Genomic DNA, 56,570 nt, shown 5'->3' on the forward strand with positions numbered 1-56,570 from the left:
CTTGCTGTCAAGTGATTATTTTCAGAAGTTTTCGAAGATTTCTTCAACAACTTCAACCACTTGCGCTTCCGATCTCTCGTTAGCGGGAGGCGAATTCTACAGCGTTATACGCTGCTGTCAACACCTCTTTTTCTCCGCTTTCGACCGAGAGGATCGAAACGTTAATAGAGCCGAACAACGCTGCTCTACCAACTCCTTCTGGGCTTCGATGAACTGAAGCAAGTCGCTGTCGAATCCTGCGTAACTACTTGTTTACCAAGGAGTTTTCCGTTTCGACTGCGCCGGAAGTGGGGCGAATTATAGACTTCCAGAATCTGCCGTCAACCCTTAATTTTGCTTTTCTATCAATTAGTTAGGATTGATTAAAAAACCATCAATCAAGGCGCGCAAATCCTTCTATATAGAAGACCAGGTTCAGATAACCCCCGCCTTCTTTAAAGCAACCACATTCGCCACACCGAGCCCCAACACCTTCTGGAGCACTTCAGCGGTGTGCTCTCCCAACAGAGGGGGCGCATTCCGATATTCCACAGGTGTCTTGGACAACCGCATCGGACTGGCAACCTGAGGCACCATCCCCGCTAACGCGTGAGGCAACGCCATTGCCAACCCGCGCGCCTTGACCTGGGGATCGGCAAACACTTGCGCAAGATCATTGATCGGCCCACAGGGCACACCAACCCGCTCCAGCTGGGACACCCATTCAGCCGTCGTCTTGAACACCGTAGCCTGACGAATCAACGGAATCAGCTCCGCCCGATTGGCTACCCGCACCTTATTAGTGGAGAAGCGCGGATCATCCGCCCACTGCGGCTGCCCAGCCACCTCGGCAAACTTGCGAAACTGCCCGTCATTACCCACAGTCAGGATGAAGTCACCGTCGGCCGTAGGAAAGTCCTGATAAGGCACGATGTTCGGGTGAGCATTACCCAGGCGCTTTGGCGGCACTCCTGTCGTCAGGTAATTCATTGCCTGGTTGGCCAGGCATGCGACCTGCACATCCAGTAACGCCATATCGATGTGCTGCCCGCCACCGTCGTGAACCCGATGAGCCAGTGCCGCCAGTATCGCCACGGTCGAGTAGAGCCCCGTAAGGATGTCAGTCAGCGCCACGCCCACCTTCACCGGCCCAGCGCCATCATCACCCTCAGGTCGACCAGTCAGACTCATAAGCCCGCCCAACCCCTGAATCATGAAGTCATAACCCGCACGCATCGCATAAGGCCCGGTCTGGCCGAACCCCGTGATCGAGCAATAGATCAGCTCCGGATTGATTTCCTTGAGCGACTCATAATCCAACCCATACGCCGCAAGGCCGCCTACCTTGAAGTTCTCGATCAGAATGTCCGACTTGGCCGCCAGGTCACGCACCAGCGCCTGCCCCTCAGGCCGGGTGAAATCGATAGCGACCGACTGCTTATTGCGATTGGCAGACAGGTAATACGCCGCTTCACTGGTGTTCTCGCCATAGGCATCCTTGAGGAAGGGCGGCCCCCAGGCGCGCGTGTCGTCGCCGCTGCCCGGCCGCTCGACCTTGATCACCTCAGCCCCAAGGTCTGCGAGGATCTGCCCGGACCAGGGGCCCGCCAGTACTCGCGATAAATCCAGTACCCGAAGATGCGAAAGCGCGCCCATGCCGTTCTCCTATTAATAGAAGGCCTGAAGACCGGTTTGCGCACGCCCCAGAATCAGCGCATGCACGTCATGAGTCCCCTCATAGGTGTTCACCACCTCCAGGTTGACCAGGTGACGCGCCACCCCGAACTCGTCGGAAATACCATTACCACCCAGCATGTCCCGCGCCATGCGCGCGATATCCAGAGACTTGCCACACGAGTTGCGCTTCATGATCGAAGTAATCTCAACCGCCGCCGTACCTTCGTCCTTCATACGCCCCAGACGCAGGCACCCTTGCAGGGCCAGAGTGATCTCGGTCTGCATATCGGCCAGCTTCTTCTGGATCAACTGGGTCGCCGCCAAGGGACGCCCGAACTGATGGCGATCTAGCGTGTACTGACGAGCGGTATGCCAGCAGAACTCAGCAGCGCCCAACGCCCCCCAGGAGATGCCATAGCGTGCAGAGTTAAGGCAGGTGAACGGCCCCTTCAAACCGCGCACATCCGGAAAAATGTTCTCTTCCGGGACAAACACGTTATCCATGACGATTTCACCGGTGATGGAAGCGCGCAGCCCGACCTTGCCGTGAATCGCCGGAGCGCTAAGACCCTTCCAGCCCTTCTCCAGGACAAACCCCCGGATATCGCCAGCATCGTCCTTGCCCCAAACCACAAACACATCCGCGATCGGGCTATTGGTGATCCACATCTTTGCGCCCGTCAGGCTATAACCGCCCTCCACCTTGCGCGCACGGGTAATCATCGCGCCCGGGTCGGAACCATGGTTGGGTTCGGTCAGGCCGAAACAACCGATCCATTCGCCAGAAGCCAACTTTGGCAGGTACTTCTGTTTCTGCGCCTCGGTGCCAAACTCGTTGATCGGCACCATGACCAGTGACGACTGCACACTCATCATCGAGCGATAGCCTGAGTCGACACGCTCCACCTCACGCGCAATCAACCCATAACTGACATAGTTCAAGCCGCTGCCACCGTACTGCTCGGGGATCATCGCACCGAGCAGACCGGTCTCGCCCATCTCACGGAAAATGGCAGGGTCAGTCTTTTCATGGCGAAAGGCTTCGAGCACACGCGGCGCCAGCTTGTCCTGGGCAAATTGCTCAGCACTGTCGCGCACCATGCGCTCTTCTTCGGTGAGCTGTTGATCCAGCAGCAGTGGATCGATCCAGTTGAAGCTTGCCTTGCCAGCCATGAATAAGTCCTCGCGGAAAAAATCGGAAGTCGTGGAAGCAGCCTAGGCCCGACAAGCGCAGAGGGCAAACGAGGTTTCCGCATAGGGTTGTGCTAATTTCTCACTTCGAAAGAGCCAAGAATGGCGCGTATGCGCCTTAGTGAGTGAGGGCACGGTATATGCGCAGAAAAATTCCCAGTACCACCGCCCTTGTCAGTTTTGAGGCGGCAGCCCGCCACGAGAGCTTTACCAAGGCGGCGCAAGAGCTTTCGATCACTCAAGGTGCCATCTGTCGACAGATCGCCAGCCTTGAGGAGTTTTTAAGTGTCGAGCTGTTTCGTCGTTCACGGCGCGGAGTAAAACTGACAGAGGCGGGGCTGTCTTATAGCCGTCGCGTCGCCACGCAATTGGATGCGGTAGAACGCGATACGCTTTCCGTCATGGGTCAGCAGGGCGCTAACACCATCGAACTGGCCGTGGTCCCGACGTTCGGCACTCAATGGCTGATACCTCGCCTCAAGGACTTCCAACGCCAACACCCCGAAGTCACGGTCAACCTGACGAACCGAACACGACCCTTCCTGTTTGCCGACACCGAATTCGACGCCGCGATCTACTTCGGCGATGCCGACTGGTCCGGCACCGAATCCCATCGGCTGATGGGGGAAAACCCCGTACCCGTGTGCAGCCCTCGGTTGCTGGGTAACCGCACACAGTTCAGCCCCCAGGAGATCGCCGAACTGCCGCTGCTGCAGCAGACCACGCGACCCTACGCGTGGCGCCAGTGGTTCAACGCACAACAACTGAACATCCCTCGCGACATGACAGGTCCCCGTTACGAGCTATTCTCGATGTTGTCCCAGGCCGCCATGCACGACATGGGGATCGCGCTGATTCCACCCTTCCTCATCCAACGTGAGCTGGGGGAGGGTCACCTGGTAATCGCAAACCCCGAGGCACTGAGCAGTTCGAAGGCTTATTACTTGATGATTCCTGACAGAAAGGTCGAATCTGCGTCATTGCATGCATTCCGGGACTGGCTGGTCGACCAGTCAAAGCGCTACAGCCCTAGTATTTAAAGGATAAACGCAACTTGCTGACTTTGTAGTCAGTAATTTTTAAAGCCTACAGATATACATATATGTCGCATTTAAACAGACTGTATCTGTCGGTCGAAAATAAGGCTCAAGGCCATGATCTACTTGGCTTGTAGCGACTATTACAGGCCAATGGCCGACTATTCACACCAACGATGACAAAAGATTGCAAAAGCGCCTGCAGCCCTTTAAGCCCATGTATTTGAAGAGGTTATTTCAGGGTATTGCGACAATCAGTCACAGGGTGACTTGTAGTTAATTTTTCGTCACCCGTCATAATCCCTTGAAGGCCGTAAAGTTCGCCTGCAAAATGCCGCGCCCCGCTGTCATTTCAGCGGGATCGTGCTGATCGGCCGCCCCAGTTGCGCCACTCGCGGTGCACTGGCCTTTTTACAAAAAGATCAAAAGCAAAAAGATCATGCAGGAGATTTGACGTGCACATTGGTGTTCCTCTCGAAACCCAGACCGGTGAAACGCGGGTGGCTGCCACCCCGGAAACCATCAAGAAGCTGATCGGCCAGGGCCATAAGGTCACTGTACAAAGCGGAGCCGGCATCAAGGCCAGCGTCGTCGACAGTGCCTATGAAGCGGCAGGCGCAACCATTGGCAGTGCCAACGATGCGTTTGGCGCCGAGCTGATTCTCAAGGTGGTTGCCCCCAGCGACAGCGAACTGGCGCTGATCAAAAGCGGCACCGTATTGGTGGGCATGCTCAACCCGTTCAGTAACGAAACCATTGCCAAGCTCGCCGAACGCGGCATCACCGCCTTCGCCCTCGAAGCCGCGCCACGCACCTCGCGGGCCCAGAGCCTCGATGTGCTGTCGTCCCAGGCCAACATCGCCGGCTATAAAGCTGTGTTGCTCGCCGCCCATCATTACCCGCGCTTCATGCCGATGCTGATGACCGCCGCAGGCACCGTGAAAGCGGCACGCGTGCTGATTCTGGGTGCCGGCGTTGCAGGCTTGCAGGCGATTGCCACGGCGAAACGCCTGGGTGCGGTGATCGAAGCGTCAGACGTACGCCCAGCTGTGAAAGAGCAGATCGAATCCCTCGGCGCCAAGTTCGTTGATGTGCCTTACGAAACCGACGAAGAGCGCGAATGCGCCGTCGGCGTCGGTGGCTACGCCCGTCCAATGCCGACCAGTTGGATGCAGCGCCAGGCACTGGCCGTGCACGAGCGCGCCAAGCAAGCCGACATCGTCATCACCACTGCCTTGATCCCCGGCCGTAAGGCGCCAACCTTGCTCAGCGCCGAAACCGTCGCACAGATGAAGCCCGGCTCGGTGGTCATCGACCTTGCCGCCGCGCAAGGCGGCAACTGCCCGCTGACCGTCGCCGACCAGGTGGTGGTGGAAAATGGCGTGATCATTTGTGGCCCGACCAACCTGGCCGGTGCTGTCGCCGCCGATGCCTCGGCCCTGTATGCGCGCAACCTGCTGGACTTCCTGAAGCTGGTCTTCACCAAGGAAGGGCAGTTTGAAATCAACCTCGAAGACGACATCGTCGCCGCGTGCCTGATGTGCCGCGACGGCCAAGTCATCCGCAAAAACGCCTAAGCAGGGATTCAGACGATGGAAGAGCTTATCTCCCCCGGTATCTACAACCTGATCATCTTTGTGCTGGCAATCTATGTCGGTTACCACGTGGTCTGGAACGTAACGCCCGCGCTGCACACGCCACTGATGGCGGTGACCAACGCGATTTCGGCCATTGTAATCGTCGGCGCCATGCTCGCTGCGGCACTCACCGTCACCCCGCTGGGCAAGACCATGGGCACCCTGGCCGTGGCACTCGCCGCCGTTAACGTGTTCGGTGGCTTCCTGGTCACTCGCAGGATGTTGGAAATGTTCAAGAAGAAAGCGCCCAAGGTTAAAGAAGAGGTGCAGAAGTAATGAGTATGAATCTGGTAACGACGCTCTACCTGATCGCGTCGATCTGCTTCATCCAGGCGCTCAAGGGCCTGTCACACCCAACCACCTCGCGGCGCGGCAACCTGTTCGGCATGCTCGGCATGGCGCTGGCGGTACTCACCACCGTCGGCCTCATCTACAAACTGGGGGCTGAGCTGGCAACTGCCGGCATCGGCTATGTGATCGTTGGACTGCTGATCGGCGGCACCGCCGGTTCGATCATGGCCAAGCGCGTAGAAATGACCAAGATGCCGGAGCTGGTAGCGTTCATGCACAGCATGATCGGCCTGGCCGCAGTGTTCATCGCGATTGCCGCGGTGGTCGAGCCGCAATCCCTGGGCATCGTCAAACACCTGGGTGACTCGATCCCGGCCGGCAACCGCCTGGAGCTGTTCCTTGGCGCAGCGATCGGCGCCATCACTTTCTCCGGTTCGGTGATCGCGTTCGGTAAGCTGTCGGGCAAGTACAAGTTCCGCCTGTTCCAGGGCGCACCGGTACAGTTCGGCGGCCAGCACAAGCTGAACCTCGTGCTGGGCCTGCTGACCCTGGGCCTCGGCCTGACCTTTATGTTCACCGGTAACCTCACCGCTTTCGCATTGATGCTGGCCCTGGCCTTCGTGCTCGGCGTGCTGATCATCATCCCGATTGGCGGCGCCGACATGCCGGTAGTGGTATCGATGCTCAACAGCTATTCCGGCTGGGCGGCGGCGGGCATCGGTTTCTCGCTGAACAACTCGATGCTGATCATTGCCGGCTCCCTGGTGGGCTCCAGCGGCGCGATCCTCTCGTACATCATGTGCAAGGCGATGAACCGTTCCTTCTTTAATGTGCTGCTCGGCGGTTTCGGCAATGCGCCGGATGCGGGTGCAGCGTCGGGTTCTAAAGAAGCACGCCCGGTCAAATCCGGCTCGGCCGACGACGCCACCTTCCTGCTGACCAACGCCGACACCGTGATCATCGTCCCGGGCTACGGCCTGGCGGTGGCACGGGCGCAACACGCGCTCAAGGAACTGACCGAGAAGCTCACTCACCACGGCGTCACGGTGAAATACGCGATCCACCCGGTGGCGGGCCGTATGCCTGGGCACATGAACGTACTGCTCGCCGAGGCCGAAGTGCCTTACGACCAGGTGTTCGAGATGGAAGACATCAACTCCGAATTCGGTCAGGCCGACGTGGTGCTGGTGCTGGGCGCCAACGACGTGGTCAACCCGGCCGCGAAGAACGATCCGAACTCGCCGATTGCCGGCATGCCGATTCTCGAAGCGTTCAAAGCCAAGACCATCATCGTCAACAAGCGCTCAATGGCCAGCGGCTATGCCGGCTTGGATAACGAGCTGTTCTACCTGGACAAGACCATGATGGTCTTCGGTGATGCCAAGAAGGTCATCGAGGACATGGTCAAAGCCGTCGAGTAACCCTGCTTCAGCGCAATACTCCAAACCCCGGCCTCTTGTAGGCTGGGGTTTTTTATTACTGCATGAAACCCGACCAAAGGCTCTAAATCGCCGCCCGGCATTCGACCATGGTAGCGGGCCGAAATTTTTTGAAATCACTAAACTGCGCACCTTGCTTCCGTAGCCTGAGATAAGAATCCATGTACCGTGATCGCATCCGCTTGCCTTCGTTGTTGAACAAGGTCATGAGCGCGGCAGACGCCGCCGCACTGATCGAAGACGGCATGACCGTTGGCATGAGCGGCTTTACCCGTGCCGGTGAAGCCAAGGCCGTCCCCCACGCCCTGGCCGAACGCGCCAAGACTTCCCCGCTGAAAATCACCCTGATGACCGGCGCGAGCCTGGGCAATGACCTGGACAAGCAACTGACCGAAGCCGGCGTACTGTCGCGACGCATGCCGTTTCAGGTCGACAGCACCCTGCGCAAGGCGATCAACGCTGGCGAAGTGATGTTCATCGATCAACACCTGTCGGAAACCGTCGAGCAACTGCGCAACAACCAGCTCAAGCTGCCGGACATCGCGGTGATTGAAGCGGTCGCGATCACCGAACAAGGCCACATCGTGCCCACCACCTCCGTGGGCAACTCGGCCAGCTTCGCAATTTTCGCCAAACAGGTGATCGTCGAGATCAACCTGGCGCACAACCCGAACCTGGAAGGGCTGCACGACATCTATATTCCGACCTACCGGCCGACGCGCACGCCCATACCGCTGGTAAAAGTCGACGACCGTATCGGCAGCACCGCCATTCCGATCCCGCCGGAAAAGATCGTCGCCATCGTCATCACCAACCAAGCCGACTCCGCCTCCACCGTGACGCCGCCCGACAGCGACACACAAGGCATCGCCAACCACCTGATCAACTTCCTCAAGCAGGAAGTCGACGCTGGCCGCATGACCAACAAGCTCGGCCCGCTGCAGGCCGGGATCGGCAATATCGCCAACGCTGTGATGTGTGGGTTGATCGAGTCGCCGTTCGAAGACCTGACCATGTATTCGGAAGTGTTGCAGGATTCAACCTTCGACCTGATCGACGCGGGCAAGCTGAGCTTCGCTTCGGGCAGTTCGATCACCTTGTCGGAACGGCGCAACGCCGACGTATTCGGCAACCTGGAACACTATAAGGACAAGCTGGTGCTGCGCCCGCAAGAGATCTCCAACCACCCTGAAGTGGTGCGTCGCCTGGGCATCATCGGCATCAACACCGCGCTGGAGTTCGATATCTACGGCAACGTCAACTCCACACACGTCTGCGGCACACGGATGATGAACGGTATTGGCGGCTCCGGGGATTTCGCGCGCAACGCGCACCTGGCGATCTTCGTCACCAAGTCGATTGCCAAGGGCGGGGCAATTTCCAGCGTAGTGCCCATGGTCAGCCATGTGGACCACACCGAGCATGACGTCGACATCCTGGTCACCGAGGTCGGGCTGGCCGATCTGCGTGGCCTGGCGCCACGGGAGCGGGCCCGTGTGATCATCGACAACTGTGTGCATCCCGCCTACCGCGATGCACTGAACAGTTACTTCGACGCCGCTTGCGCCCTCGGCGGACATACTCCGCACATCCTGCGCGAAGCACTGAGCTGGCACATTAACCTGGAAGAAACCGGGCATATGCTCAAGGCGTGATTGATACAGATCCGAGCTGATGCAAATACAGTTTCATCGGCTCGGGTTTCTCGCGGCTACTTCTTGAAAAAACTGTACTGCTGTACCGGTCATTTCCCACCGAAATATCCTACACACCTTACCGAAAACACCTATTTCGCACTGTTTCAGTGCAGACAGGTACAGTTGCCCCATTTCTGTACAGTACAGCGCCTATAAACAGTTAACTGGCCCCTCACAATACAGGTGAACTGTATCTAGAGAGTCTTGCGCTGGAAGAGGATCATTGGCACCAGTTAAACCACTACCTAATCCCGCCACAAGCGGAAGGATGTCATCATGGAACGTACACTCAGTTCCGATCTGTTCTTCGAAGAAAAAGCTGTAAATACCCAGGCCTCCCTGCCTCTGCGCGTTATCGCCAACCTGATGTTGTGGCAGCGCCGCATCTCCAGCCGCCACCAACTGGCTCGCCTGGATTCGCGTCTGCTGGCTGACGCAGGCATCAGCGAAGCTCAACGCTACGAAGAGCTGAGCAAGCCGTTCTGGCGCTGATTCAGCGCTCGCTGGCCCTGACCTGACGGGTCCACCGCCAGCAACCTGATTTGTCAACACAAAGCCCGCCCCGGGAAACCGGAGGCGGGCTTTGTCGTTTCCGGGATTAAGGTTTTCGCCGGAAAACAGAAACCTACCTCAAGGACAAGTACAGTTAAAAAAATACAACAGTTAAGCAGTACAATTTAATGCTGGTGTATCTGTATCGGTCCCACGGCTTCACCCACCATGGTGTTCCAAGACCTCATGAAAGGTGCTCGCCATGGATATGCCTTCCCTTCTTTATAAGCGGATGTTACGCCGCACGGTCGCCACTCTGGCCAAATGGATCCGTAACGCCTATGAACGACGTCAACTGTCGACGCTTGATACGCGGGAACTGTCCGACCTGGGCATCAGCAATGGCGACCGACTGGCAGAGATGTCCAAACCGTTCTGGCGTGACTAGGCAGTCAAGGCGCTTCCCGAACGGATAAACGGCAGCTTAATATCCAGTCACCACGTGGCGAACCGCGTCGTACAGGCGTCTGATCCCAAATGGCTGCCCTGCGCCACCTTATCCGTTCATATACAGGAGTTATCCCATGTCCCGTCTTCGCCTGCTGAGTGCTGCCGCCCTGCTGGCCCTGGCCGCCAATGCCAACGCGACCAGCTTCATCGTGACCACCGACTCCATCGTCGGCGCGCTGAAAGCCACTTCCGACGCCAGCTCGGATGCCACTTCGTCCCTGCGCGACAACAAGGTCGTACGTGCTGCACGTGATGACGCCGCCAGTTTTGTCGCCAGTGAAGGCGCCATTCGTGGCGTAAAACTGGAAAGTGCCCTGGCACAGATCCGCCAACAAGCGCCGCAACTGAACACCGCAACCGACGCGCAGTTGGCCCAGGCGATCCTGGCTATCTGACGCGGGACACAAAGGGAGCGCCTGCCGCTCCCGGATACCGACACGCTGGCTCTCGCCCGGGCATTGCGCTAGCCTTGGCGCTCGCTTTCAGTTGTCGAGTCCCATGGCTTTTTCATACCGCCTTTTAATCGCCCCTGTATTGTTTTCCTGCGGCTGGTCGCCATTGGCTTCGGCCTTTGACCTCAGCACCCAGAGCACCGTCGCGAGCGCGTACGCCACCAGCAAAGTGACCTCCGCGCCCTTCGACAGAAAAGTGATAATGGCCGCTCAGGATGATGCTGCCGCATTTATCGCCACTGACGGCCAATGGCGGGGCGCACGGCTGGAGTCGGCGCTGGATTATCTGCGCCGCAGCCAACCAAAACTTAACGCCAGCGACCTTGAACTGGCGCAAGCAATTCTCGTCCAATAATCATCTTTGTATTCAATCTTTGTATCTGGAGTTATTCCATGCGTAGCCCGCTGATCGCCGCCACCCTTGGCCTGCTGTTGTTGGCCGACGTTGCCCAGGCGCATACCCTGGTGGCCACCAGTAACATCATTGTTCGCGCCTCTGGCCGCACCATTGATTTCACTTCGGACACCACCACCTCCATCCGCGACTCGAAAGTGGTGCGCGAAGCCCACGACGACGCCGCCAGCTTCGTTGCGAGCAACGGCGAAATCCGTGGCGCGCACTTGGAAGCGGCCTTCGACACCCTGCGCACACGTCTGCCGGAAGCCCGCGACGCCAGTGACCAGACCCTCGCCGAAGCTATCCTCGCACTGTGAGGCGAATTGCCGCCTGGCTCCTGGCCGGGACTGTGCTGCTGTGTGCCAGCGCAGCCCAGGCCAGCCTGCAACTGCGGCTCAAGACCGAAGGTCTGAGCCCGGCTGAACAGCAGGCCAGCCAGGCGCTGCTCGACGAAGCGATGCGCTCTTTACCGCCGCGCTTCGTCGAGCAGTTGGACCGGCGCATCGATGTCGGCTGGACCGACAAGATGCCCGAGAATGCCTACGGGCAAGCCTCCCTGGTGTCCGAGCTGGACCTGAACCGCAACCTGCTCGCCAGCCTGACCGACGGCAGCGCCGCCACCCAGAAAACCAATCGCCCCCACGGCACTGTGCGCCGCGAAATGCTCGCCACGGTGCTGCATGAACTGACCCACATTTATGACCGTGCACGCCTGTGGTCCAAAGACGACCGCGCGCTGATCAATCGTTGCAGCCGCCAGAACAACCTTACCGGCCTGATCGGCCTGCCTGATCTATGCCGCGGCCAGAATGGCCGACGCTTTACCCTCAGTGACGATCCACGCCTGCTGGACCTTGCCGGCTGGCCGCAATACGTCGGTCGTCGCGGCGAGCGTGAACAGCACAACCATCAGGTCGCGCGCAGCCCGGATATCTATGAGACCACCAGCCCGCTGGAGTTCGTGGCGGTCAATATGGAATACTTCCTGCTTGACCCGAGCTACGCCTGCCGTCGCCCGGCATTGTTCCGCTATTACCAAGAGCACTTTGGCTGGGCCCCGCCAGCGCAAGACACCTGCGCCAGCACCTACGCATTCCTGAACGCCGGTAACGATTTCGCCAAGACGCCGTTGGGTCATGTGGACCCGGAGCGCGTCTACGAAATCGACTACCTGTTGGCCGAAGCCAACCAGAACCTGGTCAGCCGCTGGGGCCACAGCATGTTGCGCCTGGTGATCTGTGCGCCGGGCCGTCCGCGTGGGCCGGATTGTCGGCTGGATCTGGACCAGCATCTGGTTTTGTCCTACCGCGCGTTCGTCGGTGACGTACAGCTGTCGAGCTGGGATGGCCTGGTGGGCAAATACCCGTCTCGGTTGTTTGTACTGCCGCTGGCGCAAGTGATCGACGAATACACCAAGACCGAGTTGCGTGGCCTGGCCTCTGTACCGCTGAAGCTGACCCGCCAGGAAATCAACGACACCGTCGAGCATGCCGCCGAAATGCATTGGAGCTACGACGGCAACTACTTCTTCATCTCCAACAATTGCGCGGTGGAGAGCCTGAAACTGTTACGCAGCGGCAGCGCCAACCCGCAACTGACCGGCCTGGACAACATCACCCCCAACGGTTTGCTCGAGGTCCTGAGCGCCCGCGGCCTGGCCGACACCAGCGTGCTGGATGACAAACGCAGGGCACTACGCCTGGGTTATCACTTCGACTCCTTCCGCGAACGCTACCAGGCGATGTTCGATGTGCTGCGCAAACACCTGCCGATCAAACAGACCCAGGTCGAAGACTGGCTATCCCTCAGCGCCGAGGAGCGCCGCCAGTGGTTCGGCCAGGCCGACCTGCGCACCAGCGCTGCGTTGTTGCTGCTGGAGCAGGCGAGCTTTCGCAAGCAGTTGATGCTTGCCCAGGACGAAGTCAAACAGCGCTACCTCGGCGCCCGCGAGCTGAAAAACGGCGGCATGGAAAAAGCCAACGCCACGCTGCAGCAGATCCTCGCCAACAGCGGCTTCCTCAGCCGCCCGGCGGAACTGCTGGGCAGTGGCGGCTATGGCCTGCCGCAACCGTCGGAGGCCACACGCCTGGAATCGGAAAGCGCCGAGCGCCAGAAGCAACTGCAATCCCTTACCGGCGAATTGGATAAAGAGGTGAGGGCGCTGCTGGAGCCTTCCCGTTCCGCCGAAATTGCCGCCTGCGAAGCCAACCTGAAGCTGGTGGGCGAGCATTTGCGGGCCTTGCACAAGGCGGCAGGCGGCCTGGAACTACCCTGAAACCCCGCCGCAGAATCTGTAGGAGCCGGCTTGCCGGCGATGCAGACACCTCCGTCGTTCAGTTGAACCGAGGTGATGCTATCGCAGGCAAGCCAGCTCCCACATTTGGTCTGTGCAAACCTGAAGACCGTATGCCTGCCCGCCATCAGCTGTTTGCGCAGCGAAAGCTGGCTGAAAGCTTACCCGTCTAGGATCGCCCCCACTGCCGGCAACAGACCGGCTGTTAACAACAACAATGGTGATTCCCGATGTCCGCTCGTACCCGCCTGTTCGCCCCAACTCCACCCGTACGCCTCGTGCCTTTCGCTCTGCGCTGACCCCAACCCGGTTCGCCATTCCCTAGCCGCGCTACGCCTGGAGTATTCCTATGCTGACTTTCCTTGGCTTTGCCATGGTCATCACGTTCATGTTCCTGATCATGACCAAGCGCCTGTCCGCGCTGATCGCTCTGATCATCGTGCCGATCCTGTTCGCGCTGTTCGGCGGTTTCGCACCGAAGATCGGCCCGATGATGCTCGAAGGCATCACCAAGCTCGCGCCGACCGGCGTGATGCTGATGTTCGCCATTCTCTACTTTGCCCTGATGATCGACTCCGGCCTGTTCGACCCGGCCGTGCGCAAGATCCTCAAAATGGTCAAGGGCGACCCGCTGAAGGTCTCCGTCGGTACCGCCGTGCTGGCCCTGGTCGTGTCCCTCGACGGTGACGGCGCCACCACCTACATGATCTGCGTGGCCGCCATGCTGCCGCTGTACCAGCGCATCGGCATGAGCCCGCGCATCATGGCCGGCCTGATCATCCTCGCCGGCGGCGTGATGAACATGACCCCCTGGGGCGGTCCGACCGCCCGTGCCGCCAGTGCGCTGCATGTGGACCCCTCGGATATTTTCGTACCGATGATCCCGGCCATGGCTGCTGGCGTGGTGGCGATCCTGGTGATTGCCTATATGTACGGCAAACGCGAGCGTGCGCGCCTGGGCGAACTGCACCTGCAAGGTGATGAGATCGACCACAGCGAAATCAGCGTGTCGCAATACCCTGACGCGCGTCGTCCGAAGCTGATCTGGTTCAACGGCGCGCTGACCCTGGCCCTGATGTGCACCCTGATCGCCGGTCTGTTGCCGCTGCCGGTGCTGTTCATGGTGGCGTTCAGTATCGCGATGATCGTCAACTATCCGTGCCTGCAACAGCAGAAGGACCGCGTCGCCGCCCACGCCGGCAGCGTATTGGCGGTGGTGGGGCTGATCTTCGCCGCGGGTATCTTCACCGGCATCCTGTCCGGTACCGGCATGGTCGACGCCATGTCCAAGAGCCTGCTGGCGGTCATCCCCGAAGCCATGGGCCCGTACCTGGCCGTGATCACCGCGCTGGTGAGCATGCCGTTCACCTTCTTCATGTCCAACGACGCGTTCTACTACGGCGTACTGCCAGTACTCGCCGAAGCCGCCAGCCACTACGGCATCACCGCTGTGGAAATGGCCCGCGCGTCCATCGTTGGCCAGCCTGTGCACTTGCTCAGCCCGCTGGTACCGTCGACCTACCTGTTGGTGGCGCTGGCCGGTATCGAATTTGGCGATCACCAGCGCTTCACCCTGAAGTGGGCAGTGCTGGTGTGCCTGTGCATAATGTTCGCCGCATTGCTGATGGGGATTTTTCCGCTGTTCAGCACTCTATAATCGTACCGACTCACTCACCGCGCGGCGCTGCAGCTTGCGCGGTTTAACACTTGCTCAAAGGAATACACATGGAATGGCTGACCAATCCGGAAATCTGGATTGCCTTCTTCACCCTGACGGCCCTCGAGATCGTCCTGGGCATCGATAACATCATCATGATTTCGATCCTGGTCAGCCGCATGCCCAAGCATATGCAGGCGCGCACCCGGATCTTCGGCCTGGCCCTGGCCATGGTCACACGCATCCTGTTGCTGCTGTCGATCACCTGGGTGATGCAACTGACCGCCGACCTGTTCGTAGTCTTCGGCCAGGGTATTTCCGGTCGCGACTTGATCCTGTTCTTCGGTGGCCTGTTCCTGCTGTGGAAAAGCTCCCAGGAGATGTACCACGCGCTGGAAGGTGACGACGAAACCCACGAAGAGCCGAAGGGCGCCGGTGGCAAGTTCATCTACACCATCATCCAGATCGCGATCATCGACATCGTGTTCTCCCTGGACTCAGTGATCACCGCAGTCGGCATGGTGTCGCACGTGCCGGTCATGGTCGCCGCGATCATCGTGGCGGTACTGGTGATGATGCTCGCCGCCGGCACCATCAGCGAGTTCATCGACAAGCACCCGTCGCTGAAGATGCTGGCACTGTCATTCCTGCTGGTAGTGGGTACCGTGCTGATCGCCGAATCCTTCGATGTGCACGTGCCAAAAGGCTACGTCTACTTCGCCATGGCGTTCTCGCTGGCGGTGGAAGCGGTGAACATCAAGATGCGCACCGCCATCGCGAAAAAGAAAAAACAGCAAGACCCCGTGAAACTGCGCAAAGACATTCCAGGTCAATAAACCTGTAGGCGCGAGCTTGCTCGCGAAGAACTCAAGGAAACCGCGTTTATCAGATGGCACGCGTTATCGTTGACGTTTTTCGCGAGCTTGCTCGCGCCTGAAGATGACAGTTTTGTTTCAATCCCCACTTCAGCTATGCGATGCTGGCGCAGAGCCCATTCGCCAACTACAGCTTAACTACAAGACGTAGAGCGGCACGCGGTAACTTTCCTTCGCTCCAGCTGGAGCGCACCCACACGGGGGGCCGAGCATGCTGACCTTGCTCAATCTGCTTTCCGCCGTGACCCTGCTTATCTGGGGCACGCACATCGTCCGTACCGGCATCCTGCGGGTCTACGGTTCCAACCTGCGCCAAGTCATCGGGCAGAACATGTCCAAGCGCTGGCTGGCGTTTATCGCCGGTATCCTGGTGACCGCCATGGTGCAGAGCAGCAATGCCACGGCAATGCTGGTGACGTCCTTTGTCGGCCAGGGCCTGATGGGGCTGATGCCCGCCCTGGCGACCATGCTCGGCGCTGACGTCGGGACTGCGCTGATGGCGCGGGTGCTGACCTTTGACTTGTCGTGGCTGTCGCCGCTGCTGATCTTTCTCGGAGTGATTTTCTTCCTGTCGCGCAAACAGACGCGGGCAGGGCAGTTGGGCCGGGTCGGGATCGGCCTCGGGCTGATCATCCTCGCACTGCAACTGATCGTCGAAGCCGCCGGGCCCATCACCCACGCCCAAGGCGTAAAAGTGCTGTTCGCTTCATTGACGGGCGACATCCTGCTCGACGCTCTGGTCGGCGCGTTGTTCGCGATGATTTCCTACTCCAGCCTGGCCGCCGTCCTACTGACTGCCACCCTGGCCGGCGCCGGTGTGATCGGCTTGCACGTGGCCATCGGCCTGGTGATCGGCGCCAACATCGGCAGCGGCGTGCTGGCCTTCCTCAGCACCAGCATGCAGAACGCCGCGGGTCGCCAGGTCGCACTGGGCAGCCTGCTGTACAAGTTGATCGGCCTGCTGCTGATTATCCCGGTACTCGACCCTCTCGTGCGCTGGATGGACGGCCTGGACTACAGCGCCCAAGGCATGGTCATCACCTTCCACCTGCTCTACAACGTCACCCGTTGTCTGATTCTGCTGCCGACCATCGGCCCGATGGCACGGTTGTGCGCCTGGCTGCTGCCCGAGCGCGAAGAAACCAATGGCAAGGCCAAACCCCGCCACCTCGACCTGGCCGCGCTCACCACGCCGAGCCTGGCGCTGGCCAACGCCGCGCGGGAAACCCTGCGCCTCGGCGACCTGATCGACAACATGCTCACCGCGATGCAGGAAGTACTGCGTGGCAAACAGACGGCCATCACCCAGGAAATGCGCAGCCTCAGCGACGACGTCGAGTCGCTCTACAGCGCGATCAAACTCTACCTGGCGCAAATGCCCCGCGAAGACCTCAGTGAGCAGGACAGCCGGCGCTGGGCCGAAATCATCGAGCTGTCGATCAACCTGAAGCTGGCCGGCGACCTGATCGAACGCATGCTGCGCAAGGTCCAGCAGCAGAAAACCTCCCAGCGCCGCCAGTTCTCGGAAGTGGGCCTGGAAGAACTCACGGGCCTGCACAGCCAACTGATCGCCAACCTGCGCCTCGGGTTGTCGGTGTTCCTTAGCGCCGACCCGGAAAGCGCTCGCCAATTGCTGCGCGAGAAGCGCCGCTTCCGCGCCCAGGAACGCCGTCTGGCCCACGCTCACGTCAGCCGGTTGCAGCGCAAGATCGTACAGAGCCTGGAGACCAGTTCCCTGCATCTGGAGCTGATTGCCGACATGAAACGCTTGAACTCGTTGTTTTGCAGCAGTGCTTATGTAGTGTTGGAAACGTCCGACACCGGCGCGCTCTCCGCCGAAGATATTGCCGACATCACACATTCGCCCTGAACGTACGATGGCCCGTGAAGTCAGTTAAAACTGACCTCACTCGCCAGGAAGCTTGTTATGCGTCGCCTGTTGTTCGCTTGCCTGCTCATGGGTTCGGCCCACGTCTTTGCCTTTGACCGCCTGCAAGTCGAGGGTTACACCCTGCCCAATGGCCTGCAATTGCTGCTCAAACCGGGCACCGAGCGCGGGCATGTGGCGATCCGCCTGGTGGTGGGCGTGGGCCTGGATGACTTCGGCTGCGAAGACAAGGAATTGCCACACCTGCTGGAACACTTGCTGTTCAGCGGCATCGACGGTGGCGGCGAAGGCGAGCTGGAAGACCGCATGCAAGCCCTGGGCGGCGAGTGGAACGCCTACACCAGCAACGCCGACACCACTTTCGTGATCGAGGCGCCCGCGCAGAACCAGCGCAAGGTGCTCGACCTGCTGCTGGCGATCATCACCCGCACCGAACTGACCGACGCCAATATCAATGCCGCCAAGCGCGTGGTCGAACGCGAAGACGGCGGCCACTACTCACACCTGCAACGCCTGCTGGACCGTCAGGACCTGGGCCACACGGCCAGCAACCAATTAGCCGTTGAACTGGGGCTCAAATGCGCCGAACGCGCCGAGGTCGACCCGCTGACCCGCGACCAGTTGGAGAACCTGCGCAAACACTGGTACGCGCCCAACAACATGACCCTGATCATCGTCGGCGACCTCGACAAGCTGCTGCCCGCCTATCTGGAACGCACCTACGGCCAACTCGAACCGGTCGAGCCCAGCGAACATCTGCCGCTGTCGGAGATCCAGCACGCCGCCGCCAGCCATCGTGAACTCATCCACGGCTGGGTCGGCGACAGCGCCAAGTTGCACTGGCTGTTCCCCGAGCCGGTGCTGGAGGACGGGCATGACGAAACCTACGACCTGCTCAAGGACTATCTGGACTGGGCGCTGTATCGCCAACTGCGCCTCAAGCACGGTTTGTCCTACGGCCCCTGGAGCGAGCGCGAAGTACTCGGCGGCGTCGGCTTCCTCAGCCTGAATGCCGACCTTGAGCGCGAAAGCCTCCCCGAAGCGGAACAAGTCCTTCAGGACCTCAAGGCACAACTGCTCAAGGACGGCCTCGACCCGGCGGTGTTCACCCGCCTGCAGCAGGCCGCCATCGCCCGTCAGGCGTGGGCCGTGCAGGGCAACAGCGCGTTGGCCGACTACTACTGGAGCGCTTCCGGTGACTACAACAACGGCCACTTCAGCGACCCGGTCAAACGCATCAAGGCCGTGAGCCTGGACCAGACCAACCAGGCCATGCGCCAAGTGTTCCAGCAGCCAGGCTACTGGCGCATCGAGAAACCGTTGCTGAGCTACGACGCTCTGAGTTGGATAGGCGCCGGCCTGCTCGGATTGATCGCCATTGTGTTGATCGGCGTGCGGGTTTATCGCAAACGGATCGCGTAATGAGGCACCGGACCACGGGCTAAGACGTTATTCTGTCTGGGATTTTCTCCTACAAAGACTGCGAACCGCCGAATGCAAAACCTGACCCGCTTGATCACCCGCGTCCTCGAACTGATGAAGCGCTACCCAGGGGTGATTGCACTCGGTGGCTTCATCTCGGGTGTGTGCAGCTTCATCCTGGTGGATCGCCAGCAGGGCATGGCCAGCTGGATCGCGGTAATCATGCTGGTGAGTTGGCTGTGGCTGATGCTGGAGAACAGTTTCACCCAGTTGTTCACCAAGGTTTTCAAGCGCGAAATCCCCGAACCACTGCTGCGCTACGCAACCCAGATGATCCACCAGGAAAGTCTGTTCTTTGTGCTGCCGTTCTTCTTTGTCACCACGGCGTGGAACAGCGGACAATCGGTGTTCACCGGCCTGCTTGGTGCGGCAGCGCTGGTGTCGATCACCGACCCGCTGTACTACAAGTGGCTGGCGCCCAAACGCTCACTGTTCCTGGCGCTGCACACGCTGACCCTGTTCGCCGCACTGCTCACCGCACTGCCGATCATCCTGCACCTGACCACCGCCGAGAGTTACAAACTGGCTCTCGGCGTGGCCATGGCATTGTCGATCCCAAGCCTGGCGGTGAGCCTGCCGCTGCGCAGCGTCAAGGGCTGGGCGATGCTGCTCGGGGTCACGGCCGCAATTGGCTGTGCCGGTTGGTTCCTGCGCAGTTGGGTGCCGCCCGCCACCCTGTGGATGACCGAAGTGGCGATCAGCACCCAGCTGCAAGATCGCACGCCGGGTGACGACCTCAAGGAAGTCAGCGCCGCTCAACTGCGCAGCGGCGGGCTGTACGCCTACACCGCGATCAACGCCCCGCGCGGGCTGGATGAGCGGATTTACCACGTGTGGAAATTCAACGGCAAAGAGGTCGACCGCATCGCCCTGGATATTCACGGCGGGCGTAAAGAGGGTTATCGCGCCTGGACCCACAAGCAAAACTTCCCCGCCGACGCCGTGGGCCGCTGGCAGGTCCGGGTGTTGACCGAGGACGGGCAGGTGATCGGCGTGCTGCGCTTCAAAGTGACGGACTCAGCACAAACGGACAACCCAAAGTAGCCAGGATCGTGCTATTACGTAGGAATTGCGGATAGCCAAACAAGCTCGGAGCTTATGACCACCAGTACGACGGCCGGCGCAGCCCACCTCGATACATCTACCACCCCGCCACAGCTGCGGATTACGGGGGACTGGACGCTTGCCCACTATGCCAGCCTGAAGAAGCTGTCGGACAATCTCAACGGCCAATATGACGCTGGCACGCGTATCGACCTCAACGGCCTCGGCGCCCTGGATACTGCCGGCGCCTCGCTGCTGGTGGAGTTGCTGGGCCCCACGCGCATCGAGCAGTCCGCCGAGCAGACCGATTGCAGCTTGTCTGCCGCCGACCGCGCACTGCTCAAGACCGTCTACCGCTCCCTGAATGATTTTTGCGTGCCGGACAAGGCACCGGAAGAAGCCGCCGGCATTCAGGTGCTGGCGCGTATCGGCCGTGCCGTGGACACCGTCTGGCAGGACAGCAAGAAACTGTTGGGTTTTATCGGCCTGATCCTCGAAACCTTCGCCCGCGGCATTTTCCGTCCCAAGCGCTGGCGCATCACGCCGATGGTCGCGCATATCGAACAGACCGGCCTCGACGCTGCGCCTATCGTGGCCTTGCTGACCTTCCTGGTCGGCGCGGTGGTGGCATTCCTCGGCGCCACGGTGCTGGAAAGCTTTGGCGCCACGATCTTTACCGTGGACCTGGTGGCCTTCTCGTTCCTGCGCGAATTCGGCGTGCTGCTCACCGCCATCCTGATGGCCGGCCGTACCGCCAGTGCGTTCACCGCGCAAATCGGTTCGATGAAGGCCAACGAAGAAATCGACGCCATCCGCACTCTCGGCCTGGACCCGATGGAACTGCTGGTATTACCCCGAGTGCTGGCGTTGCTGGTAGCGCTGCCGATGCTGACGTTCCTGGCGATGCTCTCGGGGATCGTCGGCGGTGGCGTGGTCTGCGCTGTGGCCCTGGATATTTCACCGGCGATGTTTCTGTCGCTGCTGCACTCGGACATTGGCGTGCAGCACTTCGTGGTGGGCATGATCAAGGCGCCGGTCTTCGCCTTCCTGATCGCGGCCATTGGCTGCCTGGAGGGCTTCAAGGTCAGCGGCAGCGCCGAGTCGGTCGGCGCCCACACCACCTCCAGCGTGGTGCAATCGATCTTTGTGGTGATCGTGCTGGATGCGGTGGCCGCGCTGTTCTTCATGGAGATGGGCTGGTGAGCCGCGTGCATCGAGCGCCCACCGAGGCGGTGATTGAAGTGCGCGGCCTGTGCAATCGCTTTGGCAGCCAGAGCGTGCACGAGAACCTCGACCTGGATCTGTACAAGGGCGAGATCCTCGCCGTGGTCGGCGGCTCCGGCAGCGGCAAGTCGGTGCTCCTGCGCAGCATTGTCGGCCTGCGCCGGCCCAGTGCAGGCCAAGTGCGGGTGTTCGGCAAGAACCTGCCGAACTTGTCGGAGCACGAACGCTCATTGGTGGAACGACGGTTTGGCGTGCTGTTCCAGAAGGGCGCACTATTTTCCTCGTTGACCGTGACCGAAAACGTTGCGCTGCCGTTGATCGAGCACGCCGGCCTCAGCCGTCGCGACGCCGAGCACCTGGCCGCGGTCAAGCTGGCCCTGGCCGGGTTGCCATTGTCGGCGGCCGATAAGTACCCGGCCTCACTGTCCGGCGGCATGATCAAACGCGCCGCCCTGGCCCGAGCCCTGGCCCTGGACCCGGACATCCTGTTCCTCGACGAACCCACCGCCGGCCTCGACCCGATTGGCGCGGCGCAGTTCGACCAACTGATCCTGACCCTGCGCGATGCGCTGGGCCTGAGTGTGTTCCTGGTCACCCACGACCTGGACACGCTGTACACCATCACCGACCGCGTGGCGGTGCTGGCGCAGAAGAAAGTGCTGGTGGCCGATGCCATCGATGTCGTCTCGGAAACCGACGACGCGTGGATTCACGAATATTTCCACGGCCCCCGTGGCCGCGCGGCATTGGATGCCGCTCAATCGCTAGACGAGGTATGACATGGAAACCCGAGCCCATCATGTGATGATCGGTCTGTTCAGCGTGATCGTGGTGGTCGGCGCCATGCTGTTCGGCCTGTGGCTGGCCAAGTCCAGCGTCGACAGCGCCTTCCAGGACTACGAAGTGATCTTCAACGAGGCCGTCAGCGGCCTGTCCCAGGGCAGCGCGGTGCAATACAGCGGGATCAAGGTGGGCGACGTCACCAGCCTGCGCCTGGACCCCAAGGACCCACGCCGCGTATTGGCGCGCATCCGCCTGGCCGGGCAGACGCCGATCAAGGAAGACACCCAGGCCAAGCTGGCGCTGACCGGCATCACCGGCACCTCGATCATCCAGCTCAGCGGCGGCACGCCCCAGAGCGCCGAACTCAAGGGCAAGGACGGCGAACTGCCGCAGATCATCGCCTCGCCATCGCCCATCGCACGCCTGCTGAACAACAGCAACGACCTGATGACCAGCATCAACCTGCTGCTGCACAACGCCAATCACATGTTCTCCCGCGAGAACGTCGAACGCCTGAGCAACACTCTGGATAACCTGCAACAAACCACCGGTGCCATTGCCGACCAACGTGGCGATATCAAGGTAGTGATGCAGCAACTGATGCAGGTGAGCAAACAGGCGAGCGCCGCGCTGGAGCAGACCACCGTGCTGATGCGCAACGCCAACGGTTTACTCAACGAACAAGGCAAGCAGGCGTTCGGCAGCGCCGAGCAGGCGATGAAATCCCTTGAACAAAGCACCGCGACCATCAACACCTTGCTGACTAACAACAAGGACTCGGTGAACAGCGGCATGCAAGGCCTCAACGAACTGGCGCCGGCCGTGCGCGAGCTGCGCGAAACCCTGGGTTCGCTGCGTGCCATCTCCCGCCGCCTGGAAGCCAACCCCAGCGGTTACCTGCTGGGCAGCGACAAGAACAAGGAGTTCACGCCATGAAGCGTGCTTACCAATTGATTGCCCCTCTGGCATTGGCGCTGGTGAGCGCGTGCTCGATCCTGCCCAAGGCCGACCCTTCGGACGTGTATCGCCTGGCCTCGGCCCAGGCCACCAACCAGGCAGCGCCGGTGAGTTGGTCACTGCGTGTGAACAAGCCGCAGACCAGCGAGTTTCTCGACAGCCCGCGTATTGCCGTGGTGCCCAATGGCGACCTGATCAGCAGCTATGCCAACTCGCGCTGGAGCGACCCGTCGCCCGTGCTGCTGCGCAACCGCTTCATGGATGGCTTCCAGCGCGATGGCCGGGTGACGCTGCTGAGCACCGACGACACCAACTTGCAGTCCGACTTTGAATTGGGCGGGCAATTGCAGGCGTTCCAGAGTGAATACCATGGCAGCGCGGTGGAAGTGGTGATTCGCCTGGACGCGCGCCTGGTGCGCGGCAGTGATCAGCGGATTGTTGCCAGCCGGCGGTTTGAGGTCAGGCAACCGGTGAGCGACACCAAGGTGCCAGCGGTGGTTGCCGGGTTTGGGCAGGCGGGGGATCAGTTGAATAAGCAGGTGGTGGATTGGGTGGTGGCGCAGGGCACTGCCACTGCGAAACGCTGAGGGCGCTATCGCCGGCAAGCCGGCTCCTACAGAGACCGTATCAACCTGTAGGAGCCGGCTTGCCGGCGATAGCGATTCAAGCCTTACCCAAAGAACCAGTAGCACACCGCAATAGCCGCCACGACTCCGGCCAACTCCGCCAGCAACGCACACCCCACGGCATGCCTGGCCCGCTGGATCCCCACCGACCCAAAGTACACCGCCAACACATAGAAGGTGGTCTCGGTACTGCCCTGGATCGTCGCCGCGACCAGTGCCGGGAAGCTGTCCACGCCCTGGGTCTGCATGGTCTCGATCAACATCGCCCGCGCGGCACTGCCGGAGAACGGCTTGACCATCGCGGTCGGCAAGGCATCGACAAAGCGCGTGTCCATGCCCGTCCAGGCGACCACATGGCGAATGCCTTCGAGGCCAAAGTCCAACGCACCCGAGGCGCGCAATACACCCACGGCACACAGCATCGCCACCAGATACGGCAGCAGGTTCTTGGCCACGTCGAAGCCTTCCTTGGCCCCTTCGACAAACGCTTCGTACACCTTGACCTTGCGCAGCGCGCCGATCACCAGAAACAGCATGATCAAGCCGAACAACGTCAGGTTGCCGAGGATCGACGACAGCCCGGCCAGCGCCGTGGCAGAAAGGGTCGCCAGCAGCGCCATGAAGCCGCCCAGCACCAGTGCGCCTGGAATCAGGTACGCCAGCACTACCGGGTCCCACAGCCGCAGACGCTGCATGATTGCCACCGAGAGCAGGCCGACCAGGGTCGAGGCGCTGGTCGCCAGCAGGATCGGCAGGAACACCAGCGTCGGGTCCGCGGCGCCCTGCTGGGCGCGGTACATGAAGATGGTCACTGGCAACAACGTCAGCGAAGACGCGTTGAGCACCAGGAACAGAATCTGCGCGTTACTCGCCGTGTTGGGGATAGGGTTGAGTTCTTGCAGCGCCTTCATCGCTTTCAAGCCGATGGGCGTGGCCGCGTTATCCAGGCCCAGGCCGTTGGCCGCGAAGTTGAGGGTGATCAAGCCGATGGCCGGGTGGCCGGCGGGCACCTCTGGCATCAGGCGACGGAACAGCGGGCCGAGGGCCTTGGCCAGCCAATCGACGATCCCGGCTTTTTCGGCAATGCGCAAAAAACCCAGCCATAACGTCAGGGTGCCGAACAGCAGCACCATCACTTCCACCGACAGTTTGGCCATGGCGAAAATGCTTTCTACCATCGCCGCGAAAATCCCGGCGTTACCGCCGACCAGCCATTGCGCCAGTGCCGACACCATTGCCACGACAAAGAAGCCAAGCCACAGGCCATTGAGCATCAGTTAAACCCCTCGAAGAATGCAGCGAATGATAGCGGGGCTGGCAGAAACGACAAACCCCGGAGTTTTCCGGGGTTTGTGTTTGAACAGTCGGCTTATCAGTTACGAGTGGCTTGGGCGACCGGGGAGGCTTCCTTGCTGCGCCAGTGCGGCAGCGAGTTCCAGTAGCGCTCGCCCTTGGCGTCGTCGTACATGCCTTCCCAACGGGAGATCACCAGCACGGCCAGGGCGTTGCCGATAACGTTCAGGGCAGTACGCGCCATGTCCATGATACGGTCGACACCGGCGATGAATGCCAGGCCTTCCAGCGGAATGCCCACGCTGCCCAGGGTGGCCAGCAGTACCACGAAGGATACACCCGGTACGCCGGCGATGCCTTTGGAGGTGACCATCAGGGTCAGCACCAACATCAGTTGCTGGCCGATCGACAGGTCGATGCCGTACAGCTGCGCGATGAAGATCGCGGCGATGCTCTGGTACAGGGTCGAACCGTCGAGGTTGAACGAGTAACCGGTTGGCACCACGAAGCTGCAGATCGCCTTCGGCGCGCCATAGGCTTCCATTTTCTCGATCACGCGCGGCAGCACGGTTTCGGAGCTGGCGGTGGAGTAGGCCAGTACCAGCTCGTCCTTGAAGATGCGCATCAGCTTGATCACCGAGAAGCCGAACAGGCGGGCGATCAGGCCGAGGATCACGAAGGCGAAGAACAGAATGGCGACGTAAACCAGGATCACCAGCTTGGCCAGCGGCAGCAAGGAAGCGAAGCCGAAGTTGGCGACGGTCACCGCGATCAATGCAAATACGCCGATCGGGGCGTACTTCATGATCATGTGGGTGACTTTGAACATGCTCTCGGACACGCCCTGGAACATGGTCACCAGCGGCTCGCGCAGTTCAGGCTTGAGGCTCGACAAGCCGAGGCCGAACAGCACCGAGAAGAAAATGATCGGCAGCATTTCGCCACGGGCCACGGCGGCGAAGATGTTCGAAGGGATCAGGTTGAGGAGGGTCTGGATGAACGCATGCTCATGCTGCACTTCGGCGGCGGTGGCGGTGTACTTGGAGATGTCGACGGTACCCAGGGTACTCATGTCGATACCCGCGCCCGGATGGAACACGTTGGCCAGCAGCAGGCCGACCACGATGGCGATGGTGGTGACGATTTCGAAGTAAAGGATGGTTTTGACGCCGATACGCCCGAGCTTCTTCGCGTCACCGACACCGGCAATGCCGACGATCAGCGAGGAGATCACAATCGGGATCACGATCATCTTGATCAGGCGGATAAAGATATCGCCCGCTGGCTGCAACACATTGCTGATCCACCAGGCCTTTTCAGCACTGAAATGGTTGAGCACTGCACCGATTGCGATCCCCAGCACCAAACCGATGAGGATCTGCCAGGCGAGGCTTAGCTTTGCCTTCTTCATGTCATTACCCTTACTTCAAGTGGACTTAAGGCAAATGCGCCCGCTGCAACGCTCGAAAGCGAAAAAGTGTGTGCATCTGCCTCCATGGAAGGTCACCGCAGCGTGGCCGAAATGGCTTACTGGCAGGCGAAAAAAGGCGCAACTATTCCCATGCAAGGGAGCGACGTCTAATGCCGTAAACGCCTACCCCATGCCGAATCGGCATGGCTTTTTTTAATAATAACTGTCCGAACGGTCAGTTCAAATGTGACATTTTGTCCGGCGAACATGCCGTGAACCTGCCAAACCCGGCTCGCTCAGAGATTCCGGACGTCTTTGGGGCATTGGCGGAAACGCCTGTGAATTCCGCTATTTAGTGTCGGAAATGTCCTATGGCCCAAGCCAAATTTTATCGATAGATGGTCGACCCGACACACTAAGTAATGGTTGGGCACGAGCAGAAAGGGAATTTTCGACTATGAGAGGAATAAGACGCGGGGATGAGCCTCACAAGCCCGCCGCAAGTTCAGCAAGCCATGGACTTGTGAACCTGCGTCGCAGCTTTTCGCCTGACCCGGCCCTTGCGCAGGCACTCCCTGTACCCGTAGGTCACGCCGATCGCAGTTGATCAGAACAACCCGGCCCCTTGGTCATGCACAGCCCTTGGCGAGCGGTGCAAATAGAAAGAAGCGAAGGGCTTCTTTCTATGTACGCCGGTCCCGCAGACGACAAACGCGTCAGACGGAACCTAGTACCAATTCGGATCTTTCTTCAGCTGCTCCATCAGCAGCTTCTGCATGCCTTCATCCGGTTTACCGATAAAACGGTAATCGGCGTGCCGCGTTGGGGATTTGTCCGCCGGCAGGCCGGCCGGGACTTCCACCAACATGGCGTAGGCATCTTCCTTGTCGAGGCTGAAGGCAACGATGAGGCGCTTGCTCAGGCAGGTATCCGCGGTTTCGCAGAGCGGCCCGACCAAGTACTTGTCGCCATCTTCTTCCACGGCATTCATTTGCTCGGCGGTGCCCGACAGGTTCATGACCCATTCCGGCAGACGCTCTTCTTTCTTCACCACGCCTTGCCAGGTCTCGCGGTATTGCGGGTCCGCGCTGAGCAATTCGTTGGCTCGGGACTGACCGTCATTGGCGGCCATCGCCAAGCCGCTGCCGCCCAGAAGCAGGGCGGCAGTAATGGCTTTGAAGGACAAAGTGGTCATTTTCAGCCTCGGCCGCGACGACCAAAGAAGAAGGAAGCGATGAACATCACCAGGAAGACCACAAACAGAATTTTTGCGATACCCGTGGCGGTGCCCGCGATACCACCGAAGCCCAGGACTGCAGCCACAATGGCGATGATCAGAAATGTGATTGCCCAACTCAACATGGTGATTCTCCTTATGCTTCTTTAAGAGGTAACAGCGGTAGTGCCGTGCGGCCACTCAACACGAGCGGCCTTTTGGTGCCTAGAACACCCAACGCTCCTGGGATGGCAGCTCACTCAGGGAAGACTCCTGGTCAACCATCCGCAATTGCGGGGCTGTCACGTCGGCAGCAACACTGCCGACGGAACGGAAATGGGTCTGGGTCATGGCCGGACGTTCGAACTGGGGAATCTGCTGCTGACTCTGCTGCCAATGTTGCAACTGCTGGCCGCCAATCAACGTGACCATGAGGGCCAGGCTGGCAAACAAACCTTGTTGCAAGCGCAGGGGCGATACACGCAGTTGGCTGAGGGTTTGGCGAGTCATGCTGCTGTTCTCCCGCATTCTGATTATTCGTCAGGAGAGGTATTGCAGAGCGCATGCCAGCTTTTTTACAAAATAAAAACCAATAAAATCAAATAGTTAAGTATTTGTAATCATATGAGTGCCCAGCATCCTGCACGATGCCTCCCTGGGAGCCGTGCGAAATGCACGATGTCCAGCGGTCGGATGAAGGGATAGAACACAGGAGCGCGTTGCCGAACTGGCAAGAAGGCATGAAAACGCCATCAGGCGGGGCTTTGTAGGACACGTTGCAGATACCTGCACGACGTTGGCTTTTATCGATCAGAATGAACCATGCAACTTGCCCGATTATTCCGGGACTAAACACCATCATTCATAGTTTAAGGAGCGCGGGACAGATGGAATCAGCCAAGGAACTTCAAGGCCGCATTCTTTTAGTGGATGACGAATCCGCGATCCTCCGCACCTTCCGTTATTGCCTGGAAGATGAAGGCTACACCGTTGCCACCGCCAACAGCGCTGCCCAGGCAGACACCTTGATGCAGCGCCAAGTGTTCGACTTGTGCTTCCTCGACCTGCGCCTTGGCGAAGACAATGGCCTGGACGTGCTGGCCCAGATGCGCATTCAGGCGCCATGGATGCGCGTGGTGATTGTCACCGCCCATTCGGCGGTCGACACCGCTGTGGATGCAATCCAGGCCGGTGCCGCTGATTACTTGGTAAAGCCCTGCAGCCCGGACCAGTTGCGCCTCGCCACTGCCAAACAGCTGGAAGTGCGCCAGCTTTCTGCGCGCCTTGAAGCCCTCGAAGGCGAAGTGCGCCAACCGAAAGATGGCCTCGACTCCCACAGCCCGTCGATGATGGTGGTGCTGGAAACGGCGCGCCAGGTCGCCGGGACAGATGCCAACATTCTGATCCTGGGCGAGTCCGGCACCGGTAAAGGCGAGCTGGCTCGCGCCATTCACGGTTGGAGCAAACGCTCGAAGAAATCCTGCGTGACCATCAACTGCCCGTCGCTGACGGCGGAACTGATGGAAAGCGAGTTATTCGGCCATAGCCGTGGTGCCTTTACCGGCGCCAGCGAAAGCACCTTGGGCCGCGTCAACCAGGCTGACGGCGGAACGCTGTTTCTTGACGAGATCGGCGATTTTCCCCTGACGTTGCAACCAAAGTTGCTGCGTTTCATCCAGGACAAGGAATACGAGCGTGTGGGTGACCCGGTCACTCGCCGCGCCGACGTACGCATCCTCGCCGCCACCAACCTGAACCTGGAAGACATGGTGCGTGACGGCCGCTTCCGCGAAGACCTGCTGTACCGCCTCAACGTGATCACCTTGCACCTGCCACCGCTGCGCGAGCGCAGTGAAGATATCCTGACCCTGGCCGACCGGTTCCTGGCGCGCTTCGTCAAGGAATACGCCCGACCGGCACGCGGTTTCAGCGATGAAGCGCGCGAAGCGCTGCTCAACTACCGTTGGCCGGGGAATATCCGCGAACTGCGTAACGTGGTGGAACGCGCCAGTATCATCTGCCCACAGGAGAAGGTCGAAATCAGCCACCTCGGGATGGCCGAGCAGCCAACCAACAACGCTCCGCGCATTGGTGCGGCACTGAGTTTGGACGAGCTGGAGAAAGCCCACATCGGCGCCGTGCTCGCCACCAGCGACACCCTGGACCAGGCGGCTCGCACCCTGGGCATCGACGCGTCGACCCTGTACCGCAAACGCAAACAGTACAACCTGTGAGCTGTACCCTATGAAGTTAGCGATGAAGCTGCGCACTCGATTGTTCCTGAGCATCTCAGCGCTGATTACCGTCGCTCTGCTGGGGTTGATCCTGGGCCTGGTGAGCGTCATGCAAATGGCCAAGACCCAGGAATCCCTGATTCGCAGCAACTTCATTACCCTGGACCTGGGACTGAAACTGCGCCAGAGCCTGGGCGATCAGTTGATCATGATGCTGGAGGATCGCCCTGACCCCGTGGCACTGCAAGCCTCCAAGCAGCGCTACTTCGACCTGCTGGACCAGGGTATTGCCCATGAACAGCATGACGGTCGTGGGACAGGCTTCAGCCAGGCCCGAGGCCAGTATCAGCAACTGCTGGAGGCCTTTGACGAATCCCAGCAACCGACTCCTGCGCCAGGCACGAAGGATAAGCTCACCGACACCTTCAATACGTTGCGCAATGGCCTGATCAACGAACACAAGCAGGCGCTGGAAAACATCAGCAACAGCGAGCACAAGTCCCGTGAGCGCGCCTTGCTGATCGCCGGGTTGCTGGGGTTGGTGGGGCTCGCGGTGTTGATCATCGGGTTCGTGACGGCGCATGGCATCGCCCGGCGTTTTGGCGGGCCGATCGAAGCATTGGCCAAGGCGGCGGACAAGATCGGGCAAGGCGATTTCGAAGTGACGCTGCCGATCTCATCGGCGGCCGAAATGAACCAGCTGACCCGCCGCTTCGGCATCATGGCCGAGGCGTTGCGCCAGCATCAGGCGACCAATGTCGATGAACTGCTGGCCGGCCAGCAGCGCCTGCAAGCGGTGCTCGACAGCATCGACGATGGCCTGCTGATGATTGACCGCCAGGGTCGCCTGGAGCACCTCAACCCCGTGGCCCAGCGCCAACTGGGCTGGGACGAGCAACGCCTCGGCCAGGGCCTGGGCGAGGCGCTGGCGCGGCCGGAACTGGATGAACAACTGCAACTGGTACTGCGCGGCGGCAACCTGGAACGAGCGCCCGACGATCTGGAAGTGGAAGTCGAAGGCGAACTTCGCCTGCTGACCTACAGCCTGACCCCCGTCAGCCATATCCAGGGGCATATCCTCGGCGCGGTGATGGTGCTGCATGACGTCACCGAACAACGCGCGTTCGAGCGGGTGCGCAGCGAGTTCGTATTGCGCGCCTCCCATGAGCTGCGGACGCCAGTGACCGGCATGCACATGGCATTCGGGCTGTTCCGCGAGCGCGCGAAGTTTCCGGCGGACTCCCGTGAAGCGGACCTGCTGGATACGGTCAATGAAGAGATGCAGCGGTTGATGCAGTTGATCAACGACCTGCTCAACTTCTCGCGCTATCAGAATGGCCTGCAGAAACTCACGCTGGGGCCGTGCGATGTCACTGATCTGCTCGAACATGCCCGTGCGCGCTTCGTCGAGCCGGCCAACGCGCAAGACATCGAACTGCTGGTAGAAGCTCAATCCGACTTGCCCCGGCTGTACGCAGACCAGGCACAGCTGGAGCGGGTGCTCGACAACCTGCTGGGCAACGCCCTGCGCCACACCGCCGCGGGCGGGCAGATTCGTCTGCAGGCCCGCCGCCATGGCGAGCGGGTCATCATCAGCGTCGAGGATAACGGCGAAGGTATCGCCTATGGGCAGCAAGGGCGGATCTTCGAGCCCTTTGTCCAGGTGGGTCGCAAGAAAGGCGGCGCCGGCCTGGGGCTGGCGCTGTGCAAGGAGATCGTGCAACTGCACGGCGGCCGCATGGGTGTGTACTCGCGGCCGGGGCAGGGCACTCAGTTCTACATGGCGTTGCCTTTGTAGGAACCCGGCTTCTGGCGATAGTGGTTTTGACGGTGCCATTGCCGACAAGCCGCGCCCCTACAGGATCACCGGCGATTCAACGCCCGCAGGATCGCAGCACTTTCCGCATCCGGCGTGCCATCAAACAGCGACGGCCGGAAATGCATCTGGAACGCCGCGATCACATGACGCGTGGCCACATCCAACTCTCCGGTCTGGGGCGTCTGGTAGCCCAGGTGCGCCAATTCTTCCTGGAACCAGGTAATGCTCGGCAGCTCAGTGGCGTATTGCACCTGGAAACGCGCAACGGCCTGGGCATCCGGCCAGACGCCCAACCCTTCATCGGCCAGGCGCTTCCAAGGGAACAGCGGGCCCGGGTCCAGTTTGCGCAGCGGCGCAATGTCACTGTGACCAATGATGTTCTTGGGGTCGATGCCATTGCGCTTGCTGATGTCCTTGAGCAACACCACCAGCGACTTCACCTGTGCTTCGGAGTACGGATACCACAGCCGGCCTGTCGGCGTGTCCTTGTAGCCAGGGTTCACTATCTCGATACCAATGGAGCTGGAGTTGAGCCAAGTGCGGCCCATCCACTCGCTTTCCCCGGCATGCCAGGCGCGCTGGCTCTCATCCACCAACTTGTAAATGGTGCCTGAGGCGTCGTCGCCGATCAGGTAATGGCTACTGACCTGGCCGTGGGTGAGCAACGCCAGGGAGCGCTCAAGGTTGGTGGAGGTGTAATGCACGACCACGAACTGCACGCGGTTGTCGTGGTTCACCGAGGGATGGCTGGTGTCCAGGCGAGGGCCGCTGGCACAGCCCGCAAGCATTAGAAACATAAAGGCGAAGCACAAGGATTTCATGGCGGAAGACGTTACGCTGAAGACGATAATGCAACAGTGTAACGTACCGATTGTGACCCAGCCGTCAAATTACAAAATGGAACATCTTTTAGGCCGCCTGGACCTGGTTGCGCCCCGCAGCCTTGGCCCGATACAGCGCCGCATCGGCACGCTTGAGCGCCAGGTCACTGCGCTCTCCCGGCAGGAACTGCGCCACGCCCATGGACACCGTGATCGTCACCGGCTCGCCCTTGAAGTGAAACGGGCATGCTTCAATCGCTGCCCGCAACACTTCGCCCACTGCCAGGGCATCCGCCAAGGCTGAGTCAGGCATCAGCAACACAAACTCTTCGCCGCCAAAGCGCGCGATAAAGTCGGTCGGGCGCAGGCGCTTGCGCAACACGTTGGCGATGATTTTCAGTACCTTGTCGCCCGCCAGGTGGCCGTAGCCATCGTTGATGCGCTTGAAGTGATCGAGGTCCAGCATCGTCAGCGAGAGGCTGTTGCCACGCTGGTGCCAGGCGTTGACCTCCTGATCGAGCCGCTCGCTCCAGGCAGCGCGGTTGGGCAGGCCCGTGAGCGGATCGATCAAGGCCTTCTGGCGCTGTACCTCCAGGTGCTCGCGGTAGCCCTGGGCTTCCTGCTCCATATTGGCAACCCGCTCGGCCAAGCCTTTCAGGCGCGCCGCCGTTTCCTGCTCGCGCTGGTCACGCTGTTGCTGGTGCACGTCCATGGTCCCGAGCAGGCCTTCGAGGTGGCTTTCCAGTACGTGCTTGAGGCTGTCCAGGTCGGCGGCCTCCTGCACGCTGCTTTGCAGGCCGTCGACCTGTTCGCGGATTTGCGTGTCCAACTCGCGCGCGGCCGAACGGCTATCGGCATGACCATCGCTGGCCACCTGCAAATGCCCCTGGAACGCTTCAAGGCGCTCGTTGAGCTGCTTGAGGTAAGCCTCGAACTCATGCTGGCCGCTGTCGGTGATCGCCAGCATCAAGACCGCCAGGTCGTCGAGGATCGGCAGCAGTTCATACCAATTCAAGCCATGGGCCAGACGCTCACGCATGGCTTCGGCCTGGGGCCGGTGGCGCTCGGGCAGCGACAGCTCTTCCAGCAGGCCAAGCAGGGTGTCTTCAATGTGTTTGGCCACGGAGCTGTAGGACGGCTCCGGCGAGTCGGGCAGGGAATACGGGCCGTCCGCTTGCAACTCGTCAGGGTCGGCCCGCTCGACCTCCAGCACGGGCGGGAGCGACAGGCTACCGATGACGGTCTCATCCAGGGCTTCGACCTGAACGTCTGGTGTTTCGATGAAGGCGGCGAGGGCGCTTTCCGGTGCAGTGTCTTCGGCCTGAGATTCGGGCGCGACACGCGCCACGGGCACTTCAACCGGAGCAGTTTGAGCGGGGGGCTCGTAGACAAACGTTTCGCTGGTAGCATCGGCAACCTTGGCGAGGGCGGCCGGCTCGATTGCGAGGGCAACCTTTTCTCGAGGCTGCGGCGCAAAGGCGCGCAAGGCTTGCGTCAGTTCTTCTGACTGCTCGGACTGAGCAGGCTCGGCGATAGGCTTGGCCGCTGCGGGTTGCGGAGCAGGGCCGGGCGCTGGCTCGCTTGCCACCGCCTCGTTCGCGACGTCCTTGGAACCAAACAAGCGCTGCAGAAGCCCAGGCCCTGGCCGCGTGGTTTCGCCGTCCGGCTCCAGGTTGTTCAGCGCCTGACCTTGCAGGCCGCTCAATTCACTGAGCAGCAGCGGAATCTCACGGGCCTGGCTGACCCGACCGTCCAACTGCTTGGCAAACGTCTTCAGCGGCCTGGCCACCTCACGAGGCAGAGGCAGCCTCTGCAGTTGTGTGACCAGGGAGGTCAGCGCGGTGCTGATCTGGTCGACCCGGGTTTCGCGGCGCTGCTCCGAATCCAGTACGGCTTTTTCCAGGCGCGGCAGCAAGGCCGCGAGGGCGGCGTCCATATCATCGGTACGGACAACATCGCGCATTTCCTTCATGCATTGGTCGACCGCGCGGTCGGTGCCCTCGGCAGCCAGCGTGCTGCGCACCAGCCCACGGCGTAGCAGGTCGAGGCGGGCGGCCCAACGGCGTTCGAGCTTTTCTTGTTGCTCGATGCTTTTGAGGTACTTCTCTTTCCAGCGCTGGGCGTCGTCGCTCATGCAAGGGGTCCGCGAGGGCCGGGGCTCAACGCGGGTAATGCATCAGCCGTGAGCGAACCCGGCAGACGAATCTCTACCGCGACCGGCAGGTGATCGGAGATGGGCTGCGCCAGCACCTGCACACTCTCGAGTGTAAGGGTAGGACTGAGCAGGATATGGTCAAGACAGCGTTGCGGGCGCCAGCTGGGAAACGTGGCTTCGGCTTGCGGTGCCAGTAGCCCGAGGTCGCGCAACGGAGAATTCTGCAACAGGTCGCTGGCGTGGGTGTTCATGTCCCCCATCAGCACCTGATGTTTGTAATTGCCAATCAGCTCTCGGATGTAGGCCAGTTGCATAGTGCGGGTGCGCGCACCCAACGCCAGGTGCATCATCACTACCACCAAGGCCTCCGGGCCTTCGCCAAAACGCACAAGGATCGCACCCCGGCCCTTGGGGCCTGGCAGCGGGTGGTCTTCGATGGCAGAGGGCTTCAAGCGGCTGAGCACGCCATTGCTGTGTTGTGCCAGGCGCCCGAGGTTGCGATTGAGTTGCTGGTACCAGTAGGGAAAGGCGCCGAGCTGGGCCAGATGCTCCACCTGGTTGATGTAACCGGAACGCATGCTGCCGCCATCGGCTTCCTGCAGGGCAACCAGGTCGAAGTCGTTCAACAGGTTGCCGATCTTTTGCAGGTTGCCGGCCCGCCCGTTGTGGGGCAGCAAGTGCTGCCAGCCACGGGTGAGGTAGTGCCGGTACTTCTCGGTGCTGATGCCCACCTGGATATTGAAGCTCAGCAGGCGCAGGCGGCTGTCCGCCGGCAGGCCCGTAGACTCCAGGTGATGTTCGTTGACCTGCGGATCATGCAAGCCAACCACACGTTCAGTACCCCAGCGGCGCATGACGGACCCCTTACTTGGCTGCGCGCTCTTTGGCGATCAGCTGGTCGGCAACATTGAGGGTCTGCTCAGGACCACCGGAGGTGCCCAGGTCGAAACGGTATTTGCCGTTGACGATCATGGTTGGAACGCCTTGCACGCCGTACTTCTGCGCCAGTTCCTTGGCCTGCTTGATCTGGCCCTGGATAGCGAAGGAGTTGAAGGTCGCCAGGAACTTGTCCTTGTCGACACCCTGGGTAGCCACGAAGTCAGCCATTTCGTCTGGCTTGGTCAGGCGCTTGCCTTGTTTCTGGATCGCGTCGAATACGGCGTTGTGGACCTTGTGCTCCACACCCATGGCTTCCAGGGTCAGGAACAACTGGCCGTGGGCATCCCATGGGCCGCCGAACATGGCGGGAATACGCTTGAAGTTCACATCAGAAGGCAGTTTCTCGACCCATGGGTTGATGGTCGGTTCAAAGGCGTAGCAATGCGGGCAGCCGTACCAGAACAGCTCCACCACTTCGATCTTGCCCGGTACCGACACCGGTACAGGATTGGCCAATTCAACGTAGGTTTTACCGGCTTCAAGCGGCACATTATCGGCAGCTTGTGCGGTCATGCCGAAGAGGCTGGCAGTGACGAGAGCGGCGCTGAGGATCAGATTACGCATGCTTTACTCCTGGACAAATAAAGTCGCCTCACGCGACCTTTGGTTGTGACAGGTCTACGCGGGCATGAGTTCGTTAGTGTAACGGCAGCGGCCACAAAAAAGGGCGGCCTGAGCCACCCTTTTTATGCTTGCATCGATGGATTAATCGAGCGTTAACGTTGCAGGCCCTTAGTGCAGGCCTTGGATGTAACTGGAGATCGCCGCAATATCTTCGTCGCTCAGCTTGCGGGCGATCGTGCGCATGGTCATGGCGTCGCCATCGTTGGCACGGCCAGCTTCTTCCTTGCGGAAATCGGTCAACTGCTTGGCGATGTAGGTAGCGTGCTGGCCACTCAGATGCGGGAAGCCTGCGGCCGCATTCCCTGCGCCATTTGGCGAGTGGCAACCGGTGCAGGCAGGCAGGCCCTTGTCCAGGTCGCCGCCGCGGAACAGTTTTTCTCCACGGGCGACCAATTTCGGATCAGCAGCTCCCACACTGCCTTTCTGGCTGGCAAAATACGCCGCGAGGTCCGCCAGGTCCTGATCGTTGAGGTTGGTCAGCAGGCCGGTCATTTCCAGCACCGTTCGCTTGCCGTCCTTGATGTCGTGCAGTTGCTTGGTCAGGTAACGTTCACCCTGGCCCGCCAGTTTGGGGAAGTTCGGCGCCGGGCTATTACCATCCGGTCCATGGCAAGCACCACACACGGCGGCTTTCGCCTGGCCCGCTGTAGCGTCGCCTGCAGCATGGGCAACACCGGTGATGCCCAAGGTCAACAGCAGACTCACGATCAGTTTGTTCATCAGCTAATCCAACTACGGCTAAGGGGTTTAAGAGTTATCTACCGGGTTTACTCACCATCAATTCAATGATGGCCTGGTAATCCTCAGTACTGCAGTCCATGCACAAACCACGCGGCGGCATTGCCTTGAAACCCTGGGTCACGTGTTGCACCAACGTGTCCATGCCCTGCGCCAGTCTTGGCGCCCAGGCTGCCTGATCCCCCCGCTTCGGGGCATTCGGCAACTGGCCGGCATGGCAAGCCACGCAAACTCGGTTGTACACCGCTTCCGGATCCTGTGTAGCCTGAGCGCCATAAAGCGGAACCAGGACACCGATAGCGAGCAACCACTTGGTCATACGTCGACCATTTCAGGGTTTGAGAGCGTTTTGCGTTCTAATGCGCAATAAAGGTCTATCGCTCCCGTGAACTTCATCCTTCGCTGGGACAAAGCACACACAAAATCTGCGGCATTATATACTGGCGCTACTGAAACGGAAACGACACCGCTTGCCGCACCCTTTCTCGGCACCGCCCACATCGGAAAACTCATGCAACTCAAGAATCCCATCCTCGGCCTGTGCCAACAGTCCACGTTCATGCTCAGCGCCGCCAAAGTTGACCAATGCCCCGATGACGAAGGCTTTGAAGTCGCCTTTGCCGGTCGTTCCAACGCCGGTAAATCCAGCGCGCTGAACACCCTGACTCACGCCAGCCTGGCGCGCACCTCGAAAACCCCGGGCCGCACGCAACTCCTCAATTTCTTCAAGCTAGACGATGATCGGCGTCTGGTCGACCTGCCGGGCTACGGTTACGCAAAAGTACCTATCCCGCTGAAGCTGCACTGGCAGCGTCACCTGGAGGCTTACCTGGGTGGCCGGGAGAGTTTGAAGGGTTTGATTCTGATGATGGACATCCGCCATCCGATGACCGATTTCGACCTGCTGATGCTCGATTGGGCCGTCGCCAGCGGCATGCCGATGCATATCCTGCTGACCAAGGCCGACAAGCTCACCTACGGCGCCGCCAAGAACACCCTGCTCAAAGTGCAGTCCGAAATTCGTAAAGGTTGGGGTGATGCGATCACCATCCAGCTGTTCTCGGCGCCGAAACGCATGGGCCTGGAAGAGGCTTACACCGTGCTGGCCGGCTGGATGGAGTTGGCGGACAAGGGCGCGGAAATCGCGGAGTAACTTTTCCGCGGGCAAAAAAAAACCCCGGACTTCGTATGGGGAGGGGAAGTTCGGGGTTCAAGTTCCGGACCGCTAGGGCGGGGTCCAGATATCTGCCAACACTTAACACAACATAGGAGCATTGAAGGGCTTCACCACCCATTCAGTAACTCTGAGTAGCAGTTCACGGGTTAAGTTCCGGCAGGCTCAAAAAACTATTGGAAATAACTGACGGCGACTTCTGGACTAAAGCACTCTGCCACCACGCAAGGTGATGGCAAAGCCCTCGGAATCAGTGCGCTTCGTCCCAGTTATCGCCCACGCCCACTTCCACCAGCAGCGGCACATCCAACTGCGCAGCAGCACTCATGTGCTCGCGAATCTTCTCGCTGACTTCGGCCACCAGGTCCTCACGCACCTCCAGGACCAATTCATCGTGCACTTGCAGGATCACCTTGGCATCCAGGCCTGAGTCGGTCAGCCAGTTGTCCACCAGCACCATGGCTTTCTTGATGATATCCGCCGCCGTGCCCTGCATCGGCGCGTTGATCGCGGTGCGCTCGGCGGCCGCGCGTTCCTGTGGCTTGTTGGAGTGGATATCCGGCAAGTAGAGGCGGCGACCGAAGAAGGTTTCGACATAGCCCTGGTCGGACGCCTGGGCACGGGTGCGCTCCATGTACTCGCGAACGCCTGGGTAACGGGCGAAATACACATCGATGTACGCCTTGGCCGTCTTGGTATCGACGCCAATGTCCTTGCCCAGCTTCTGCGCACCCATGCCATAGATCAAACCGAAGTTGATCGCCTTGGCGCTGCGGCGCTGGTCAGAGGTGACCTCGCCCAGTTCAACCTTGAATACCTCGGCCGCCGTGGCCGTGTGTACGTCGAGGTTGTGACGGAAGGCATTCATCAACCCTTCGTCCTTCGACAGGTGCGCCATGATCCGCAGCTCGATCTGCGAATAGTCCGCCGCCAGCAATTTGTAACCCTTGGGCGCAATGAACGCCTGGCGAATCCTCCGCCCTTCGGCGGTGCGCACTGGGATGTTCTGCAGGTTCGGATCACTGGAAGACAAACGCCCGGTCGCCGCCACCGCCTGGTGATAGGAGGTGTGAATACGCCCGGTACGCGGGTTGATCTGTTCCGGCAGGCGATCGGTGTACGTGCTTTTGAGCTTGCTCATGCTGCGGTACTGCATCAGCACCTTGGGCAGCGGGTAGTCGTCTTCGGCCAGCTTGGCCAGCACTTCTTCGGCGGTCGACGCCTGGCCCTTGCCGGTTTTCTTCAGCACCGGCAGGCCGAGCTTTTCATACAGGATCGCGCCGAGCTGCTTGGGCGAACCCAGGTTGAACTCTTCGCCGGCGATCTCAAAAGCCTGGCGCTCCAGTTCGACCATCTTGTTGCCCAGCTCGATACTCTGGATGCCCAACAGGTCCTTGTCGACCAGCGCGCCCTGGCGCTCGATACGCGCCAGCACCGGCACCAGCGGAATCTCGATATCCGTGAGCACACTGGCCAGGCTCGGGATGGCTGTCAGTTGCGCAAACAGCGCCTGGTGCAGTCGCAAGGTCACATCGGCATCTTCCGCCGCATAAGGGCCGGCCTGCTCCAGTGCGATCTGGTCAAAGGTCAGTTGCTTGGCACCCTTGCCGGCGATGTCCTGGAAACTGACGGTGTCGTAGTCCAGGTACTTCTTGGCCAGGCTGTCCATGTCATGCCGCGTTGCGGTGGCGTTCAGTACGTAGGATTCGAGCATGGTGTCGAAGGCAATGCCCCGCACGGTAATGCCGTGTGCCGGATCGCCGCCGATGGCGCAGTTGGCCAGGATGTTCATGTCGAACTTGGCGTGCTGGCCGACCTTGAGCTTGGTCGGGTCTTCCAGCAGCGGTTTCAGGGCCAGCAGCACGGTGTCGCGGTCCAACTGCTCCGGCGCGCCGATGTAGGAGTGGGTCAGCGGGATGTAGGCGGCTTCGTGGGGCTGGATCGAGAAGGAAACACCCACCAGCTGTGCCTGCTGGGCATCGATACCGGTGGTTTCGGTGTCGAAGGCAAACAACGTCGCGTCGTTGAGCTTCTTCAACCAGGTATCGAGCGTCGCCTGGTCGAGGATGGTGGTGTAAGTGGCCTCTGCGGGCGCCACCACTTCAACGACTTCTTCAACAACAGGAGCAGCCTTGAGCTCCACGCGCTTGGCATCGCGCTGGATCTCTTCATACCAGCTCTTGAATTCGAGCAGCGTGTACAGCTCCAGCAGTTTTTCACGGTCCGGCTCGATCAGGTGCAGATCGTCCAGGCCCACGTCCAGCGGCACATCGACCTTGATCGTCGCCAACTGATAAGACAGGAATGCCATCTCCTTGTGTTCTTCCAGCTTGGCCGGCAGCGTCTTCGCGCCCCGGATAGGCAGAGTCGGCACAATATCCAACTGCTCATACAGCTCTTTGAGGCCACCATTCACGCCTACGAGCAGCCCGGACGCGGTCTTCGGACCAATGCCGGGAACCCCCGGAATGTTGTCGGACGAATCGCCCATCAACGCCAGATAGTCGATGATCTGCTCGGGAGCGACACCGAATTTCTCCTTCACGCCCTCGATGTCCATCGAACTACCGGTCATGGTGTTGACCAAGGTAATGTGCCCGTCGACCAGTTGTGCCATGTCCTTGTCGCCGGTGGAAATCACCACCGGGCGGTCAGCGGCCGCACTGCTGCGGGCCAGGGTGCCGATCACGTCATCGGCTTCGACGCCTTCGACGCACAGCAGCGGGAAGCCCAGGGCGATCACGCTCTGGTGCAGGGGCTCGATCTGCAGGCGCATGTCATCGGGCATGCTGGGACGATTGGCCTTGTATTCGGCGTACATGTCATCGCGAAAGGTCCCACCCTTGGCGTCGAACACCACCGCGAACGGGCTGTCCGGGTACTGCTTGCGCAGGCTTTTGAGCATGTTCAACACGCCCTTGACCGCGCCGGTGGGCAGGCCTTTGGAGGTGGTCAGCGGTGGCAGCGCGTGGAAGGCGCGGTACAGATATGAAGAACCGTCCACCAGGACGAGGGGTGCTTGGCTCATGAGCAGAATCAACCTTTTCGGCGGGTCAGGCGCTAGAATAGCCGGACCAATGACGACAAAGGGACAAGGTTATCATGCGTACATTCAATCGCCTGCTGTTGACCGGCTTGATCGCACTCGCTCCGATGGCTGCCATGGCGGCAGACGATGCGCCTGGGGGCGATCCGGAAGTGACCATTCGCACGGAAGGCGACAGGACTATCCAGGAGTACCGCCAAAACGGTTTCCTGTACGCGATCAAGGTGACGGTAAAAGGCGCACCGCCTTATTTCCTGGTGCGCGCGGACGGAACCGATGCGAACTTCATCCGCTCTGACCAGCCGGATATGCTGATCCCGTCATGGAAGATCTTCGAATGGAAATGATTTCTTAACTTCAATTGGCGCCGCGCACCGCGGCGCCCGTACTGGCAGTTTTAACCATGTCTGTGTTCACCCCCCTGGCTCGGCCCGAGCTGGAAACCTTTCTCGCCCCTTACGGGCTCGGCCGCCTGATCGACTTCCAGGGGATTGCCGCCGGTAGCGAAAACACCAATTTCTTTATCAGCCTGGAACAGGGCGAATTCGTCCTGACCCTGGTCGAGCGCGGCCCGGTCGCGGAAATGCCGTTCTTCATCGAACTGCTCGACGTACTCCACGACGCCGACCTGCCCGTGCCCTATGCGCTGCGCACCACCGATGGAGTGGCATTGCGCGAATTGAAGGGTAAACCGGCGCTGCTGCAACCGCGCCTGGCCGGCAAGCACATCAAGGATGCCAACGCCCAGCACTGCGCCCAGGTGGGCGACCTGCTTGGCCACCTGCACCTGGCGACGCAAGGCGAAAAGGTCCTGGAGCGCAAGACCGATCGCGGCCTGGACTGGATGCTCAGCGAAGGCGCGCAGCTGATTTCGCACCTGAACGACGCACAGCAGCGCCTGCTGCAAGATGCACTGGCGGAGATCGGCGCGCACAAGGCGCAGATCCTCGCCCTGCCGCGCGCCAACGTGCACGCCGACCTGTTCCGCGATAACGCGATGTTCGAAGGCACGCATCTCACGGGCCTGATCGACTTCTACAACGCCTGCTCCGGCCCGATGCTGTACGACGTGGCGATCGCCCTGAATGACTGGTGCTCGGACGCCGATGGCGTGATTGATGGGCAACGCGCCCGGGCATTGCTGGGAGCCTATGCAGGTCTTCGACCGTTTACCGCGAAGGAAGCCGAGTTGTGGCCGACGATGCTGCGCGTGGCCTGTGTGCGGTTCTGGTTGTCACGGCTGATCGCGGCCGAGTCATTTGCCGGACAGGACGTACTGATCCATGACCCGGCGGAGTTCGAGCATCGCTTGGCACAACGCCAGCAGGTCACGATCCAACTGCCGTTCGCCCTCTAAAGCCCAACTCGGTCATTGTGGGAGCTGGCTTGCCTGCGATAGCGTCAGGTCAGCCAGCAATGTCGTCGCAGGCCCACCGCAATCGCAGGCAAGCCAGCTCCCACATTAGATCTGCGCCATCTGCTACAACGACTCCAGGCACCCGGCCAGGTCGTTACCAAGCTTCTCCAACACCTGCTCATAACCCTGAGCGGTAGCCGGGGTGTAACCGCCCAACGCATCCAATTCCGCCAGTTTCACCGGCAAACCGGAGACCAGCGTTTCAGCCAGACGCGGACGCAACGGCGGTTCACTGAACACGCACGTCTTGCCCACCTCCTGCAGCCGCGTGCGCATCGCCGCCACATGCTGTGCACCCGGCTGCACTTCGGCTGCCACGCTGAACACGCCGGCGTGCTTGAGGCCGTAGGCGTCTTCAAAATAATCGAAGGCTTCGTGGAAGACGAAGTAAGGCTTGCCTGCAATCGGCGCCATGCGCGCTTTCAAACGTGCGTCAAGGGCATCCAGGCGTTCATCGAAGGCCTTCACGTTACTCTGGTAACGGGCGGCATTGGCTGGATCGGCGGCGGCCAGGTCAGCCGCCATACGCGCTGCAATCACCCGAGCGTTGACGGACGATAGCCACAGGTGCGCGTCCAGGCTGCCTGGGAGGTGATCGTGGTCGTGTTCGTCAGCATCGTCGGCGTGGGAGTGGCTATCTTCGGCGAAACGACGCAGCTTCATGCCTGGCAGGTCCTGCACGGCTACAGTCGCTGCCGTACGGCCTTTCAGCACACGTGGCAGGAAACTCTCCATGTCCGGGCCGATCCAGTACAACAGGTCCACCGACTGCACGCGCCGTACGTCGGATGGGCGCAAGGCGTAGTTATGCGGCGATGCACCCGGCGGCAACAGCACTTCCGGAACGGCCACACCGTCCTGCACAGCAGCGGCAATCAACTGCAATGGCTTAATGCTGGTCAGCACCTTGACCTCGGCCTGAGCGGCGCCAGTGATGAACAAACTGGTGACAAATACGACAAAAACGGGAAAAAGTCGGGACACGATGACCACTCAATGGCGTAGGAACGGGTAACATAATAACGTCTCTATCAAATATCTGTCGCCGCTCATGCCTAAAACACCGCTTGCCAGCCGTCCCCACGACCACTCTCACTGCGTGCATACCGCGCTGTCGGAGGCCGACACCCTGTGCACTCAGAAGGGGTTGCGCCTGACCGCTTTGCGTCGCCGCGTGCTGGAACTGGTGTGGCAGAGCCACAAGCCGCTGGGCGCCTATGACATTCTCGGCGTGCTCAGCGAGCAAGATGGCCGTCGCGCGGCACCGCCGACCGTTTACCGCGCGCTGGACTTCCTGCTGGAAAACGGCCTGGTGCACCGCATCGCCTCGCTGAACGCCTTCGTCGGTTGCAGCCACCCGGAACACGCGCACCAGGGCCAGTTCCTGATCTGCCGCGAGTGCCACGCCGCCATCGAGCTTGAACAAAAAAGCATCAGCGACGCCATCATCAAAAGTTCTGCCGAGGTCGGCTTCCGGGTCGAAGGGCAAACGGTCGAAGTGGTCGGCCTGTGCTCGGGCTGCCAGGGGGCTTGATGAGCAACGCGTTAATCCGCCTGGAACAGGTCGGGGTCACGTTCGCCGGGCAAAACGTGCTGGATAACATCGCACTGAGCGTGGAGCCTGGGCAGATCGTCACCCTGATCGGCCCCAACGGCGCCGGCAAGACTACCCTGGTGCGCGCCGTACTCGGCCTGCTCAAGCCCGACACCGGCAGCGTCTGGCGCAAACCCAAGCTGCGCGTCGGCTATATGCCGCAGAAGCTGCACGTGGACCCGACACTGCCTCTCTCTGTATTGCGCTTCCTGCGCCTGGTGCCGGGCGTGGACCGCACCCGCGCCCAGGCAGCGCTCAAGGAAGTCGGCGCCGAACAGGTGATCGACAGCCCGGTGCAAAGCATCTCCGGCGGCGAAATGCAGCGCGTGCTGCTGGCCCGCGCCCTGTTGCGCGAGCCGGAACTGCTGGTGCTGGATGAGCCCGTGCAAGGCGTCGACGTCGCCGGCCAGGCCGAGCTGTACAGCCTGATCACCCGCTTGCGCGACCGCCATGGTTGCGGCGTGCTGATGGTCTCCCACGATTTGCACCTGGTGATGAGCACCACTGACCAAGTGGTGTGCCTCAACCGCCACGTGTGCTGCTCCGGCCACCCGGAGCAGGTCAGCGGCGACCCGGCGTTCGTCGAGCTGTTCGGCAAGAACGCCCAGAGCCTCGCGATCTACCACCACCATCACGATCACGCCCATGACTTGCATGGCGCCGTGGTTGATGACCCCGCCACACCCCACACCCACGTTCATGGAGATAGCTGCAAGCATGGCTGATTTTCTGCTCTACGCCCTGCTGGCAGGCTTGGCTCTGGCACTGGTGGCGGGCCCGCTGGGCTCGTTCGTGGTCTGGCGGCGCATGGCCTATTTCGGTGACACATTGTCCCACGCGGCCCTGCTGGGCGTGGCCATGGGCTTCTTGCTCGATGTGAGCCCGACCATCGCGGTGACCGTGGGCTGCCTGCTCCTGGCGGTGCTGCTGGTGACCCTGCAACAGCGCCAGCCGCTGGCCTCCGACACCTTGCTGGGTATCCTGGCGCCGAGCACCCTGTCCCTGGGCCTGGTGGTGCTGAGCTTCATGCACGAAGTGCGCATCGACCTGATGGCCTACCTGTTCGGTGATCTGCTGGCGATCAGCACCACTGATCTGGCGTGGATCCTCGGCGGCAGTGCGGCTGTGCTGGTGTTGCTGGTTGCCCTGTGGCGGCCATTGCTGGCGATCACCGTGCATGAAGAGTTGGCCACGGTCGAAGGCTTGCCCGTGCCGAGCCTGCGCATGGCCCTGATGCTGTTGATCGCCGTGGTGATTGCTGTCGCGATGAAGATAGTGGGCGTATTGTTGATCACGTCGCTGTTGATCATCCCGGCAGCGGCTGCCCAGCGCCATGCCCGTTCGCCTGAGCAAATGGCGATTGGCGCCAGCGTGTTGGGGATGTTTGCAGTGTGCGGGGGCTTGGCGTTGTCCTGGTTCAAGGACACGCCGGCCGGCCCATCGATTGTGGTCACGGCCGCCGCCCTGTTTCTGCTGAGTTTTGTCCTGCCCCGTCGAGGGGTGTAGACTTGCTCGCTTTTTGCGCAAATAGAGAGTCGCAGGAATGAAGCTGTTCACCTCCCGTTATCTGCTCCTTGCCGCATTTTCCCTGCTGCTGGGCGCCTGTCAAAGCACACCGCCCGCCGCCCCCGAGGCTCCGGACGCACGCGCTGCCGCCATCGCGCAGTTGGAGCAAAACCTGGCCAGCAGCGAGTTGGCCACGGCCGAAGACCAGCTGGCCGCGCTGCAGGCCCAATCGCCCAATGACCCGACGCTGGAAACCTATCAGCGTCAACTGGCGGAAGCCTACCTGCAGCGCAGCCAGGTCGTGCTGCAAAAGGGTGATGTAAACGCCGCCGCCACCGCCCTGAGTCGTGCCCGAGCGCTGATGCCCAAGGCCCCCGCACTGACCGGCGGCGTAAACAGCGCCATTACTCACGCCCGCAAAGCCGAGCTGGACAAAGCCGAGGCCGCCCTGAAAGCCGCCGAAGCCAAGCCTGCCGCCAAGGTCATCGACCCGGCGGCGCCCAGCACCACAGTGGCGCTGAACCTCACCAATATCGAAGAACTGCGCCACCAGCTGGATGCAATTGCCACCGACGTGGTGAACTACCAGTGCGATGTGAGCATCCAGGCGCCGCGCACGGAGGATTACCCGTGGCTGGCCACATTGCTGACCAAGCGGGTGAAGCGTATCGATTCCGGCTATGACCTGAAGATTCACCGGCAGATCCTGAAGAAGATTCCGGCGCAGGTTGTGCTGATTCCGCGCAAGGCGGAATAAAAAAGCATCGCCAGCAAGCCGGCTCCTACCCACAACCTGTAGGAGCCGGCTTGCCGGCGACAGCGGTCTTAAGCCGGAATCGCCTTGGCTTTCGGCTCACGATCCCAGACCCGATGCTGGGCAATCGCCGCAAAAAATGCCTTGAACGCCTTGGCATCCGACCCCACGATCAAGCCCGCATCCGTCTCAAGCTTCAACAGATCCAGCAATGGCTTGGCGTCACTGGCCACGGTAATCGCCTTCAGGTGCTTGTACGCCTCCAACAGGAAGTGCAACGCCACCCCGTCACCGCTCAAGGCTTTCACCGAGTCCTTCCCACCCGGGACAAACACAGCGTCAAACGCAATCGACGGCATGCCTTCCATCGACGCATCCACCTTCAGGCTCTTGCCATCGGCCGTCTTCACCGGCGCCGAGGTTGGCCCCAGCAGCTTGGCGTGCGCACCTTCTGCTTCCAGTGCCTTTTTCAATGCATCAATCGCAGCACCATCAACACCATTCGCTGCAAGAATCGCCACTTTGCGCGTCTTGATATCGCCTGAGAGCAGGTTCACCTGGCTCAGCGCCGGCGACGCCTTCAGCGAGGTCTTGCGTGGCGCTACAGTGCCTTTGGTCGGCGCCGGCAAGCCCAGGTTCTGTGCCACACGCTTGGCCAGTTCCAGATCGATATTGGCCAGGATCTCGTTGACCTGACGGGCACGGATGAACTCACGCTCGACCTTACCCAGCTCGAAGCTGTAGGCGGCGATGATGTGCTCTTTCTCGTGATGGCTCATGCTGTGGAAAAACAGCGTGGCCTGGGAGAAGTGATCGCCGAACGACTCACTGCGCTCACGCACCTTATTGGCATCGACGCGCTCGTAATAGGTTTCGAAACCGCCGTCCTGAGCCGCTGGCGGCGTCTCTTTCGGCCAACCGCCATCAATCGAATTAGGCTCGTACGCCGCACGCCCCTTGTCGATCACGGTGCGATGCTGGGCGTCGCGCTGGCCATTATGGAACGGCGCTACCGGCCGATTGATCGGCAGTTCATGAAAGTTCGGGCCTCCGAGACGGCTGATCTGGGTGTCCGTGTAGGAAAACAGGCGGCCTTGCAGCAGTGGGTCGTTGGTAAAGTCGATCCCCGGCACGATGTGGCCCGGGCAGAAGGCGACCTGCTCGACTTCGGCGAAGAAGTTGTCCGGGTTACGGTTAAGCACCATCTTGCCCAGTGGCGTAATCGGCACCAGCTCTTCAGGGATGATCTTGGTCGGGTCGAGCAGGTCGAAGTCGAATTTGTGTTCGTCTTCTTCCGCGACGATTTGCACACCCAGCTCCCACTCGGGGTAGTCGCCGCCCTCGATCGCTTCCCACAGGTCGCGACGGTGGTAGTCGGTATCCTTACCAGCAAGCTTTTGCGCCTCGTCCCACACCAGGGAGCATGTGCCCACTTTGGGATGCCAATGAAATTTCACGAAGCTCGACTTACCTTCGGTATTGATCAGGCGGAAGGTGTGAATACCGAACCCCTGCATGGCGCGCAGGCTTTTCGGAATGGCACGGTCGGACATTGCCCACAGGACCATATGCGCCGACTCTGGCTGCAGCGACACAAAATCCCAGAACGTATCGTGGGCCGAGCCGCCAGTAGGAATTTCGTTATGCGGCTCAGGTTTTACCGCGTGCACAAAGTCAGGAAACTTGATGGCGTCCTGAATGAAAAACACCGGCATGTTGTTGCCCACCAGGTCGAAGTTACCTTCGTCGGTGAAGAACTTCACGGCAAAACCACGCACGTCGCGCACCGTATCGCCTGACCCACGCGGGCCCTGTACGGTGGAGAAACGCACGAACACCGGGGTTTTGTGCTCGGGGTTGCGCAGGAACCCGGCTTTGCTCAGCGCCGAATGGTTCTCGTACGTCTGGAAATAACCATGGGCGCCAGTACCGCGGGCATGCACGATGCGCTCCGGGATGCGTTCATGGTCAAAGTGCGTGATTTTCTCACGCATGATGAAGTCTTCCAGCAGCGAGGGGCCACGGGAGCCAACTTTCAGAGTGTTCTGGTTGTCGGAAATCTTCACGCCTTGGTTGGTACGCAGGGCCTGGCCGGTCGCGTCGGAACGGAACGCCTCCAGGGCCTGCAGCTTGGCGTTGGTGTTGCCACGGTCCAGGGTATCGGTGCCCGCAAGTTCGCTCTTCGGCGGGGCGGCTGGCTTCTTGGTACTCATCAGACAAAACTCCTTATTCAAAGTGGCCAGAGCGGTCCCCGGCTCGTTTGAGCAAAACCCCAGGCACGGCACCTGGGAAATCGAGTTGCTTAAGTAGTGACTGATGGGGTTTTGGGCCGTTCCTTTTTTATGACCTTTGATCGCGTTATTGCCAAATCGCTGGTTGAATGCGAAATAAATGCTAAGAAACGCTATACGGACAGGCTAAAATGCGCGCCCGGCTAACCGCTGATCCCTTTTCCATGCGCCCCACAAGGTTCGCTACGTGATCGAGTTTCATAACGTCCATAAAACCTACCGCGTCGCCGGTAAGGATATTCCCGCGCTGCACTCCACCAGCTTGAGTGTCGAAAATGGCCAGGTGTTCGGCCTGATCGGCCACTCCGGTGCGGGTAAAAGCACCCTGCTGCGCCTGATCAACCGCCTCGAAGAACCGAGTGGCGGCCAGATCAAGGTGGATGGCGAAGAAGTCACCGCACTGGACGCCAACGGCCTGCGCCGTTTCCGCCAGCAGGTCGGGATGATCTTCCAGCACTTCAACCTGCTGGCCTCCAAGACCGTTGCCGACAACGTGGCGCTGCCGCTGACCCTGGCTGGCGAACTGTCGCGCAAGGAAATTGACCAGCGCGTTGCAGAGCTGCTCGCCCGTGTCGGCCTCTCGGACCACGCCAGGAAGTACCCGGCGCAGTTGTCCGGTGGCCAGAAGCAGCGCGTCGGCATCGCCCGCGCCCTGGCGACCAAGCCAAAGATTCTGTTGTGCGACGAAGCCACCAGCGCCCTGGACCCGCAGACCACCGCTTCGGTGCTGCAACTGCTGGCCGAGATCAACCGCGAGCTGAAGCTGACCATCGTGCTGATCACCCATGAAATGGACGTGATCCGCCGCGTGTGCGACCAGGTGGCCGTGATGGACGCCGGCGTGATCGTCGAGCAAGGCTCGGTGGCCGACGTATTCCTGCACCCCAAGCACCCGACCACCAAGCGTTTCGTGCAAGAAGCCGAGCAGGTCGACGAAGGCGAGCAGCGCGATGACTTCGCCCACGTGCCGGGCCGCATTGTGCGCCTGACGTTCCAGGGGGAAGCGACCTACGCGCCGCTGCTGGGTACTGTCGCCCGTGAAACGGGTGTGGACTACAGCATCCTCGCCGGTCGTATCGACCGCATCAAAGACATTCCCTACGGGCAACTGACCCTCGCCGTCACCGGCGGCGACATGGACGCCGCGTTTGCGCGCTTCACCGCCGCTGACGTCCACATGGAGGTCCTGCGCTAATGGAAGTCCTGTTGAGTTTCTTCGCCAATATCGACTGGTCCGAAATCTGGCTGGCCACTGGCGACACCATGACCATGCTGTTCGGTTCGCTGTTCTTCACCGTAATACTGGGCCTGCCGCTGGGTGTGCTGCTGTTCCTGACCAGTCCGCGCCAATTGTTCGAACAAAAGGGCCTGTACGCGCTGCTGTCGCTGATCGTGAATATCCTGCGTTCGCTGCCGTTCATCATCCTGCTGATCGTGATGATCCCGTTCACCGTGCTTATCACCGGCACTTCGCTGGGCGTCGCCGGTGCGATCCCACCGCTGGTAGTGGGCGCAACGCCGTTCTTTGCGCGCCTGGTGGAAACTGCCCTGCGCGAAGTGGACCGCGGCATCATCGAAGCCACGCAATCCATGGGCGCCAGCACACGCCAGATCATCACCAACGCCTTGCTGCCTGAAGCCCGTCCGGGCATTTTCGCGGCGATTACGGTGACGGCGATTACACTGGTGTCCTACACGGCAATGGCCGGCGTGGTCGGTGCCGGTGGCCTGGGCGACCTGGCGATCCGTTTCGGTTACCAGCGCTTCCAGACCGATGTCATGGTGGTCACGGTGGTGATGCTGTTGATCCTGGTGCAAATTCTGCAAACCGTCGGCGACAAGCTGGTGGTGCATTTTTCTCGAAAATAACGGCCATGGCCGGCCCCCGCCGGCCCATGCCCGAACAAGGAGCTTGTTGGATGAAAAAACTACTGGTTGCTTTCGCCGCCGTTGCCGCGTTTTCCGCCCACGCCGAGACCCTCACGGTCGCCGCTTCGCCGGTTCCCCACGCAGAAATCCTCGAATTCGTGAAACCTGCCCTCGCTAAAGAAGGCGTGGACCTGCAGGTCAAAGTCTTCACCGACTACGTGCAGCCAAACGTACAAGTCGCCGAAAAGCGCCTGGACGCCAACTTCTTCCAGCACCAGCCATACCTGGATGAGTTCAACAAAGCCAAGGGCATTCACCTGGTGAGCGTCGGCGCCGTGCACCTGGAGCCCCTGGGCGCCTACTCCAGCAAGTACAAGAAGCTGGACGAGCTGCCTAGCGGCGCCAACGTGGTGATCCCCAACGACGCTACCAACGGCGGCCGTGCATTGCTGCTGCTGGCCAAGAACGGCCTGATCACCCTGAAGGACCCGACCAACATCCTGTCGACCATCAAGGACATCACCGCCAACCCAAAAGACCTGAAATTCCGCGAACTGGAAGCCGCCACCCTGCCGCGCGTGCTGACCCAGGTCGACCTGGCGCTGATCAACACCAACTACGCGCTGGAAGCCAAGCTGGATCCGTCCAAGGATGCACTGGTCATCGAAGGCAGCGACTCGCCTTACGTGAACATCCTGGTGACCCGCGAAGACAACAAGGACTCGGACGCCGTGAAGAAGCTGGTTGCAGCCCTGCACACGCCTGAAGTGAAGCAATTCATCGAAGAGAAGTACAAAGGCGCGATCAAGCCGGCGTTCTGACCTGACTCGATCTCCCAAACACTGGAGATCAAAAAATGTGGGAGCGGGCTTGCTCGCGAATGCGGTGTATCAGTCGACGAAGATGTTGACTGGCACACCGCTATCGCAGGCAAGCCAGCTCCCACATTTGTTTTGTGGTGCTGGCTGGGTTGGCGTCCGACTTATTTACGCTGGAGCAAGCCGGGCAATTGCGCTACCAGCTTCTGATTGTTCAACGGCGCCCGGATAAACCCACGCTGTGTTCCATCCGGCCCGATCAACGCCAGGTTGCCACTGTGGTCCACGGTGTAATTAGGCTTGCTGGTGTCGGCCGGGATGAACGGAATGCTGACGGCATTCGAGACCTTCTGCACCTCCTCCACATTCGCGCCGGTCAGGCCCTGGAACTGCGGATCGAAATAGCCCAGGTACTGCTTGAGCTGGGTCGGTGTATCGCGGTTCGGGTCGACGCTGACCAGGATCACCTGCAGCTTGTCCACTGCCTCCTTGGGCAGCTCGCTCTTGATCTGGCGCAGTTGGGCGAGGGTGGTCGGGCAGATGTCAGGGCAAAAGGTGTAGCCGAAGAACAGCAGGCTCCACTTGCCTTTCAATTCGTTGACCACCACCGGCTGCCCCTCCTGGTTGGTCATTGTCACTGGCGGCAACTGACGGCTTTGCGGCAACAGGATGATGCCGGCGTCGATCAAGGCGGTGGGGTCGCCCTGGCCCTTGCCCGAGAGCACTTTGTTAACGGTCAGGCCCATGATCAATGCCACCAGGGCCACCAGGATGAAGACAGTCTTTTGAGTTCGAGTCATAGGTTCAACAGTAAGTAGTGGTCTACGAGCAGGGCGATAAACAGCAGCAGCAAGTACCAGATAGAGTACTTGAAGGTGTTGATCGCCGCGTGCGGCCGACCGCCACGGTACAACACCCAGGCCCATTGCAGAAAGCGCCCGCCCAATACCAGCGCACAGGCAAGGTACAGCATGCCGCTCATATGGATCACATAGGGCATCAGGCTCACTGCCAGCAGGGCGAAGGTGTAGAGCAGGATGTGCACCTTGGTGTAGTGCTCGCCATGGGTGACCGGCAGCATCGGAATATCGGCCTTGGCGTATTCCTCCTTGCGATGGATAGCCAGGGCCCAGAAGTGCGGCGGGGTCCAAGCGAAGATGATCAGCACCAGCAACAGGGGTTCGGCGCTGATATGTCCGGTGACAGCCACCCAGCCCAGCAGTGGCGGCGCAGCGCCGGCCAGGCCACCGATGACGATATTCTGCGGCGTCGCACGCTTGAGAAAGCCGGTGTAGATCACCGCATAACCGAGCAGCGAGGCCAGCGTCAGCCAAGCCGCCAGCGGGTTGGTGAACGCCAGCAACAGGGCCAATCCTGCAACAGCCAGAAACAATGCAAACGCCAATGCCGCCAGCGGCGATACCCGTCCCTCCGCCAGTGGCCGCTTGTGAGTGCGCGCCATCACCGCATCGATACGCCGATCCACCACATGATTGACCGCCGCCGCGCCGCCCGCGCACAGGGCAATCCCCAGGTTGCCAAACACCAGCACCGTCCACGGCACGCCGGCACGGGTCGCCAGGAACATCCCCACCAGCGAGGTGATGAGCATCAGCACCACCACCTTCGGCTTGGTCAGCTCCAGGTAATCACGCCAGATCGCCTGGCGGTGGCGCGCGCCGATCAAGGTCGCCATGGCATCTCTCCTTTAAGAGTCATGAGGCCCGATACCTGTTTGCGCGGGATAAAACGCCAGCCAAATGGCAGCTGGTTGCGCACCCGGACCAGGCTGGTGCGGGCGTGATAGTTGACCAGCACCAGCGTCAGCAGTAACGCCGCACCGCCAGCGTTATGCCCGACCGCAACCGGCAACGGCAGATGGAAATACACGTTGCTCAGGCCCAGGCAGATTTGCGCCGCCAGCGCGATCAACAGCAGCCCCGCGAGTCGGGTCATGCCCACGGCGCGCAACTGCCAGGCCAGGCCCGACAGCACCAGCGTGACCAGTACCGCGCCAATGCGGTGGGTCAGATGGATGGCCGTTCGCGCCTCGCTGTCGAGTTGACCACCGAGATAATTGGGGCCGATGTGTTGAGTCAGGTGGAAGCCGTTGGCAAAGTCCGCCGCCGGCCACCACTCGCCATGGCACGTCGGCAAGTCGATACAGGCCACCGCCGCGTAGTTGGAACTGACCCAGCCGCCCAACGCAATCTGGCCGATCACCAGCACCAGGCCGGCAGTCGCCCAATATTGCAGGCGCTTGGGCACGATCAAGGCGGGTAGCACGCCAGACAGGCGCAGGGTCAGCAGAAACAGCAGGCTCAAGGTCGCAAAGCCGCCCAATAAATGCCCCGTCACCACTTGGGGCCACAGCTTCAACGTCACCGTCCACATGCCAAACGCCGCCTGGGCGAACACCACAGCCAGTACGAACAGCGGCAACTTCACCGGCTGGCCAGGATCGCGCCGATGACTCCACGAGCGCGCGGCCAGCAGCACGATCAGCAAACCCAGGGTGCCGGCAAAGTAGCGATGCGTCATTTCGGCCCAGCCCTTGTCTGCCTCCACCGGTGTATCGGGGAAATGCAACTCGGCATGGGCCAGTTGGGCTTCGGTGTTGGGCACGCTGATAAAGCCGTAGCAACCGGGCCAGTCCGGGCAACCGAGGCCGGCGTGAGTCAGGCGCGTATAAGCGCCGAGCAGCACGACGATCAGCGCCAGCAAGGTGGCAAACAACGCGAGGCGAAATCCAGGTTTGGCCATGACGATGCCCTTATCCGATGTTGGACAGTTTCAGCAGGTGACGCAGGTCGTTGAGCAAGTCCTTGCCCTTGACCTTGGCGTCGTAGCGCAGTACCAGGTTGCCGTGGGGATCGACGATCCACAGCTGCGCATCGCTCGGTGCACCGGCGTTTTTGCTGAAGGTCGACAGGTCCAGCGAGTAGCGTTGCAGTTGCGGGTATTCGGCCTTGAGCTTGGCGTCATAGTCGCTGGCAAGCGGCTGCGCACTGGCCAAGGCATGGCTGGCGCGGGAGGCATCGCGCCCCAGGCCAATCTGCAATTGCCGCGCGAGATACACCAGTTGCTGGCAATCCGCAGCGCACGCGGCGGGCGCGGTGACCAGCAGCTGCCAACGTTGCTCATCGGCCTGCACGCCAATGTCGGCGCGGGTCTGGCCGTTGCCGATCATTTCGCCATGGTAGCTGCGACTTGCCGGCACCCAGAACTGCAGCTTGTACATGAAGGTGGCCAACGCCATCGGGCCGATCACCATCATCAGGATCAGAATCAGCTGCCAACGGCCTTTGCGCCGATCAGGCACCTCAGACATGTTGAGTGGATTCATGGCCGCTCCCATGGGGCTTCTCCTTTTTGTTGTGCCATCCGAGGTAGAGATAAAGCGCCAGCAGGGCCAGCGACATGGCGAACCACTGCACGGCATACGCCAAGTGTTTTTCCGGCCCCATGGCCACGATCGGCCAAGTGGTTTCGTAGGTGCCCGGGCCGGCTTCGGCCCGCAGCTCGTAGGCGAAACCGCTGCGCCCCAGTTCCGCCCACAACGCGACAGGGTGCAGCGCCGTGAGCAGCCGCGGCCATTGCGCACCCGCCGGGTCGGCGTGCAGTTGGAAGGTTTCGCCGGGGGCGACATACACCCAGGCATCCAGGTTCAAGGGTTGCTCAGGCGTGCTGAAGACGGGAGGCGTGCGCCGGTCCGGCCAGGGCAACCAGCCGCGATTGAGCAACAGCCACAGGCCGCTGGCCTGGTCGTGGAAAGGCTGCAGCAGCTCTACGCCGGCCTTGCCGTCGCGCATGCGGTTATCGAGGAAAATGCTGTGTTCGGCATCCAATTGCCCGCGTAGCCGCACGCGGCGAAAGGCCGGGTCAGCCATGTCGTTGAGTTGCACACTGCTGATCGGATCCGCCGCACGCCGCTCGGTGTAACTGTCGACCAGCCGTTGCTTTTCATGCCCGCGAGAGAGTTGCCAGAACCCCAGGCCTACCATCAACGGCAGCAGTACCAGCACCACTAAGGTGGGTGCGATCCCTGGACGAAAGCGTTTTGCGGCGCTGGCTATACTTGTTTTCATTGCCCGCCCATCCCATTGGAGCCCGACCATGCTCAAAGCCGCTATTGCCCTGATGCTGATCGCGACCGTCGTGAGCCTGTTCAGTGGCTTGTTCTTCCTGGTCAAGGACGAGGGCAACTCCAACCGCCTCGTCACTGCCTTGACCGTGCGTGTCGTACTGGCCGTGATCACCCTGGCGTTGATCACCTGGGGCTTTTTCAGCGGCCAGCTGGTTTCTCATGCACCGTGGTAAGTCGGCTCACAGCACATAGACGAAGAAAAACAGCCCGATCCACACCACATCCACAAAGTGCCAATACCAACTGGCCGCCTCGAAGCCGAACTGGTGCTCGGCATTGAAATGCCCCCTGAGGATGCGCATCAGCATCACGAACAGAATGATCGTGCCGATGGTGACGTGGGCGCCGTGAAAGCCGGTGAGCATGAAGAACGTCGCGCCATACACGCCCGAGCCCAGGGTCAGGCCCAGCTCTTTATAGGCGTGGATGTACTCCTCGGCCTGGAACCCCAGGAATGCCAGGCCCAGCAACACCGTGATCGCCAGCCAGAGCTTCAGCGCACCGCGATGGCCTTTGCGCAGCGCATGGTGGGCGATGGTGATGGTCACACTGGAACTGACCAGCAAAATGGTATTGACCAGCGGCAGGCCCCAAGGGCTGATGGTGCCCTCCGGCGCGGGATACATTTTGGGGTCGGGGTTGTTGAGCAACGGCCAGGCAAACTCGAAGTTCGGCCACAGCATGTGCGCAATGCCCTTGTGGCCTTCGCCGCCCAGCCACGGACCGGACATGTGCCGCACGTAAAACAGGGCACCAAAGAACGCGATGAAGAACATCACTTCAGAAAAGATGAACCAGCTCATGCCCCAGCGAAATGAACGGTCCATCTGCGCGCTGTACAACCCGGCGCGGCTTTCCTTGATCACCGCGCCGAACCAGCCGAACAGCATGTAGGCCACCAGCAGGCCACCGACGAAGAAGATCCACGGGCCGTGGGATTCGGGGCGCGCCGCCTTCAGGTCGTTGAACCACACGGCCAGGCCGTACACGGTGACCAACATGCCAATCGTGGCAATTATCGGCCATTTGCTTTGCGCCGGTACGTAGTACGTATCATGAGTCGACATGTATTCGCT

The 56,570-nt window shown here is 60.7% G+C and carries 55 protein-coding genes; 33 read left to right on the top strand and 22 right to left on the bottom strand.

Going from position 1 to position 56,570, the window contains the following annotated elements; genetic code table 11:
* Positions 1–414: 414 nt before the first annotated feature.
* Positions 415–1,635, bottom strand: a complete 1,221-nt coding sequence (locus tag BM70_RS0101110) for a CaiB/BaiF CoA-transferase family protein (RefSeq protein ID WP_025854288.1) — start codon at positions 1,633–1,635, stop codon at positions 415–417.
* A 12-nt stretch (positions 1,636–1,647) separates the two neighbouring features.
* On the bottom strand, positions 1,648–2,829 hold the full coding sequence (locus tag BM70_RS0101115; protein WP_003170842.1) for an acyl-CoA dehydrogenase: 1,182 nt from the start codon (positions 2,827–2,829) through the stop codon (positions 1,648–1,650).
* Positions 2,830–2,987: 158 nt separating this feature from the next.
* Between BM70_RS0101115 and BM70_RS0101120 the strand changes: the two genes are divergently transcribed.
* From BM70_RS0101120 to BM70_RS0101215, 20 genes are all read left to right on the top strand, one after another.
* A complete protein-coding gene (locus BM70_RS0101120; RefSeq protein ID WP_025854289.1) occupies positions 2,988–3,887 on the top strand; it encodes a LysR family transcriptional regulator in 900 nt (299 codons plus the stop codon).
* A 452-nt stretch (positions 3,888–4,339) separates the two neighbouring features.
* Complete coding sequence (locus BM70_RS0101125; protein WP_025854290.1) at positions 4,340–5,461, top strand: Re/Si-specific NAD(P)(+) transhydrogenase subunit alpha; 1,122 nt, start codon at positions 4,340–4,342, stop codon at positions 5,459–5,461.
* A 15-nt stretch (positions 5,462–5,476) separates the two neighbouring features.
* Positions 5,477–5,797, top strand: coding sequence for an NAD(P) transhydrogenase subunit alpha (locus BM70_RS0101130; RefSeq protein WP_025854291.1), 321 nt, complete (start codon positions 5,477–5,479; stop codon positions 5,795–5,797).
* A complete protein-coding gene (locus BM70_RS0101135) occupies positions 5,797–7,233 on the top strand; it encodes an NAD(P)(+) transhydrogenase (Re/Si-specific) subunit beta (protein WP_025854292.1) in 1,437 nt (478 codons plus the stop codon). Before BM70_RS0101130 ends, BM70_RS0101135 begins: the two co-directional genes overlap by 1 nt.
* A 179-nt stretch (positions 7,234–7,412) precedes the next feature.
* On the top strand, positions 7,413–8,906 hold the full coding sequence (locus BM70_RS0101140; protein WP_025854293.1) for an acetyl-CoA hydrolase/transferase family protein: 1,494 nt from the start codon (positions 7,413–7,415) through the stop codon (positions 8,904–8,906).
* Positions 8,907–9,224: 318 nt separating this feature from the next.
* Positions 9,225–9,440, top strand: a complete 216-nt coding sequence (locus BM70_RS0101145) for a DUF1127 domain-containing protein (protein WP_010168694.1) — start codon at positions 9,225–9,227, stop codon at positions 9,438–9,440.
* A gap of 262 nt (positions 9,441–9,702) precedes the next feature.
* Positions 9,703–9,888: a DUF1127 domain-containing protein gene (locus BM70_RS0101150; RefSeq protein ID WP_025854294.1), complete on the top strand. Its 186-nt coding sequence runs from the start codon at positions 9,703–9,705 to the stop codon at positions 9,886–9,888.
* A gap of 136 nt (positions 9,889–10,024) precedes the next feature.
* The gene (locus BM70_RS0101155) at positions 10,025–10,345 is read left to right on the top strand and encodes a DUF2388 domain-containing protein (RefSeq protein WP_025854295.1); all 321 of its coding nucleotides are present in this window, start codon (positions 10,025–10,027) and stop codon (positions 10,343–10,345) included.
* Positions 10,346–10,448: 103 nt separating this feature from the next.
* A complete protein-coding gene (locus BM70_RS0101160; RefSeq protein WP_025854296.1) occupies positions 10,449–10,757 on the top strand; it encodes a DUF2388 domain-containing protein in 309 nt (102 codons plus the stop codon).
* A 38-nt stretch (positions 10,758–10,795) separates the two neighbouring features.
* Positions 10,796–11,116, top strand: a complete 321-nt coding sequence (locus tag BM70_RS0101165) for a DUF2388 domain-containing protein (protein WP_025854297.1) — start codon at positions 10,796–10,798, stop codon at positions 11,114–11,116.
* Positions 11,113–13,074 (top strand): DUF4105 domain-containing protein, encoded by a 1,962-nt coding sequence (locus BM70_RS0101170; RefSeq protein WP_025854298.1) that lies wholly within the window; start codon positions 11,113–11,115, stop codon positions 13,072–13,074. Before BM70_RS0101165 ends, BM70_RS0101170 begins: the two co-directional genes overlap by 4 nt.
* Before the next feature lie 367 nt (positions 13,075–13,441).
* Positions 13,442–14,749: a CitMHS family transporter gene (locus tag BM70_RS0101175; protein ID WP_003170826.1), complete on the top strand. Its 1,308-nt coding sequence runs from the start codon at positions 13,442–13,444 to the stop codon at positions 14,747–14,749.
* Between the two features lie 68 nt (positions 14,750–14,817).
* Positions 14,818–15,585 (top strand): TerC family protein, encoded by a 768-nt coding sequence (locus tag BM70_RS0101180; RefSeq protein WP_025854299.1) that lies wholly within the window; start codon positions 14,818–14,820, stop codon positions 15,583–15,585.
* A gap of 250 nt (positions 15,586–15,835) precedes the next feature.
* Positions 15,836–17,494, top strand: coding sequence for a Na/Pi cotransporter family protein (locus BM70_RS0101185; protein WP_025854300.1), 1,659 nt, complete (start codon positions 15,836–15,838; stop codon positions 17,492–17,494).
* 57 nt (positions 17,495–17,551) lie between these two features.
* Positions 17,552–18,934 (top strand): pitrilysin family protein, encoded by a 1,383-nt coding sequence (locus BM70_RS0101190; protein WP_025854301.1) that lies wholly within the window; start codon positions 17,552–17,554, stop codon positions 18,932–18,934.
* A 72-nt stretch (positions 18,935–19,006) separates the two neighbouring features.
* The gene (locus tag BM70_RS0101195; protein WP_025854302.1) at positions 19,007–20,038 is read left to right on the top strand and encodes a DUF5924 family protein; all 1,032 of its coding nucleotides are present in this window, start codon (positions 19,007–19,009) and stop codon (positions 20,036–20,038) included.
* A gap of 54 nt (positions 20,039–20,092) precedes the next feature.
* Positions 20,093–21,241, top strand: coding sequence for an ABC transporter permease (locus tag BM70_RS0101200; RefSeq protein WP_025854303.1), 1,149 nt, complete (start codon positions 20,093–20,095; stop codon positions 21,239–21,241).
* Positions 21,238–22,041 carry an ABC transporter ATP-binding protein gene (locus BM70_RS0101205; RefSeq protein WP_025854304.1) on the top strand — a complete coding sequence of 268 codons (804 nt, stop codon included), beginning with the start codon at positions 21,238–21,240 and terminating at the stop codon, positions 22,039–22,041. The genes BM70_RS0101200 and BM70_RS0101205 overlap by 4 nt, the downstream gene beginning before the upstream one ends.
* Before the next feature lies 1 nt (position 22,042).
* Complete coding sequence (locus BM70_RS0101210; RefSeq protein WP_025854305.1) at positions 22,043–22,981, top strand: MlaD family protein; 939 nt, start codon at positions 22,043–22,045, stop codon at positions 22,979–22,981.
* Positions 22,978–23,589: an ABC-type transport auxiliary lipoprotein family protein gene (locus BM70_RS0101215; RefSeq protein WP_025854306.1), complete on the top strand. Its 612-nt coding sequence runs from the start codon at positions 22,978–22,980 to the stop codon at positions 23,587–23,589. The genes BM70_RS0101210 and BM70_RS0101215 overlap by 4 nt, the downstream gene beginning before the upstream one ends.
* Before the next feature lie 83 nt (positions 23,590–23,672).
* Here the strand turns inward: BM70_RS0101215 and BM70_RS0101220 are convergent, their stop codons facing one another.
* The 5 genes from BM70_RS0101220 to BM70_RS0101240 all read right to left on the bottom strand — a co-directional run bounded on the left by BM70_RS0101220 (position 23,673) and on the right by BM70_RS0101240 (position 28,058).
* On the bottom strand, positions 23,673–24,902 hold the full coding sequence (locus tag BM70_RS0101220) for a nucleoside recognition domain-containing protein (RefSeq protein WP_016978801.1): 1,230 nt from the start codon (positions 24,900–24,902) through the stop codon (positions 23,673–23,675).
* Between the two features lie 98 nt (positions 24,903–25,000).
* Positions 25,001–26,332, bottom strand: a complete 1,332-nt coding sequence (gltP, locus tag BM70_RS0101225; RefSeq protein WP_025854307.1) for a glutamate/aspartate:proton symporter GltP — start codon at positions 26,330–26,332, stop codon at positions 25,001–25,003.
* Positions 26,333–27,059: 727 nt separating this feature from the next.
* Positions 27,060–27,527 carry an inhibitor of vertebrate lysozyme family protein gene (locus tag BM70_RS0101230; RefSeq protein ID WP_025854308.1) on the bottom strand — a complete coding sequence of 156 codons (468 nt, stop codon included), beginning with the start codon at positions 27,525–27,527 and terminating at the stop codon, positions 27,060–27,062.
* Between the two features lie 2 nt (positions 27,528–27,529).
* A complete protein-coding gene (locus BM70_RS32055) occupies positions 27,530–27,694 on the bottom strand; it encodes a DUF1328 domain-containing protein (protein ID WP_003170804.1) in 165 nt (54 codons plus the stop codon).
* A gap of 79 nt (positions 27,695–27,773) precedes the next feature.
* The gene (locus tag BM70_RS0101240; RefSeq protein WP_025854309.1) at positions 27,774–28,058 is read right to left on the bottom strand and encodes a hypothetical protein; all 285 of its coding nucleotides are present in this window, start codon (positions 28,056–28,058) and stop codon (positions 27,774–27,776) included.
* A 377-nt stretch (positions 28,059–28,435) separates the two neighbouring features.
* Here BM70_RS0101240 and algB point away from each other — a divergent pair, with 377 nt between their 5' ends.
* Together algB and BM70_RS0101250 are read left to right on the top strand one after the other, a co-directional pair.
* Positions 28,436–29,782 (top strand): sigma-54-dependent response regulator transcription factor AlgB, encoded by a 1,347-nt coding sequence (algB, locus tag BM70_RS0101245; RefSeq protein WP_025854310.1) that lies wholly within the window; start codon positions 28,436–28,438, stop codon positions 29,780–29,782.
* A 10-nt stretch (positions 29,783–29,792) separates the two neighbouring features.
* A complete protein-coding gene (locus BM70_RS0101250; protein ID WP_025854311.1) occupies positions 29,793–31,580 on the top strand; it encodes a KinB sensor domain-containing domain in 1,788 nt (595 codons plus the stop codon).
* 65 nt (positions 31,581–31,645) lie between these two features.
* Here BM70_RS0101250 and BM70_RS0101255 read toward each other — a convergent pair whose 3' ends face one another.
* From BM70_RS0101255 to BM70_RS0101280, 6 genes are all read right to left on the bottom strand, one after another.
* On the bottom strand, positions 31,646–32,422 hold the full coding sequence (locus BM70_RS0101255; RefSeq protein WP_025854312.1) for an N-acetylmuramoyl-L-alanine amidase: 777 nt from the start codon (positions 32,420–32,422) through the stop codon (positions 31,646–31,648).
* A gap of 88 nt (positions 32,423–32,510) precedes the next feature.
* Entirely contained in the window at positions 32,511–34,556 is a 2,046-nt protein-coding gene (locus BM70_RS0101260) for a GGDEF domain-containing protein (protein WP_025854313.1), read from the bottom strand.
* The gene (locus BM70_RS0101265; RefSeq protein WP_025854314.1) at positions 34,553–35,431 is read right to left on the bottom strand and encodes an endonuclease/exonuclease/phosphatase family protein; all 879 of its coding nucleotides are present in this window, start codon (positions 35,429–35,431) and stop codon (positions 34,553–34,555) included. Before BM70_RS0101265 ends, BM70_RS0101260 begins: the two co-directional genes overlap by 4 nt.
* A gap of 10 nt (positions 35,432–35,441) precedes the next feature.
* Positions 35,442–36,080: a thiol:disulfide interchange protein DsbA gene (gene dsbA / locus BM70_RS0101270; RefSeq protein ID WP_025854315.1), complete on the bottom strand. Its 639-nt coding sequence runs from the start codon at positions 36,078–36,080 to the stop codon at positions 35,442–35,444.
* 168 nt (positions 36,081–36,248) lie between these two features.
* Positions 36,249–36,860, bottom strand: a complete 612-nt coding sequence (locus BM70_RS0101275; RefSeq protein ID WP_025854316.1) for a cytochrome c4 — start codon at positions 36,858–36,860, stop codon at positions 36,249–36,251.
* Positions 36,861–36,894: 34 nt separating this feature from the next.
* On the bottom strand, positions 36,895–37,197 hold the full coding sequence (locus tag BM70_RS0101280; protein ID WP_025854317.1) for a cytochrome c5 family protein: 303 nt from the start codon (positions 37,195–37,197) through the stop codon (positions 36,895–36,897).
* A 192-nt stretch (positions 37,198–37,389) separates the two neighbouring features.
* On the opposite strand from BM70_RS0101280, the gene yihA reads away from it, so the two are divergent.
* Positions 37,390–38,031 carry a ribosome biogenesis GTP-binding protein YihA/YsxC gene (gene yihA, locus BM70_RS0101285; protein ID WP_025854318.1) on the top strand — a complete coding sequence of 214 codons (642 nt, stop codon included), beginning with the start codon at positions 37,390–37,392 and terminating at the stop codon, positions 38,029–38,031.
* Between the two features lie 271 nt (positions 38,032–38,302).
* Here yihA and polA read toward each other — a convergent pair whose 3' ends face one another.
* Positions 38,303–41,080, bottom strand: a complete 2,778-nt coding sequence (gene polA / locus BM70_RS0101290; RefSeq protein WP_025854319.1) for a DNA polymerase I — start codon at positions 41,078–41,080, stop codon at positions 38,303–38,305.
* A 74-nt stretch (positions 41,081–41,154) separates the two neighbouring features.
* Between polA and BM70_RS0101295 the strand changes: the two genes are divergently transcribed.
* Both BM70_RS0101295 and BM70_RS0101300 read left to right on the top strand, forming a co-directional pair.
* Positions 41,155–41,445 carry a DUF2782 domain-containing protein gene (locus BM70_RS0101295; RefSeq protein WP_025854320.1) on the top strand — a complete coding sequence of 97 codons (291 nt, stop codon included), beginning with the start codon at positions 41,155–41,157 and terminating at the stop codon, positions 41,443–41,445.
* A 56-nt stretch (positions 41,446–41,501) separates the two neighbouring features.
* Complete coding sequence (locus BM70_RS0101300) at positions 41,502–42,455, top strand: homoserine kinase (RefSeq protein ID WP_025854321.1); 954 nt, start codon at positions 41,502–41,504, stop codon at positions 42,453–42,455.
* A 123-nt stretch (positions 42,456–42,578) separates the two neighbouring features.
* Here BM70_RS0101300 and BM70_RS0101305 read toward each other — a convergent pair whose 3' ends face one another.
* Positions 42,579–43,508 (bottom strand): zinc ABC transporter substrate-binding protein ZnuA, encoded by a 930-nt coding sequence (locus BM70_RS0101305; RefSeq protein WP_043274137.1) that lies wholly within the window; start codon positions 43,506–43,508, stop codon positions 42,579–42,581.
* A 58-nt stretch (positions 43,509–43,566) separates the two neighbouring features.
* On the opposite strand from BM70_RS0101305, the gene BM70_RS0101310 reads away from it, so the two are divergent.
* From BM70_RS0101310 to BM70_RS0101325, 4 genes are read left to right on the top strand one after another with little or no spacing between them, the layout of a single operon-like run.
* Positions 43,567–44,049, top strand: coding sequence for a Fur family transcriptional regulator (locus BM70_RS0101310; RefSeq protein WP_025854323.1), 483 nt, complete (start codon positions 43,567–43,569; stop codon positions 44,047–44,049).
* The gene (gene znuC, locus BM70_RS0101315; RefSeq protein ID WP_025854324.1) at positions 44,049–44,834 is read left to right on the top strand and encodes a zinc ABC transporter ATP-binding protein ZnuC; all 786 of its coding nucleotides are present in this window, start codon (positions 44,049–44,051) and stop codon (positions 44,832–44,834) included. Before BM70_RS0101310 ends, znuC begins: the two co-directional genes overlap by 1 nt.
* Positions 44,827–45,615, top strand: a complete 789-nt coding sequence (gene znuB, locus BM70_RS0101320; protein ID WP_025854325.1) for a zinc ABC transporter permease subunit ZnuB — start codon at positions 44,827–44,829, stop codon at positions 45,613–45,615. Before znuC ends, znuB begins: the two co-directional genes overlap by 8 nt.
* A gap of 37 nt (positions 45,616–45,652) precedes the next feature.
* Positions 45,653–46,372: a PA5502 family lipoprotein gene (locus BM70_RS0101325; RefSeq protein WP_025854326.1), complete on the top strand. Its 720-nt coding sequence runs from the start codon at positions 45,653–45,655 to the stop codon at positions 46,370–46,372.
* A gap of 68 nt (positions 46,373–46,440) precedes the next feature.
* On the opposite strand, the gene katE is transcribed toward BM70_RS0101325, so the two are convergent.
* Complete coding sequence (gene katE / locus BM70_RS0101330) at positions 46,441–48,654, bottom strand: catalase HPII (RefSeq protein ID WP_256220862.1); 2,214 nt, start codon at positions 48,652–48,654, stop codon at positions 46,441–46,443.
* A 193-nt stretch (positions 48,655–48,847) separates the two neighbouring features.
* Here katE and BM70_RS0101335 point away from each other — a divergent pair, with 193 nt between their 5' ends.
* The 3 genes from BM70_RS0101335 to BM70_RS0101345 are packed head-to-tail and all read left to right on the top strand — an operon-like array spanning position 48,848 to position 51,350.
* Positions 48,848–49,855 (top strand): methionine ABC transporter ATP-binding protein, encoded by a 1,008-nt coding sequence (locus BM70_RS0101335; RefSeq protein ID WP_025854328.1) that lies wholly within the window; start codon positions 48,848–48,850, stop codon positions 49,853–49,855.
* On the top strand, positions 49,855–50,529 hold the full coding sequence (locus tag BM70_RS0101340) for a methionine ABC transporter permease (RefSeq protein ID WP_025854329.1): 675 nt from the start codon (positions 49,855–49,857) through the stop codon (positions 50,527–50,529). Before BM70_RS0101335 ends, BM70_RS0101340 begins: the two co-directional genes overlap by 1 nt.
* 50 nt (positions 50,530–50,579) lie before the next feature.
* Positions 50,580–51,350: a MetQ/NlpA family ABC transporter substrate-binding protein gene (locus tag BM70_RS0101345; protein ID WP_025854330.1), complete on the top strand. Its 771-nt coding sequence runs from the start codon at positions 50,580–50,582 to the stop codon at positions 51,348–51,350.
* Positions 51,351–51,511: 161 nt separating this feature from the next.
* Here the strand turns inward: BM70_RS0101345 and BM70_RS0101350 are convergent, their stop codons facing one another.
* From BM70_RS0101350 to BM70_RS0101370, 5 genes are read right to left on the bottom strand one after another with little or no spacing between them, the layout of a single operon-like run.
* Positions 51,512–52,147, bottom strand: coding sequence for an SCO family protein (locus BM70_RS0101350; RefSeq protein WP_025854331.1), 636 nt, complete (start codon positions 52,145–52,147; stop codon positions 51,512–51,514).
* On the bottom strand, positions 52,144–53,043 hold the full coding sequence (gene cyoE, locus BM70_RS0101355) for a heme o synthase (RefSeq protein ID WP_025854332.1): 900 nt from the start codon (positions 53,041–53,043) through the stop codon (positions 52,144–52,146). The genes BM70_RS0101350 and cyoE overlap by 4 nt, the downstream gene beginning before the upstream one ends.
* Positions 53,031–54,110 carry a heme A synthase gene (locus BM70_RS0101360; RefSeq protein ID WP_025854333.1) on the bottom strand — a complete coding sequence of 360 codons (1,080 nt, stop codon included), beginning with the start codon at positions 54,108–54,110 and terminating at the stop codon, positions 53,031–53,033. Before BM70_RS0101360 ends, cyoE begins: the two co-directional genes overlap by 13 nt.
* 10 nt (positions 54,111–54,120) lie before the next feature.
* Positions 54,121–54,705, bottom strand: a complete 585-nt coding sequence (locus tag BM70_RS0101365) for a hypothetical protein (RefSeq protein WP_025854334.1) — start codon at positions 54,703–54,705, stop codon at positions 54,121–54,123.
* A complete protein-coding gene (locus tag BM70_RS0101370; protein WP_025854335.1) occupies positions 54,671–55,435 on the bottom strand; it encodes an SURF1 family protein in 765 nt (254 codons plus the stop codon). Before BM70_RS0101370 ends, BM70_RS0101365 begins: the two co-directional genes overlap by 35 nt.
* Positions 55,436–55,463: 28 nt before the next feature.
* On the opposite strand from BM70_RS0101370, the gene BM70_RS0101375 reads away from it, so the two are divergent.
* On the top strand, positions 55,464–55,667 hold the full coding sequence (locus tag BM70_RS0101375) for a twin transmembrane helix small protein (RefSeq protein WP_012721507.1): 204 nt from the start codon (positions 55,464–55,466) through the stop codon (positions 55,665–55,667).
* A gap of 6 nt (positions 55,668–55,673) precedes the next feature.
* Here the strand turns inward: BM70_RS0101375 and BM70_RS0101380 are convergent, their stop codons facing one another.
* The gene (locus tag BM70_RS0101380) at positions 55,674–56,561 is read right to left on the bottom strand and encodes a cytochrome c oxidase subunit 3 (protein WP_025854336.1); all 888 of its coding nucleotides are present in this window, start codon (positions 56,559–56,561) and stop codon (positions 55,674–55,676) included.
* Between the last annotated feature and the right edge of the window lie 9 nt (positions 56,562–56,570).

It is taken from the genome of Pseudomonas sp. CHM02 (assembly GCF_000612585.1).
Taxonomy (GTDB): domain Bacteria; phylum Pseudomonadota; class Gammaproteobacteria; order Pseudomonadales; family Pseudomonadaceae; genus Aquipseudomonas.

Excerpts from the sequence above, each read along its gene's own strand:
- BM70_RS0101110 (WP_025854288.1), bottom strand. The coding sequence starts at position 1,635 with ATGGGCGCGCTTTCGCATCTTCGGGTACTGGATTTATCGCGAGTACTG.
- BM70_RS0101115 (WP_003170842.1), bottom strand. The coding sequence starts at position 2,829 with ATGGCTGGCAAGGCAAGCTTCAACTGGATCGATCCACTGCTGCTGGAT.
- BM70_RS0101120 (WP_025854289.1), top strand. The coding sequence starts at position 2,988 with ATGCGCAGAAAAATTCCCAGTACCACCGCCCTTGTCAGTTTTGAGGCG.
- BM70_RS0101130 (WP_025854291.1), top strand. The coding sequence starts at position 5,477 with ATGGAAGAGCTTATCTCCCCCGGTATCTACAACCTGATCATCTTTGTG.
- BM70_RS0101135 (WP_025854292.1), top strand. The coding sequence starts at position 5,797 with ATGAGTATGAATCTGGTAACGACGCTCTACCTGATCGCGTCGATCTGC.
- BM70_RS0101140 (WP_025854293.1), top strand. The coding sequence starts at position 7,413 with ATGTACCGTGATCGCATCCGCTTGCCTTCGTTGTTGAACAAGGTCATG.
- BM70_RS0101145 (WP_010168694.1), top strand. The coding sequence starts at position 9,225 with ATGGAACGTACACTCAGTTCCGATCTGTTCTTCGAAGAAAAAGCTGTA.
- BM70_RS0101150 (WP_025854294.1), top strand. The coding sequence starts at position 9,703 with ATGGATATGCCTTCCCTTCTTTATAAGCGGATGTTACGCCGCACGGTC.
- BM70_RS0101155 (WP_025854295.1), top strand. The coding sequence starts at position 10,025 with ATGTCCCGTCTTCGCCTGCTGAGTGCTGCCGCCCTGCTGGCCCTGGCC.
- BM70_RS0101160 (WP_025854296.1), top strand. The coding sequence starts at position 10,449 with ATGGCTTTTTCATACCGCCTTTTAATCGCCCCTGTATTGTTTTCCTGC.
- BM70_RS0101165 (WP_025854297.1), top strand. The coding sequence starts at position 10,796 with ATGCGTAGCCCGCTGATCGCCGCCACCCTTGGCCTGCTGTTGTTGGCC.
- BM70_RS0101175 (WP_003170826.1), top strand. The coding sequence starts at position 13,442 with ATGCTGACTTTCCTTGGCTTTGCCATGGTCATCACGTTCATGTTCCTG.
- BM70_RS0101180 (WP_025854299.1), top strand. The coding sequence starts at position 14,818 with ATGGAATGGCTGACCAATCCGGAAATCTGGATTGCCTTCTTCACCCTG.
- BM70_RS0101185 (WP_025854300.1), top strand. The coding sequence starts at position 15,836 with ATGCTGACCTTGCTCAATCTGCTTTCCGCCGTGACCCTGCTTATCTGG.
- BM70_RS0101190 (WP_025854301.1), top strand. The coding sequence starts at position 17,552 with ATGCGTCGCCTGTTGTTCGCTTGCCTGCTCATGGGTTCGGCCCACGTC.
- BM70_RS0101195 (WP_025854302.1), top strand. The coding sequence starts at position 19,007 with ATGCAAAACCTGACCCGCTTGATCACCCGCGTCCTCGAACTGATGAAG.
- BM70_RS0101200 (WP_025854303.1), top strand. The coding sequence starts at position 20,093 with ATGACCACCAGTACGACGGCCGGCGCAGCCCACCTCGATACATCTACC.
- BM70_RS0101210 (WP_025854305.1), top strand. The coding sequence starts at position 22,043 with ATGGAAACCCGAGCCCATCATGTGATGATCGGTCTGTTCAGCGTGATC.
- BM70_RS0101215 (WP_025854306.1), top strand. The coding sequence starts at position 22,978 with ATGAAGCGTGCTTACCAATTGATTGCCCCTCTGGCATTGGCGCTGGTG.
- BM70_RS0101220 (WP_016978801.1), bottom strand. The coding sequence starts at position 24,902 with ATGCTCAATGGCCTGTGGCTTGGCTTCTTTGTCGTGGCAATGGTGTCG.
- gltP (WP_025854307.1), bottom strand. The coding sequence starts at position 26,332 with ATGAAGAAGGCAAAGCTAAGCCTCGCCTGGCAGATCCTCATCGGTTTG.
- BM70_RS0101230 (WP_025854308.1), bottom strand. The coding sequence starts at position 27,527 with ATGACCACTTTGTCCTTCAAAGCCATTACTGCCGCCCTGCTTCTGGGC.
- BM70_RS32055 (WP_003170804.1), bottom strand. The coding sequence starts at position 27,694 with ATGTTGAGTTGGGCAATCACATTTCTGATCATCGCCATTGTGGCTGCA.
- BM70_RS0101240 (WP_025854309.1), bottom strand. The coding sequence starts at position 28,058 with ATGACTCGCCAAACCCTCAGCCAACTGCGTGTATCGCCCCTGCGCTTG.
- algB (WP_025854310.1), top strand. The coding sequence starts at position 28,436 with ATGGAATCAGCCAAGGAACTTCAAGGCCGCATTCTTTTAGTGGATGAC.
- BM70_RS0101250 (WP_025854311.1), top strand. The coding sequence starts at position 29,793 with ATGAAGTTAGCGATGAAGCTGCGCACTCGATTGTTCCTGAGCATCTCA.
- BM70_RS0101255 (WP_025854312.1), bottom strand. The coding sequence starts at position 32,422 with ATGAAATCCTTGTGCTTCGCCTTTATGTTTCTAATGCTTGCGGGCTGT.
- BM70_RS0101260 (WP_025854313.1), bottom strand. The coding sequence starts at position 34,556 with ATGAGCGACGACGCCCAGCGCTGGAAAGAGAAGTACCTCAAAAGCATC.
- BM70_RS0101265 (WP_025854314.1), bottom strand. The coding sequence starts at position 35,431 with ATGCGCCGCTGGGGTACTGAACGTGTGGTTGGCTTGCATGATCCGCAG.
- dsbA (WP_025854315.1), bottom strand. The coding sequence starts at position 36,080 with ATGCGTAATCTGATCCTCAGCGCCGCTCTCGTCACTGCCAGCCTCTTC.
- BM70_RS0101275 (WP_025854316.1), bottom strand. The coding sequence starts at position 36,860 with ATGAACAAACTGATCGTGAGTCTGCTGTTGACCTTGGGCATCACCGGT.
- BM70_RS0101280 (WP_025854317.1), bottom strand. The coding sequence starts at position 37,197 with ATGACCAAGTGGTTGCTCGCTATCGGTGTCCTGGTTCCGCTTTATGGC.
- yihA (WP_025854318.1), top strand. The coding sequence starts at position 37,390 with ATGCAACTCAAGAATCCCATCCTCGGCCTGTGCCAACAGTCCACGTTC.
- polA (WP_025854319.1), bottom strand. The coding sequence starts at position 41,080 with ATGAGCCAAGCACCCCTCGTCCTGGTGGACGGTTCTTCATATCTGTAC.
- BM70_RS0101295 (WP_025854320.1), top strand. The coding sequence starts at position 41,155 with ATGCGTACATTCAATCGCCTGCTGTTGACCGGCTTGATCGCACTCGCT.
- BM70_RS0101300 (WP_025854321.1), top strand. The coding sequence starts at position 41,502 with ATGTCTGTGTTCACCCCCCTGGCTCGGCCCGAGCTGGAAACCTTTCTC.
- BM70_RS0101310 (WP_025854323.1), top strand. The coding sequence starts at position 43,567 with ATGCCTAAAACACCGCTTGCCAGCCGTCCCCACGACCACTCTCACTGC.
- znuC (WP_025854324.1), top strand. The coding sequence starts at position 44,049 with ATGAGCAACGCGTTAATCCGCCTGGAACAGGTCGGGGTCACGTTCGCC.
- znuB (WP_025854325.1), top strand. The coding sequence starts at position 44,827 with ATGGCTGATTTTCTGCTCTACGCCCTGCTGGCAGGCTTGGCTCTGGCA.
- BM70_RS0101325 (WP_025854326.1), top strand. The coding sequence starts at position 45,653 with ATGAAGCTGTTCACCTCCCGTTATCTGCTCCTTGCCGCATTTTCCCTG.
- BM70_RS0101340 (WP_025854329.1), top strand. The coding sequence starts at position 49,855 with ATGGAAGTCCTGTTGAGTTTCTTCGCCAATATCGACTGGTCCGAAATC.
- BM70_RS0101345 (WP_025854330.1), top strand. The coding sequence starts at position 50,580 with ATGAAAAAACTACTGGTTGCTTTCGCCGCCGTTGCCGCGTTTTCCGCC.
- BM70_RS0101350 (WP_025854331.1), bottom strand. The coding sequence starts at position 52,147 with ATGACTCGAACTCAAAAGACTGTCTTCATCCTGGTGGCCCTGGTGGCA.
- cyoE (WP_025854332.1), bottom strand. The coding sequence starts at position 53,043 with ATGGCGACCTTGATCGGCGCGCGCCACCGCCAGGCGATCTGGCGTGAT.
- BM70_RS0101360 (WP_025854333.1), bottom strand. The coding sequence starts at position 54,110 with ATGGCCAAACCTGGATTTCGCCTCGCGTTGTTTGCCACCTTGCTGGCG.
- BM70_RS0101365 (WP_025854334.1), bottom strand. The coding sequence starts at position 54,705 with ATGGGAGCGGCCATGAATCCACTCAACATGTCTGAGGTGCCTGATCGG.
- BM70_RS0101370 (WP_025854335.1), bottom strand. The coding sequence starts at position 55,435 with ATGAAAACAAGTATAGCCAGCGCCGCAAAACGCTTTCGTCCAGGGATC.
- BM70_RS0101375 (WP_012721507.1), top strand. The coding sequence starts at position 55,464 with ATGCTCAAAGCCGCTATTGCCCTGATGCTGATCGCGACCGTCGTGAGC.
- BM70_RS0101380 (WP_025854336.1), bottom strand. The coding sequence starts at position 56,561 with ATGTCGACTCATGATACGTACTACGTACCGGCGCAAAGCAAATGGCCG.